The 57,671-nt window shown below is 57.4% G+C and carries 40 protein-coding genes and 1 pseudogene (2 of these 41 only partly in view); 23 read left to right on the top strand and 18 right to left on the bottom strand.

From position 1 onward, the window contains the following. The 6 genes from IPP88_07830 to IPP88_07805 form a co-directional block, all read right to left on the bottom strand. A protein-coding gene (locus IPP88_07830) for a choice-of-anchor D domain-containing protein (protein ID MBL0122635.1) crosses the window boundary here: on the bottom strand, positions 1–1,432 show its 5' portion. 44 nt of this gene lie to the left of the window's left edge; 1,432 of the gene's 1,476 nt are visible here — the first part of the coding sequence; it begins with the start codon at positions 1,430–1,432; its stop codon lies beyond the left edge, outside the window. Continuing rightward, complete coding sequence (locus tag IPP88_07825) at positions 1,360–5,646, bottom strand: choice-of-anchor D domain-containing protein (GenBank protein MBL0122634.1); 4,287 nt, start codon at positions 5,644–5,646, stop codon at positions 1,360–1,362. The genes IPP88_07830 and IPP88_07825 overlap by 73 nt, the downstream gene beginning before the upstream one ends. A gap of 232 nt (positions 5,647–5,878) precedes the next feature. Then, positions 5,879–8,230 carry a choice-of-anchor D domain-containing protein gene (locus tag IPP88_07820; GenBank protein ID MBL0122633.1) on the bottom strand — a complete coding sequence of 784 codons (2,352 nt, stop codon included), beginning with the start codon at positions 8,228–8,230 and terminating at the stop codon, positions 5,879–5,881. Next, positions 8,145–9,338 carry a choice-of-anchor D domain-containing protein gene (locus IPP88_07815; protein ID MBL0122632.1) on the bottom strand — a complete coding sequence of 398 codons (1,194 nt, stop codon included), beginning with the start codon at positions 9,336–9,338 and terminating at the stop codon, positions 8,145–8,147. Before IPP88_07815 ends, IPP88_07820 begins: the two co-directional genes overlap by 86 nt. Positions 9,339–9,518: 180 nt before the next feature. Continuing rightward, the gene (locus tag IPP88_07810; protein ID MBL0122631.1) at positions 9,519–11,840 is read right to left on the bottom strand and encodes a FecR domain-containing protein; all 2,322 of its coding nucleotides are present in this window, start codon (positions 11,838–11,840) and stop codon (positions 9,519–9,521) included. Positions 11,841–11,885: 45 nt separating this feature from the next. Further along, on the bottom strand, positions 11,886–13,301 hold the full coding sequence (locus IPP88_07805; GenBank protein MBL0122630.1) for a tetratricopeptide repeat protein: 1,416 nt from the start codon (positions 13,299–13,301) through the stop codon (positions 11,886–11,888). Between the two features lie 355 nt (positions 13,302–13,656). Here IPP88_07805 and IPP88_07800 point away from each other — a divergent pair, with 355 nt between their 5' ends. After that, positions 13,657–14,448, top strand: coding sequence for an enoyl-CoA hydratase (locus IPP88_07800; GenBank protein MBL0122629.1), 792 nt, complete (start codon positions 13,657–13,659; stop codon positions 14,446–14,448). 5 nt (positions 14,449–14,453) lie between these two features. Here IPP88_07800 and IPP88_07795 read toward each other — a convergent pair whose 3' ends face one another. After that, complete coding sequence (locus tag IPP88_07795) at positions 14,454–16,034, bottom strand: NAD(P)/FAD-dependent oxidoreductase (GenBank protein ID MBL0122628.1); 1,581 nt, start codon at positions 16,032–16,034, stop codon at positions 14,454–14,456. A 23-nt stretch (positions 16,035–16,057) separates the two neighbouring features. Here IPP88_07795 and IPP88_07790 point away from each other — a divergent pair, with 23 nt between their 5' ends. Further along, positions 16,058–17,029, top strand: coding sequence for a patatin-like phospholipase family protein (locus tag IPP88_07790; protein MBL0122627.1), 972 nt, complete (start codon positions 16,058–16,060; stop codon positions 17,027–17,029). A 120-nt stretch (positions 17,030–17,149) separates the two neighbouring features. Here the strand turns inward: IPP88_07790 and IPP88_07785 are convergent, their stop codons facing one another. From IPP88_07785 to IPP88_07770, 4 genes are all read right to left on the bottom strand, one after another. Further along, positions 17,150–17,443: a thioesterase gene (locus tag IPP88_07785; GenBank protein ID MBL0122626.1), complete on the bottom strand. Its 294-nt coding sequence runs from the start codon at positions 17,441–17,443 to the stop codon at positions 17,150–17,152. A gap of 155 nt (positions 17,444–17,598) precedes the next feature. Then, the gene (locus IPP88_07780; GenBank protein MBL0122625.1) at positions 17,599–19,791 is read right to left on the bottom strand and encodes a caspase family protein; all 2,193 of its coding nucleotides are present in this window, start codon (positions 19,789–19,791) and stop codon (positions 17,599–17,601) included. A 135-nt stretch (positions 19,792–19,926) separates the two neighbouring features. Further along, entirely contained in the window at positions 19,927–20,775 is an 849-nt protein-coding gene (locus IPP88_07775; GenBank protein MBL0122624.1) for a hypothetical protein, read from the bottom strand. Positions 20,776–20,807: 32 nt separating this feature from the next. Next, positions 20,808–22,670 (bottom strand): adenylate/guanylate cyclase domain-containing protein, encoded by a 1,863-nt coding sequence (locus tag IPP88_07770; protein ID MBL0122623.1) that lies wholly within the window; start codon positions 22,668–22,670, stop codon positions 20,808–20,810. Between the two features lie 114 nt (positions 22,671–22,784). Between IPP88_07770 and IPP88_07765 the strand changes: the two genes are divergently transcribed. From IPP88_07765 to htpX, 3 genes and pseudogenes are all read left to right on the top strand, one after another. Next, positions 22,785–24,419 (top strand): GMC family oxidoreductase N-terminal domain-containing protein, encoded by a 1,635-nt coding sequence (locus tag IPP88_07765; GenBank protein ID MBL0122622.1) that lies wholly within the window; start codon positions 22,785–22,787, stop codon positions 24,417–24,419. Positions 24,420–24,558: 139 nt separating this feature from the next. Next, positions 24,559–26,328 (top strand): MFS transporter, encoded by a 1,770-nt coding sequence (locus tag IPP88_07760; GenBank protein MBL0122621.1) that lies wholly within the window; start codon positions 24,559–24,561, stop codon positions 26,326–26,328. Between the two features lie 170 nt (positions 26,329–26,498). Then, positions 26,499–27,397, top strand: a pseudogene (gene htpX, locus IPP88_07755) (protease HtpX). A 9-nt stretch (positions 27,398–27,406) separates the two neighbouring features. Here htpX and IPP88_07750 read toward each other — a convergent pair. Continuing rightward, the gene (locus IPP88_07750) at positions 27,407–27,829 is read right to left on the bottom strand and encodes a hypothetical protein (protein MBL0122620.1); all 423 of its coding nucleotides are present in this window, start codon (positions 27,827–27,829) and stop codon (positions 27,407–27,409) included. Positions 27,830–27,860: 31 nt separating this feature from the next. After that, entirely contained in the window at positions 27,861–28,211 is a 351-nt protein-coding gene (locus tag IPP88_07745) for a hypothetical protein (protein MBL0122619.1), read from the bottom strand. 201 nt (positions 28,212–28,412) lie between these two features. On the opposite strand from IPP88_07745, the gene glpK reads away from it, so the two are divergent. Next, complete coding sequence (gene glpK, locus IPP88_07740; protein MBL0122618.1) at positions 28,413–29,927, top strand: glycerol kinase GlpK; 1,515 nt, start codon at positions 28,413–28,415, stop codon at positions 29,925–29,927. A 58-nt stretch (positions 29,928–29,985) separates the two neighbouring features. Here the strand turns inward: glpK and IPP88_07735 are convergent, their stop codons facing one another. Beyond that, positions 29,986–30,753, bottom strand: a complete 768-nt coding sequence (locus IPP88_07735) for a DUF4197 domain-containing protein (protein MBL0122617.1) — start codon at positions 30,751–30,753, stop codon at positions 29,986–29,988. Between the two features lie 217 nt (positions 30,754–30,970). Here IPP88_07735 and IPP88_07730 point away from each other — a divergent pair, with 217 nt between their 5' ends. The 4 genes from IPP88_07730 to corA all read left to right on the top strand — a co-directional run bounded on the left by IPP88_07730 (position 30,971) and on the right by corA (position 38,921). Continuing rightward, complete coding sequence (locus IPP88_07730; protein ID MBL0122616.1) at positions 30,971–32,206, top strand: efflux RND transporter periplasmic adaptor subunit; 1,236 nt, start codon at positions 30,971–30,973, stop codon at positions 32,204–32,206. A 12-nt stretch (positions 32,207–32,218) separates the two neighbouring features. Beyond that, positions 32,219–35,431 carry an efflux RND transporter permease subunit gene (locus IPP88_07725; protein MBL0122615.1) on the top strand — a complete coding sequence of 1,071 codons (3,213 nt, stop codon included), beginning with the start codon at positions 32,219–32,221 and terminating at the stop codon, positions 35,429–35,431. A 113-nt stretch (positions 35,432–35,544) separates the two neighbouring features. After that, positions 35,545–37,794, top strand: coding sequence for a patatin-like phospholipase family protein (locus IPP88_07720; GenBank protein ID MBL0122614.1), 2,250 nt, complete (start codon positions 35,545–35,547; stop codon positions 37,792–37,794). Between the two features lie 161 nt (positions 37,795–37,955). Further along, positions 37,956–38,921: a magnesium/cobalt transporter CorA gene (gene corA, locus IPP88_07715; GenBank protein ID MBL0122613.1), complete on the top strand. Its 966-nt coding sequence runs from the start codon at positions 37,956–37,958 to the stop codon at positions 38,919–38,921. A gap of 288 nt (positions 38,922–39,209) precedes the next feature. On the opposite strand, the gene IPP88_07710 is transcribed toward corA, so the two are convergent. Then, a complete protein-coding gene (locus IPP88_07710; GenBank protein MBL0122612.1) occupies positions 39,210–42,641 on the bottom strand; it encodes a hypothetical protein in 3,432 nt (1,143 codons plus the stop codon). Between the two features lie 309 nt (positions 42,642–42,950). After that, a complete protein-coding gene (orn, locus tag IPP88_07705; protein MBL0122611.1) occupies positions 42,951–43,508 on the bottom strand; it encodes an oligoribonuclease in 558 nt (185 codons plus the stop codon). 70 nt (positions 43,509–43,578) lie between these two features. Between orn and IPP88_07700 the strand changes: the two genes are divergently transcribed. The 8 genes from IPP88_07700 (at position 43,579) to IPP88_07665 (ending at position 49,488) form a co-directional block, all read left to right on the top strand. Then, the gene (locus IPP88_07700; GenBank protein ID MBL0122610.1) at positions 43,579–44,844 is read left to right on the top strand and encodes a M48 family metallopeptidase; all 1,266 of its coding nucleotides are present in this window, start codon (positions 43,579–43,581) and stop codon (positions 44,842–44,844) included. A 6-nt stretch (positions 44,845–44,850) separates the two neighbouring features. After that, the gene (locus IPP88_07695; GenBank protein ID MBL0122609.1) at positions 44,851–45,192 is read left to right on the top strand and encodes a 4a-hydroxytetrahydrobiopterin dehydratase; all 342 of its coding nucleotides are present in this window, start codon (positions 44,851–44,853) and stop codon (positions 45,190–45,192) included. Continuing rightward, positions 45,192–46,082, top strand: a complete 891-nt coding sequence (rsgA, locus tag IPP88_07690; protein MBL0122608.1) for a ribosome small subunit-dependent GTPase A — start codon at positions 45,192–45,194, stop codon at positions 46,080–46,082. The genes IPP88_07695 and rsgA overlap by 1 nt, the downstream gene beginning before the upstream one ends. A 118-nt stretch (positions 46,083–46,200) precedes the next feature. Further along, positions 46,201–46,584, top strand: a complete 384-nt coding sequence (locus tag IPP88_07685) for a VOC family protein (protein ID MBL0122607.1) — start codon at positions 46,201–46,203, stop codon at positions 46,582–46,584. A gap of 24 nt (positions 46,585–46,608) precedes the next feature. Continuing rightward, positions 46,609–46,974, top strand: coding sequence for a VOC family protein (locus tag IPP88_07680; GenBank protein MBL0122606.1), 366 nt, complete (start codon positions 46,609–46,611; stop codon positions 46,972–46,974). Next, complete coding sequence (locus IPP88_07675; protein ID MBL0122605.1) at positions 46,874–47,275, top strand: helix-hairpin-helix domain-containing protein; 402 nt, start codon at positions 46,874–46,876, stop codon at positions 47,273–47,275. Before IPP88_07680 ends, IPP88_07675 begins: the two co-directional genes overlap by 101 nt. Further along, positions 47,276–47,962, top strand: coding sequence for a YafY family transcriptional regulator (locus tag IPP88_07670; protein MBL0122604.1), 687 nt, complete (start codon positions 47,276–47,278; stop codon positions 47,960–47,962). A gap of 263 nt (positions 47,963–48,225) precedes the next feature. Beyond that, positions 48,226–49,488 carry an Hsp70 family protein gene (locus tag IPP88_07665; GenBank protein MBL0122603.1) on the top strand — a complete coding sequence of 421 codons (1,263 nt, stop codon included), beginning with the start codon at positions 48,226–48,228 and terminating at the stop codon, positions 49,486–49,488. Between the two features lie 33 nt (positions 49,489–49,521). Here IPP88_07665 and IPP88_07660 read toward each other — a convergent pair whose 3' ends face one another. Then, the gene (locus tag IPP88_07660; GenBank protein ID MBL0122602.1) at positions 49,522–50,775 is read right to left on the bottom strand and encodes a YIP1 family protein; all 1,254 of its coding nucleotides are present in this window, start codon (positions 50,773–50,775) and stop codon (positions 49,522–49,524) included. Between the two features lie 273 nt (positions 50,776–51,048). On the opposite strand from IPP88_07660, the gene IPP88_07655 reads away from it, so the two are divergent. The 3 genes from IPP88_07655 to IPP88_07645 all read left to right on the top strand — a co-directional run bounded on the left by IPP88_07655 (position 51,049) and on the right by IPP88_07645 (position 54,021). Next, complete coding sequence (locus tag IPP88_07655) at positions 51,049–52,749, top strand: nitrite/sulfite reductase (GenBank protein MBL0122601.1); 1,701 nt, start codon at positions 51,049–51,051, stop codon at positions 52,747–52,749. A 1-nt stretch (position 52,750) separates the two neighbouring features. Next, on the top strand, positions 52,751–53,308 hold the full coding sequence (locus IPP88_07650) for a DUF934 domain-containing protein (GenBank protein MBL0122600.1): 558 nt from the start codon (positions 52,751–52,753) through the stop codon (positions 53,306–53,308). A gap of 251 nt (positions 53,309–53,559) precedes the next feature. Beyond that, positions 53,560–54,021, top strand: coding sequence for a rhodanese-like domain-containing protein (locus IPP88_07645; GenBank protein ID MBL0122599.1), 462 nt, complete (start codon positions 53,560–53,562; stop codon positions 54,019–54,021). 82 nt (positions 54,022–54,103) lie between these two features. Here IPP88_07645 and IPP88_07640 read toward each other — a convergent pair whose 3' ends face one another. Next, on the bottom strand, positions 54,104–55,720 hold the full coding sequence (locus tag IPP88_07640; GenBank protein ID MBL0122598.1) for a HAMP domain-containing histidine kinase: 1,617 nt from the start codon (positions 55,718–55,720) through the stop codon (positions 54,104–54,106). A 481-nt stretch (positions 55,721–56,201) separates the two neighbouring features. Here IPP88_07640 and IPP88_07635 point away from each other — a divergent pair, with 481 nt between their 5' ends. Both IPP88_07635 and IPP88_07630 read left to right on the top strand, forming a co-directional pair. Further along, entirely contained in the window at positions 56,202–57,089 is an 888-nt protein-coding gene (locus tag IPP88_07635) for a CHASE domain-containing protein (protein ID MBL0122597.1), read from the top strand. Next, a protein-coding gene (locus IPP88_07630) for a PAS domain S-box protein (protein ID MBL0122596.1) crosses the window boundary here: on the top strand, positions 57,086–57,671 show its 5' end (the start). The gene runs 1,070 nt beyond the window's last position; the window shows 586 of its 1,656 coding nt (coding positions 1–586); the start codon lies at positions 57,086–57,088; its stop codon lies off the right edge, out of view. Before IPP88_07635 ends, IPP88_07630 begins: the two co-directional genes overlap by 4 nt.

Raw genomic sequence — 57,671 nt, 5'->3', positions numbered from 1 at the left:
TGAACCACCGGCAGCCGGTGCCCGACAGCAGGATCCGCTGCGGACTGCCCGGCGCGTTCGTCGCGAGCACCAGCTCACCCGTCCGGTTGCCGATCCCCAATGGACTGAACAGGACATTGACCAGGCAATTCGCGCCACTGGCCAGACTGGCTGGACAACTGTTCATCTGGATGAAATCACCCGCAGCGTAGAGATTCTGGATGTTGAGCGGCAAGCCGCCGGTGTTTTTGATGGTCACCACCTGGCTGGCCGTCGCACCGCCCAAAATGGCATTGCCAAAACCAATGGCCGTCACGGGCATGTCGACAATCGGGCCCGGCGCCAGAATGCCGTTGCCGGTCAGGTTGACTGTCGTGGTCGGCTGGCCAAATGCATCCGATGCAATGGTCAGTTGTGCGGTCTTGCTGCCGACGCTGGACGGCGTAAAGATAATATTGGTCACGCAGCTCGCTCCGGGCGCGATGGCGGTGCAGGAGCCACTGGTCGCGAAGCTGCGCGCGTCCGTGCCGCCGATGGTGCCAAAGAGATTCAGGGTCGCGCTGCCCGTGCTGAATATCGTCAGCGCCTGCGTGGCGCTGGTGCCGACAATCTGGTCACCGAAGGCCAGGCTGCTGGCGACACTGATCGCCGGTGACGCGGCCGGGACGCCGCTGCCGGTGATATTCACGATATCCGGCGAGCTGCCGGCATTGGTGGCGATGTTGATCTGGGCGGCCGCGGCACCGAGTGCTGTCGGGGTGAAGATCACGCTGATGTAGCACGTGGTCAGCGGCGCGACGCTGGCGTTGCAATCAGGACTGGGGCTGCCCGGAACGACGCGGGTAAAGGCGCCGCTGCCGGTCTTGGTGATGCTGCTGATCACCAGTGTGGCGAACCCGGAATTGGTGACCGCGATGCTTTGCACCGCCGATGAGGTGTTGATGGGTTGATTGGCAAAATTGAGCGTGGTGGCACTGAGGTTCACGCCGGGTACGGGGACGGCGCTGCCGGTTCCCGACAGGGCGATGGTGTGCGGACTGCCGGGGGCATTGCTGGTGATGGTGATGCTGCCGCTCAGAGCCGCGACCGTCAGCGGGGTGAAGGTGATGTCGATGCTGCAGGTGCCGCTTGGCGCCAGCGGCGGGGTCAGGATCGGGCAGGTGGTGGTGAAGCCGAAATCACCACTGCCAGTGATGCCGGATATGTTCAAGCCGGCCGTGCCGCTGTTGGTGAGCGTGACGCTGCTGACCGGGCTGGTGGTGTTGATGGTGCGGGCACCGAAGGCAACCGTCGGCGGCGCGAGGGTCACGGCCGGGGTTGGCGCGGCGGTCACGGTCAGCGTGGCACTGCTGGTATTGGTGTTGGCCCCGGCCCCGGCCGTCAGTGCGCCGGGATTGATGGTTGCGGTGTAGGTGCCGGGGTGGCGCTTTGCACGGTGATGTCGATGGTGCAACTGCCCGATGCCGGTACAAAGCCCATGCCGAACGAATACACGCCGCCGCCTACGCTGCCAAACGTGCCGCAGGTATTTGTCGCTGGTGCCGTCGCTGTCAGGCCCGCAGGGATGTTGACGCTGCCGCTTGAGATGAACGCCGAGCTCACATCGGTATTGCTCAGCGTCAGCGTCATCAGCGCGTTCACACCGGGCAATACGCTCGCGGGAGCAAAGCTCACCGACATCGACGGTGTTGCCGCGGCAGCAATTGTGATGCTGAGCCCCTGGCTTCCGGTGCCGCTGGCATTGGTTGCGCTGACTGTCGCGGCAAAGGTACCGGCGGCAGATGGTGTGCCTGCAATCTGGCCAGTGCCGGCATTGACGCCGAGCCCCGCCGGTAAACCTGTCGCGCCGAAACTCACCGGCGTATTTGTCGCAAGTATCTGGTATGTAAAGGCAGTGCCGACCGTGCCGCTCGCCGTCGCGGCACTGGTAACTATCGGTGCCGGCACCGCTGTCACCGTCAGTGTGGCGCTGCTGGTATTGCTGCTCGTGCCCGCTCCCGTAACGAGCGCATTGGCGGGGATATTCACCACGTAGCTGCCCGTGACCGTACTATTGACCGGCACACTGAAGGTGCAGTTGCCCAACGCGGGAATGGTGCCGGTCGAGAATGAAAAAACCGATACTGATTGGCTGGGCGCCGCGCCGCAGGTGTTGGTGCCAATGGCCGCAAAATTCAAGTTCGTCGGGATGGTCACGGCTCCGCTGCTGATAAGCGCGGGTCCCGCCGACGGATTGGCCAGCGTGATCAGCATCGTTGCATTTGCCCCGGTCGTGACACTGGCCGGCGCGAAGCTCACCGTCATCGTTGGTGTTGCCGCCGCGAGCCCGGTGCCGGTGAGTGCAATCAGTGTCGGTGTGGTTGGCGCGTTGGAGTTGATGGTGATGGTGCCGGACAAGGCGCCGGTCGCGTTAGGCGCAAAGATAAGATTCAGTACGCACGTCCCACCGGGGGCGATATTGATCGGCGAACCGGTATTGGGTGCACCGCCAGCGACCGAACCGAATCCACACCAGTGTGCCGCATTCGGGGCGGGGCCACTGGTGGTGTCGGGAAAAATGCTCGCATTGTTATGGGTAATGCTGTTGAGCGAGAGTGTCGCGCCACCGCTATTGGTGATGGTGATGCTTTGCAATGCACTTGATGCACCGACGGTGGTGTTCGGGAAACTGGTGGTGCCGGTAATGGTGATAACCGGCCCCGCCGCCGCCGTTGCCGTTCCTGTAAATGCAACACCAATACTCCTGAACGAACCGGACGGTTCGACGGCCAAGTAGTTCAGACCCGCAGCCTTGACGCCAAGAGTTGCCTGCGGCGTAAAGCGTGCCTGCAAGGTGCAATTCGCGCCCGCCGCAACAAATTGCTTGGTGCAGCCATCGGTCAGCAAATTGAAATCGGCCGGATCCGTTCCGCCGATACCGCCCAGATCCTGGAACTGGACCGTGGCGCCGCCGGCCGGACTCGCAAACGTGACGACTTGTGGCGACGATATCGACCCGACGGCGGTCGACAGGAAGTTTACCGTCGGTGGCGTCACAGTGGGAAATGCGATTGATGCAATTCCGGTACCGCTGATGGGCGCTGACAGATTTCCCGCGGAGGTCACCAGCGAGAAGTTACCCGTATATGAAATCTGGGCGGACGGTGTGAAGTTAAAAATGAAATCACATTGCCCATTGGCAGGAATGGTTCCGCTGATACAGTTGGGTACCTGGTTTACCCCAACACTGAATTCCGTCGCACCGGTGAGCGTGGGCGGCGTAAATGTGATGGGGGCTGCCGTGGAGTTAGTCGCTGACACGAACAGCGCACGCGTCCAGTTCAATGGCGTGGGCGCCAGCACGATGGGATTCGCCGAAAGTGAAACTGCCGGTGCCGCGACCAGGAAGCCTGGTGACAATTCGGAGGTTGCTCCAGCAACCTGTGTGTACATGGTTAACGTGGCGGGGAATATCAGGTCATTTGCCGATATGCTGACGGTATGAGTGCCACTGAAACCCGGCGCCGCGCCTATGGAGCCGGATGTACCGCCCAGAAACTGTATGCACTGATCCTGTGGGCCGGGCGGATTGTTCGCGCAGGAGTAAACATTAAAGCTGGTGCTCAGCGTGGTATCGAGCGTGTAGTCGATAACCAGGTTGTTGCCGACAATGTTGGCACTTGTGATGACCGGATAGTTCAACAAGCCATTCGGACCAGCATCGCTATCGAGGGGGTCATTGGCAGTCGGCCCATCGTCGCCGAGATCCACGCCAATGCTGGTGTTGCCAAAAATGGAATTGGCGACAATATCGATACCAGAGCCAGCTGCGACGACGACACCTTTTGTGTTGTACGCAATGGTGTTTACATCGACAATGGCGCTGGTACTGCCATTGAACAAGATTCCGTACGCATTGGGGCCAGGTGTGAGAGCGCTACCGACTCCGACATAATTTCCCTGAACATGAACGCCCGGCACAACCGACCGAATACCTGCCAGCGTCGCATGGACAAATACGTTACGTTCCGCAAAAGTGCCGCCTCCGATCAAGACATTGCTGCCGCCATCGTGCGACACGCCCACCGCACCCTGAAAGAAATAGTTGCCGTTGATTTTCGCGTTGGCGCCATTGGCCAGCACACGAATACCTGTGTCCCAGTTGGTGAAGTTGATGCCCTTCACTTCCGTGTTTGCCGCATCGATGGTGATTCCATTGCAGCCTGAGCAGGTCGCGCCGTCCAGCGTGAGCGGCAACACGGCATTCCAGTCCGACGAGGAATTGGCCTGGGAACCAGCCTGGGAATAGCCTTCAATTTGCAGGCCCGGACACCCACTGATGGCGGGTAATGGCGACGCGGGCTGCACCGTGGTATCTCCCGTTCCGAGGAAGAAATCAATCCGGTACGGGGCATTAATGCAGCCGCTCAGGGATTCAGCATTGAACCGTGTGATCGCGTTGCGCAAAGAAGGCAGCGTCGTTGAAATATCGTCGGTGCTGCCAATCACCCAGACTGTTTCGATGGCCCGTAGGGAAACTTTGGTGGCACTGATCAGTTCCGCATATCGGCGCGGCGCATCGAAGACGATCAGTTCGGTACCGCCATTGAATCCACCGGAGACCGATCCGGCCGTCAAAACATCCAGCACGGTACCGACCGGTGGCGCGAATGTGCCGATGGCACCGCGCCCAATGTTGCCTGCCAGGAGGACGCTGCCGGACACGATGATCTGATCGACGCTGACCAACGAGGCAAGATCGAATTCCATGGAACCGTACTGCGTGGGTGTTATTTGTTGCTGCTCGTAATTGCCATTGATGGTGATCGTGCCGATAGTGCCCGCCCCACCTGGCCGGAGGGTTGCACCGCTGTTGACGAGTGTCCCGAGCGAAAACGTGGGGTTGCCATCGACGAATCCGGCGGCCAGTGTAAGCGTCTGTCCGGCGGCGAGAATCGCGCCATTGCCGGCGATGAACGCTTGCGTCCCTGTTTGTGTAAACGCTGCCGCATTGTTTAGCGTCACGGCAGCCCCGGGATTGGCGAAGAAGCCGCCCTGATTGAGGAAGGCTCCTGAAATTGTGATCGGCGAGACTGCTGAAAATGCGGCGGCAGGTCCATTTTCAAATACACCGCCACCGATCATGGTGAGCGAGGTACTTGGATTGAATACTCCCCCGTTGATGATCTTCGCACCAGCACCGGTGACAGTGATGGTGTCGGCGAGCATGGTCGTTAGCGGCGCGGTCAACACCAACTGGCTGTTATCGACAGTAAGTGGGCCGTTCGCCGCAGGTATGGTCAACGTGCTGGTGAAAACCGCCGTGAGGTTCTGGAATGTATAGGCGCCCGATCCCCAGGCAATCGTGCCGGCCGCGACGACATTCAGCGTGGTATTGGCAATACCCGCGCCTTGAATTACCGCTGCGCCAAGATACACGTCGCCGACACTGAACGATCCTGCCGGCAGGATGGCAGTCTTGCCTACCACTTCAGCGCGATCCGCAGTACCTGGTGTGTTCGCAGGCAAGCCATTTCCACCCGTGCAGTTTGCCCAGTTCGCCGGCAGATCCCATTGACCCGATGCTGGAATGAACTGGCAAACCACGGCGTGCGACACGGCAGAGAAGCCTGTCAGCACAGATGCGGCGAACAGTCGGAACAGCAGTTTGTGCAGGCGATTTTTCATGTAGCTGATTCCGGCATTATGGGATCGAACCTCTTCAACCCCGGACCCAAACGCAAACGTAAAACTCAAGCATTGGCGAGCCTTTTGGAGGCTTTTCGGCCTGAAAACCGCACCAACGCTGGTGTTCCACCAAATTACCAATGCTGACATGCGAACAGACTTGCATTGACGCTACTGCCACACCGGCAAATTCGACTGGCAGACGGTACGGCAGCTTTTCCCACCCTAATATCTATTGCCCGCATGCGGTGAGGTAGTACCGGCTCTGTGCCTGACTGAACCACCGGCACCCGGTGCCCGACAGCAGTATCCGTTGCGGACTGCCCGGCGCGTTCGTCACGAGCACCAGTTCACCCGTCCGGTTGCCGATGCCCAACGGACTGAACAGGACATTGACCAGACAATTCGCGCCACTGGCCAGACTGACCGGACAACTGTTCATCTGGATGAAGTCTCCCGCGGCGTAGATATTCTGGATATTGAGGGGCAAGCCGCCGGTGTTTTTGATGGTCACCACCTGGCTGGCCGTCGCACCGCCCAAAATGGCATTGCCAAAACCAATGGCCGTCACGGGCATGTCGACAATTGGCCCCGGCGCCAGAATGCCGTTGCCGGTCAGGTTGACTGTCGTGGTCGGCTGGCCAAATGCATCCGATACAATGGTCAGTTGTGCGGTCTTGCTGCCGACGCTGGACGGCGTAAAGATAATATTGGTCACGCAGTTCGCTCCGGGCGCGATGGCGGTGCAGGAGCCACTGGTCGCGAAACTGCGCGCGTCCGTGCCGCCGATGGTGCCAAAGAGATTCAGGGTCGCGCTGCCGGTGCTGAAGATGGTCAACGCCTGCGTGGCGCTGGTGCCGACAATCTGGTCACCGAAGGCCAGGCTGCTGGCGACACTGATCGCCGGTGACGCGGCCGGGACGCCGCTGCCGGTGAGGTTTACAAGATGCGGCGAGCCGGTGGCATTGGTGGCGATGTTGATCTGGGCGGCCGCGGCACCGAGTGCTGTCGGGGTGAAGATCACGCTGATGTAGCACGTGGTCAGCGGCGCGACGCTGGCGTTGCAATCAGGACTGGGGCTGCCCGGAACGACGCGGGTAAAGGCGCCGCTGCCGGTCTTGGTGATGCTGCTGATCACCAGTGTGGCGAACCCGGAATTGGTGACCGCGATGCTTTGGACCGCCGTTGCGGTGTTGATGGGTTGATTACCAAGGTTCAGGTTGGTCGTGCTCAGGGTGACGGCAGGAACAGGTACGGCGCTGCCGGTTCCCGACAGGGCGATGGTGTGCGGACTGCCGGGGGCATTGCTGGTGATGGTGATGCTGCCGCTCAGAGCCGCGACCGTCAGCGGGGTGAAGGTGATGTCGATGCCGCAGGTGCCGGTTGGCGCCAGCGGCGGGGTCAGGATCGGGCAGGTGGTGGTGAAGCCGAAATCACCACTGCCAGTGATGCTGGATATGTTCAAGCCGGCCGTGCCGCTGTTGGTGAGCGTGACGCTGCTGACCGGACTGGTGGTGTTGATGGTGCGGGCACCGAAGGCAACCGTCGGCGGCGCGAGGGTCACGGCCGGAGTCGGCGCGGCGGTCACGGTCAGCGCGGCACTGCTGGTGTTGGTGTTGGCCCCGGCCCCGGCCGTCAGTGCGCCGGGATTGATGGTCGCGGTGTAGGTGCCGGGGGTGGCGCTTTGCACGGTGATGTCGATGGTGCAACTGCCCGATGCCGGTACAAAGCCCATGCCGAACGAATACACGCCGCCGCCTACGCTGCCAAATGTGCCGCAGGTATTTGTCGCTGGTGCCGTCGCTGTCAGGCCCGCAGGGATGTTGACGCTGCCGCTTGAGATGAACGCCGAGCTCACATCGGTATTGCTCAGCGTCAGCGTCATCAGCGCGTTCACACCGGGCAATACGCTCGCGGGAGCAAAGCTCACCGACATCGACGGTGGCGGCGCGGCAGCGATGGTAATCGTGACCGTCTGCGTGGCATTGGGCAACACGCCATTAGCTGCCTGCACCGTGAACGTAAATGACCCCGCGGCGGTGGGCGTGCCGCTGAACAAGCCCGTCGGGCTCGGCGTAACGCCAGGTGGCAAAGTGCCTGTGGCGATACTCCATGTAATCGGTGCTGTTCCCGTCGCGGTGAAGGTATACGCGTAGGGCACACCGACCACACCATTTGGCGGCGTGCTAACGGGGATCACTGGCGCAGTACCCGTGCCTGTACCGGTGACGGTAATCGTGTCCGTGCCGGGTGTCGCATTGGAGTTGATGGTGATGGTGCCGGTCAGCGGGCCGATCGCATTGGGCGCAAAAATGAGATTCAGCGCGCAAGAGCCGCCCGGGGCAATATTGATTGGCGAGCCGGTATTGGGTGCGCCACCGGCGACCGAACCAAATCCGCACCAATGTACCAAGCTCGGTGGCGGTCCGCCGGTGGTATCAGGGAAGATGCTTGCATTGCTATGTGTGATGCTGTTAAGCGTGAGTATTGCGCCACCGCTATTGGTGATCGTGATGGTTTGTAATGCGCTCGATGACCCCAGGTTTGTATTCGGGAAGGTGGTCACACCTGAGATGGTAACCACCGGGATCGCAACGCCGATGCCGGACAATGAAACTGATTGCGAATAAGGTGGATCGGTGCCCAGCCCTGCCAGGAATCCTATCGTGGTTGATCCACCGGATGCTCCCACTCCTGCGGGAGTGAACGTAACCGTGACGCCACAGCTGGCCCCTGCGGCAAGCGTGAGACCGATTCCACGGCCCCCCCCCCCCCAAGCGCAGGTAGGTCGACGGAAACGCCGTCCCATTCGATGTATTGGTGAATGAAAAACTCTGTGTGACGGGTCCGACGGGCACGTTGCCAAACGAAATGGATGGCGGCGTGAGCGTTGACGGTGGCACAAAACCGAGACCCGAACTCGCTATGGACTGGGTGTAAGGCGGATTTGCACCGAGCCCCGTCAGGAATCCAATGGTAGTGGTGCCATTGGACGCCCCAGCTCCTCCGATCTGAAATGTCACCGTCCCGCCGCAGCTCGCGCCGGGAGCAAGAACCAGACCTACCGCGCAAGGATTGCCGCCGCTGCCAGCTGCCGTAAAACCCAGCCCCGTGGTGGTAAAACTGGTGATGGTATACGGCGTTGAGTACGGTGGCGTCGTGTTGGAGTCATTGGTAAACGTGAAGTTTTGCGAAGTCGCGAGCGTCAAGGGCACGTTGCCAAAGCTGAGCGATGGCGGGGAATATGACGACGGCAACAGAAATCCCGTGCCGTTGGACGCCTGCGTCAAAGGCGTCTGCGGTACGCCGACGAGGTCGTATGCCACCGTTGTGGTGTTGTTATACGCACCCGTGCCTGTCGGCGTAAACGTCAGCGCATAGGTACAGCTCACGCCGGAATTCAGCACTGCTCCAACATTGCACGGCGTGCCCCCCGAACCCACAGCAACAAAGCGCGCATCCGACGTCGAGAGCGCCGTAATGGTGACGGATTGAAAGGTCGAATTGTTGCTGAACGTGCCAGTCTGCGTGACGGGCACGGTCAGCGGGACATTGCCAAAGCTGATCGTCGCCGGCGCGATCACCTGCTGTGCGAATGCGAGCGGGGCAATCGCGACAAGAACAAGCGCCGTGAGCGCACACCACAAAATGCGGGCAATCGATGCATCCTTTTGAGTCGAATGAAACCTCATCATTATTCCTTGCGTATTCAGTCCGCCGCAATCGGGCAAGTTACTCTCATACCAAACTCAAGCACTGAAGCGGCTCACAGCGGCATTTCGGCCTGTAACCCTCGCCAATGCTGGCGTTTCATACTGCTGTCAAGCACACGCGGTGAACATTGCACTGGTTCGAAGTCACGATTCACGCACTCACCTGCCCCTCTTCGCAAATGCAATCGCACCCGCATTGCCACCAAGGTTGTACATCACCCCTGCGCCGCTGCCAGTGCGCCCGGTGAAGAATCCATCCAGACTGCCGGTCGGCAGGGCTGGTGTACAGTTTGGCGCGCAAGTGATCGTCAGCAGCGACGGTCGTGGCACGCCGGCTATGCTGCCGCCACCATACGCAGAGAAATATTGGTCGCGATAGATCGGCACGCCAGTAGCCGCGCCATTCCAGGTCTGGCCGTTGATGCCGATGTTGACGGACGTATCCACCGTTCGCGCGCTGAAATTGGCGGCAAGGGTCGCGGCATTCATCGTTCCGGTGTGTCCCGCGCCATCGGTCGGACGCGTGGAGCCGACCACGTCATACACCGCCGTGCCTGTCAGCGGCAACGATACAGGGCCGTTTTGCGTCGGACTGAAGATGTAGTGAAGGCTGCTATTCGTCAGATTGGCGCTCTGACCGCCAATGGTTGCCGCGCCACCGGACCAACGACCCCAAACCAGACCGGTTGTTGGATCGAATCCGTTGTCCACAATGGTGGACGTGCCTTGTGCATAGTTCACGTGCCCGACAAGGTGATTCCCTGCGACATATGGCGCCGTGAACGCCGTGACCCGTCCCTGATCGCCTACCGAAACTTCCTCTGGGCGATTGGTGGTTGCATAACTACGGATATAGCTCGCACCACTCAATGCGCCATTGGGATCGGAGACCAGGCCGTCACGATATTGCGCGGCGGCGTTTTGCGAAGGCCCCTGGAATGCCACAACCCCGCTGACGCTCTGAAACCCAGCTGAGCCGCTGCCGGTTTGATCGACGAATCCATAACCCACCAGCGCGCCATTCAATGTGGAACCGACAAAACTACCGTCGATAGTGCCGCTTAACCCGCTGTTGCTCGCCGAACTTTGCCCCGTACCGTTGGTGACGGTCAAGCCGCCACCACCGGTAAACGCAATGAATGAATTCAGCGCGAAAGGCACATTTGTCGCCTGCAGGGTCCAATTGCCACCGTTGGTGCCGCCCGCTGTTGGCATGGTGATGCCAAGTGTTGCGTTCAGGGTACGTGAAGTGAAATTGACGTCGAGGATGGTATTCACAAGTTGGCCGGTCGTGCCCAACTGGTTGGTTGGCGTGGTCGCTCCGACGCGCGTATAGGAGACGGTGCCGGTAAGGACATCGGACAAATACGCGGGAAATCCAGTGCCGCCATAGCCCCAATGTATTCCGCCCGCGCCAACATAACCGTTGCCGCCGCTGAACGCGAGGCTGCTCACGCCGGTCCAGCGTCCAAGTACGATGGTCATGCCACCGTCGATAATGATGGTCTGCAAATCGGCAACGTTGCCGCCCTTGATATCGATTGAGGTACCGCTCTGTGCCCCCGCATAGGCGCTGTAAGCACGCAGGGCGCCCGCATCGAGGCGGATTTGTTCAGGTGCGGCCTGATCGGAAAACGCCGTACCATTTGATGCAATCACAATGTTCTGCAGATTGATGGGATCCGTTCCGGCATTCACATTAGTATCGGGAAAACCAAGGCCGTTGCCGCCAACGATGGCCGCGCCGCTACCGGGGAAACTACCCACTCCACGCGATTGTCCGTCGTCGCCTGTCGTACCGGGCGCGCTGTCGGTATCGCCCGAACCCACCATGGTCTTGCCGGCATCCAGCATGAACAGTGGCGTCGGGATGAACTTCGGCGCCTGCCCCCTGATGACCTGAACAGTCTGGTTGGGATGTGTGAACACCGGCGGAAAATTGCCTTCGTTAGCGGTGATGCTGTGTTCGCCCTCGATGGTGTGATTCGTGGTCGTGGAGTCGTCGTCCGACTGATTGAGAACGTTGCCCGATCCGCGAATGCCCACCGTGGCAACGGCGGTACGCATTTTGTAGTTGTCCTTGTTTGACGTAAGCGCGCTCGTAAAGGCCCGCAATGTGCCACGTAGCAGATTGAGTAGCGAAGTGGGAGGTTGCGACTCTCCACGTGACGAATAGGTTTCGACGCGCAAACGTGAGTTCGACCGAAGGGACAGGCGCGCTTCGTCGACCATTGTCAACTGTGCCATTCCATCGGCATAAGTGATGATGGTGTCACCCCGATTCACTTCCGTTCCCGGCTTCGCCAAAACGGGAACAGAGCTGCCGGGCGATTGCACCTCTACCCTGCCGATCACAAAGGTAAACCGTCCACTCTCTGCCGACGCACCGGACGCTCCCGAAAGCGATGCGATAGCCAAGACCATTACCGCCAGCGCGATAGGGCGCACCGGGTGGGTTCTGAGGAATCTGGATACTTGCATGTTTGAAACTCCCATATTCGTGCTCATCGGGCGTGGGCTAAAAAATCACATGAATTCGCAGCGGATGTTCGACGACATCTCGTTGCGTGTGTAGTCGTAGATGGCGATGTTGGAATCGTTGCGAGAACCAAACCATTGTGCGCGCAATGCGCACTTCGGCTGGAAGCGCCAATTCACACCCAGCGTGATATCGGTGAGCTGGTCGCGGCCAAACTCAACTTGCGTCGCGCGTGCAAATGCACTCTGATCGCGGCGCGTGGTGAAACCGAGGCCGTTGAACAGCGACAATTTTTCCGACAGTGAATACTGGTAATAACTGCGCAATCCACCGACGTGCTTGGATTTATCCGATACCCCATCAGCCAGCTTGCGCACTGCCTCGTCCCGACTGTAATACCCGCTGACCTGCATCACCGGCATTCCACTACCGGTAAACTGTCTTTGCCACCCGGCAGAAACCGCCACCGCATCAAAATCCTCTATGTCGTTCTGCGGAAATCTCACGCGCGACCCACTCAGACCAACATTCAACTGCTGTTGTTCGGACAATGCATAGCGGTAGTCGCCGCCGAGCGTGGTCATTTTGCGATCGTTGGTCGGCATCGGGTCGCCGGGTGCGTCGCCCTTCTGCTTGAACTGGCTGTAACCGGCGCTGACCTTTACTCCATGAACACCGCTATTCCAGGCAACGCCTCCGCGCACATCGCCCAACACGGAATTGAATGCGCCTTCATGGCGATAGGCCCGGCCGCGCGCTTCCGCGCCCAGCACCCCGGACCAGGTTGCGTTGAATGGTTGAACGTAATCCACGGCGGCGGCCGCGCCCATATATGCCGCCTTGCGCTTGATCGAGTTACCGGTCGGGTCGATGCCGGGAATATTGAAAGCAGATACCACGGCAGCGGTGAAATCCGAGGGCACGCCAGTGATGTTGCTGTCATAGCCCAGCGACAGTTCGCCGTAGCCATAGATGGCGCGCTTGCCTTGTGCGCGCCGCTGTGCGATTGCCTGCAAATACTGGTCGATGGTTGCCCGCGCCAGTGGCGGTGGATTTTTTCGTTGCAACTGCCGAAATGTCGCTTCGGCCAGATCCATTGATCCCGCCAGGAAATAGGCCTTCCCCAAATACATCGAGGCCTCGGCGTTACTCGGCTTGGCAGCCAGCACGCGCTCCAGGGCAATAATAGAGTCCTCGATCTTGCTGCTGCCGAGCGCTGCCACGCCGAGCAAGTAGTCGAACTTGCGGTCGTCGGCATAATGCTTCTGCTCGTCAAAGAGAATCTTGTAAGCCTGCTTGGGGTTTTCGGCGTCCAGCAATTGCTGCGCATCCATGAGGAGCTTGGGATTGCCCGCAGCCAGTGCGGCCAATGAAAAGGCAGCACTCAATGCAACGCCAAGCAAGGGAATCTGGCGCCTCACCAACTGCGGAGACCATCCACGCAAAATGAATTTTCTTATCATGGGCATAACCGTCGAGATGCGCCACCGTCGCGAACACACAACCGCAAAGGCGGACGTTGTTAAACCGCGTCAAGATTGTTTCCTTTGTTTTTGATTTCAAAGGAAAAGTCTATTTTTAAATTCTAGCAGCACATATTATTCGCTTGACCAGCACTTGTAAACTCCCCGTGGCCCCCCTTTGGACGACATGTGCTCGCGTGTTTGCCAGATGCTACGCGCCGGCTACGACGCCGGCAGTGTCATAACGCACATTTGGGTAATTTTGTGTGTGCTCCACCTACGTGCCTCACCCTGCAACAGGTTTCCCGCAGGTGGGGTATCATTTCCACAGACAATCTCGCGCCGGACAACAGCCATGGACATATTAGATTCAATCGATAACCCCATGATTAATATTACAATTAATGATGGAATTGCAATCCTTACGCTCAATCGGCCAAAGCAATACAACGCCCTGTCCTCTGCCCTGCTGGCAGCCCTGCATGCGGCGCTGGATCAAATCAAAGGGGACGAAAACGTGCGCGTACTCGTCATCGCCGCGAACGGCAGCGCTTTTTGTGCGGGGCACGATTTGAAAGAGATGAAGGCCGCCGGGGACGAGACTTTCGTACGGCAACTTTTCCAGCAATGCTCGGCCATGATGCTCAAGATTGCCCATCTGCCGGTGCCGGTGATTGCTGAAGTCCAAGGCATGGCGACGGCGGCAGGATGCCAGTTGGTCGCCCAATGCGATCTGGCGGTCGCGGCGGAACACGCCAAATTCGCGGTCTCAGGCGTGAATCTCGGATTGTTCTGCTCGACTCCCGCTGTGCCGCTGTCGCGAACCATCTCGCGCAAGCGCGCAGCGGAAATGCTGATGACGGGTGAATTCATCGATGCCGCCACCGCACTCGCCTGGGGACTGGTGAATCGGGTGGTCACGGCAGAGGCTTTGAGGGCAGAGACGTTGAAGCTCGCGGAAAACCTCAAAGCCAAGCCGCGCGACGCGTTGGCGATGGGTAAGGCATTGCTTTACCGGCAAATGGAAACAGGCATTGAAGCCGCGTACCAGGATGCAGGGGCGACGATTTCATGCAATTTCATGCAGCCGAACGCGCAAGAAGGCGTGGCGGCATTTCTGGAAAAGCGCAAACCCGACTGGAAGTAGAACAACTACCTGTCCCTGATGATTTCCCGCGCCGCATTGTGCCCGGGTACGCCGGTGACACCGCCACCGGGATGTGTGCCTGCCCCGCACTGATAGAGACTCTTGATCGGTGTCCGGTAATTTCCATATCCCAGAATTGGCCGCGCGCTGAACAACTGATCCAGCGATAACGTGCCATGAAAAATATCGCCGCCAATCAGTCCAAAAGTGCGCTCCATATCCAGTGGCGAATAAATCTGCCGCGCGATGATACTGGCTTTGAAATTCGGCGCGAATTGCGTAACCGTATCAACCATCAGATCGGCAACTTCATCACGGTGGTCATCCCAGTTGCGACCATCAGGAAGTGCTGGCGAAACATGCTGGCAAAACAGACTCGCGACATGCTGGCCTTTTGGCGCGAGCGAATCGTCCACCGTACTCGGAATGAGAATTTCCACAATGGGTTTCCTTGACCACCCAAATGTCTTTGCGTCAAAGAACGCCCGCTCCATGTAATTGAGCGATGGCGCCATGATAATGCCCGAGGAAAGATGCGGTCCCGGCTCCGGCAAACAACTGAATCGCGGCAATTCCGACAATGCCACATTCATGCGGAATGTTCCCGACCCCGATTTGTACGCGGCAATGCGCTGGGCAAATTCGGCCGGCACATCCTTCGGCGGAATCAGCGACTGGAATAGCAACTTCGGATGCAGGTTCGAGACCACGCATTTCGCTGCAATGCGGGTACCATCTCCGAGCACCACGCCGCTGGCTTTGCCATCGACCACTTCCACGCGCGCCACCGGTGCGTCCACCGAGATTTCAACCCCGCGCGCAATCGCCTCCTTTGCCATCGCCTGCGTGATCGCACCCATGCCGCCGATCGCGTGGCCCCAAATGCCGGGCTTGCCGTTTACCTCGCCGAACACATGGTGCAAAAGCACGTACGCGGAACCTGGCGTGTACGGTGATGCAAAATTGCCGACGACGCTATCAAATCCAAAACAGGCCTTGATCGGCCCGGACTCGAAATACTGATCAAGCACATCACCCGCGCTTTTCGTAAAAAGGTCGAGTACGTCGCGTCGCGCCGTCATGTCGAGCAACTTGAAACGCTTGCCCACTTTCCAGGCCCGCAACACGTCGGCAATCCCGCCGCCCACATTCGGCGGTGTTTCCAGCAGCAAGTCTTTCAATACCGCTGCAACCCGATCGAGCATCGCGTAGTACTCAGGCAGGCGATCCGCATCGCGCCGTGAAAACCGCGCCACTTCGGCCTGCGTGGCCGCCAGCCCGCCTCCAACCTTGATGTACTCGCGATCGCCCAATGGCAAAAAATTTGAAAATGGCCGCTCGACGATCCTCAATCCGTGTTGCGCCAGATTCAAATCGTGGATGATCAGGGGATTCAGCAAACTCACGGTGTAGCTCGCCGACGAATTGCGGAATCCGGGATGAAACTCTTCGGTCACCACCGCGCCGCCGACAATGGAACGGCGTTCCAGCACCCGCACTTTCAATCCTTTTTTGGCGAGATAGCAGGCGCAAACGAGTCCGTTGTGACCGCCGCCGATGATGACGGCGTCGTATTGGTTACTGATGGATGGCATGGTAGATTCTGGTCATGAAAAAATTGTTTGCCACTATGCGTGCAATCGGCCTCACGTGCAAGCAGGGCGATTGCATTCGTGCAGGTGTCCTCGCGTCGTTGCTCGCGGGTTGCGTTGGTGGCATCGCGGAATACAACGGACCTGACGCGCCGACCTTTGAACCCTACGACGCTGCGGAACGGCCGCGCGTTGCGCTGGTTCTTGGTGCTGGAGGACCGCGCGGCTTCGCGCATATCGGCGTCCTCAAAGTGCTCGAGGAAAACGGCATCGAAGCCGACTTGGTCGTGGGCGCAAGTGTGGGCGCGATGATCGGCGCGCTCTATGCCGATCACATGCCAGCCGCCGCGATCGAGCAGATCGCACTCGACCTTGACCCCAAGCGATTCATTGGCATCTCAACGAGAGGCTTGGCGGGCGACGGCGGCGCCATTGAGGCATTTATCAATGAACGCACCGGTCGCAAGCCACTCGAGGGATTCAGACGAAAGCTGGCGGTGACGGCATCAATTCTCGGCAACAACACGCTGACCATATTCAATCGTGGCAACACCGCCGCCGCGGTACGCGCATCAAGCGCGACACCGGGGCAATTTGCGCCGGTGCGAATCCGCAGCGTGGAATATCACGATGGCGACGAGGCAGAACCTGTTCCGATCCGCGTTGCGCGCGAACTCGGCGCACGGATGGTGATTGCCGTGGACGTGTCGGCATATGTGCATGCCATTCCAACGCAGGCGCCTGCAAACTGGGCGACGCGAGACCGTGCACGCGCGGCAAAAGTCGCGAACCAGGCGGTATACGCGGACGTGCTGATTCACCCCGATCTGGGTTATTACGCGGGTATCAGCGAAGAATATCGGCGAATGTGCATCCAGCGCGGCGAAGCGGCTGCGCGTGCCGCGCTACCGAAAATTCGCGAGGTGCTTTCGCGGCAACAAAGCGAGCTCGTTGCAGCGCATGTCCCGCATATTCAGCACAAACCCTAGCACGGACGGGCCTTTCGGGCCATTATTCGCCTGCGAACCCCGCCAATGCTAGAGTTACGGCGTTAGGCACGACAATTTTTCGGAAATTGCCTGCGATCAGTAATCGGGCGGCGCCGGGAATCAGCGCCTGATCAGCGCAGTCTTTTCCTGTACCCGCAGATCAAATTTGGTGACATTCACCACCACGCGCTCGTGCGTGCCCTCGCCGATGACGTCACGTTCATCTTCAGCTTTGAGGCGAAATTTAATGGTGCGACCTTCAACCGACATGACTTCAGCAGTCGCGGTCACACGCATGCCGACAGGGGTAGCGGCAATATGGGATACATCCAGATGGGTGCCGAGACTTTGATGCCCTGCAGGAAGCAAATGCTCGCACGCGGCCAAGGCAGCGGCTTCAAACAGATTGATCATGACTGGCGTGGCGAGAACGTGAATCTGGCCGGAGCCGATGCGTGGCGCGGTATGTTCGTCGCCCACGATGATGGTCACCGTCCCGGTGGTCCCTGCGACAATGCCCAGATTAATACTCACAGGCAGCCGATTGACACAGATGGCACTTGCACTAGTCAGCCTTCGGGAAAAGTCGTTTCGCCATTGACAATGACGGCTTTGCGCTTGCTGCCGTCACTCTGGATCATCAGCCCTTTTGCACGTTTGAACCCGCCTTCAAAGGTTCCCTCGAACATTGATCCATTGTTGTAAAAAAATTTACCGTCACCGTTGAGAAGTCCGTTCACATAGCTGCCCTCCGAGCGTTGCCCGTCGGAGTGAAAGTATTTGCCCTTACCGGTCAGCAGGCCATTCTGGATTTGGCCGACATAACGGTCGCCATTGGCAAATTCGTACGTCCCGGCACCGTGCGCAACATTGTCAATAAACGGCGCAAGAATCTTGTCACCGCTCTTGCTGACGTAGACGCCGTTGCCCGCCATTTTCCCCGCCGCCATGCTGCCCTCGAACCTGTCGCCGCTGGCGAAAATGTACACACCTTGTCCGTGCGGTTTGCCATCAGCAAACATGCCTTCGTATTTGTCACCACTCTTTGTGACCAGAACGCCCTTGCCTGCCATGATCGCATTCAAGACATCCCCTTCGTAGACATCGCCGCTCGCAAACTCCCATTTACCCTTGCCTGAGACTTGGTCATTGGCGAATTCCCCATCAAACTTGTCGCCATTTGCCCAGATGTAGACGCCTTTCCCCTGCTTTTTTCCGTCACGAAATTCGCCTTCATACCGGAATGCATTGGAAATGTACTCGCCCCTCCCATGCAACGTCTGATTCTTCTCCTGATCTTCTTTATACCCCCCGACATATCGTGCACCGTCGGCAAATTCCAGCGCGCCCGACAGTATTTTCGGAAAAGCCGGTGGGGGTGGCAGTGACGTTTTCTGCTCGGGCGAAAGTACTGCCACGTGATTGGCCGCTGGCGCAGTCGTGGATGCGGGTATTGATGCCGCGGCCGCAGGGAGGGACATCCCCGGCGCAGCCGGTTTTGACTCCATCCCGCGCACTTCGCTGGTCTGAATTGCCGGCGCGGCGCTTGCCAGCCGAATGGGCTGTGAATCAACGGCATTCGCTGTGTTGAAAGCAGACGACGCGGGTGCAGCAGCAGGTACCGCAGCGGGCGAAGCAGAAGTTGTGACGATGGTTTGCGGCGCCGTCAACTTCACCGGCGCAGCGGACGACTCCATGGGCCTTGTCGAAACTTCTGGAGCTTTATCTGCAACGATTACCCGTTGCGCAACTGCCTCCGTGCGGGAAGACGGCGCGATGGCAACTTGTTGCAGGGATCTTTCCTGCTTGATGTTCTCAATGCGATTGCGCGCCAGGGTCGCAAATATCCCGGTCCGAAACTGCGAAAGATACGCTTCGTAGTCTTCGACCTTGCGGCTGTCTTTCACGCTGGACCAGAACTCCTTGTCTACCAACGCATTGGTATCGCCCGAAATCCCACCGTTACTCACGCTTGCCAGGTTCGCGCCGGCAAACAGGAAAGCCCCGCGTGGCGACGCCGTCGACTGGTTTTCCGGATTTTGCCGGCTGTTACTCTCCTGGGCGACGTTGGAGCCGACGTTGGCGAACACGGTGCTTTCGGTCTGCCCCGGAATGCGAATCTCCCTGACAAGGTGCTTGGTATAGAGGCCATTCTCGCCGTCGCCGTCCAACGCAATGGCGCCGGCTGCCGCCGCATAGGAAATCGTCGTGCCCGGTGGCACACGGGCGCTCTTGGCAAGGCCGCTGGCGACGCTCAGATTGCGAAACGGGTTGCTGCGACAGGCATCGAGAATGATGAACTTATGACGAACCTTGGCCTCTTCCATGCTATCGAGTATCTGATTCACCTCGAGCGCGAAATAGGCGATTTCCTGCTCGGCGGTCAGCTTGGCATCGATCGGGATCAAGTAGTTCTTGTTGCTGTATTGAATTCCATGTCCGGCATAGTAAAAGACCGCCGCGGACGCACCATCCATCTGCTTGGCAAACTGCACGGCGGCCGCGCGCATGGTCTGTATATCGGCATTCGGCTTGAACAACACCTTGAATCCGAGGTCCTGCAGCACCTTTTGCATGGCGCGGGCATCGTTGACGGCGTTTTTCAGTGGCTCGTTAATATAGCTGTCGTTACCGATGACCAGCGCGACACGATCATCGTAAGCATATGCCGAAACGGACGCCAAACAGGCGAGCGCAAACGTCAGGCGCCATCCTGATCGGTACAAACGAGGAACAACGAATTTCAGAAGCAAAGCGCGCATAAACAACTATTTTCTTTTCCCAATTATTGCCCAAAAGACAACACCGAGCCATCTAAAAAGCGTCCTAAGCCGTTTGCAGAATGCAAAACGGCGCGCCGACCCCGTCGGAACGCCGTTTTCGCGAGCGCGGACAGCCTACCTGGCGAGTGCGGCAAGTTCCGGCAGATCGGGCCTGTCTTTGGCAAGCCTCCCCCAAACCTCACTGGCATCCTGATCGGCGCCGACTTCTTTCAATGTCAGCCCATAAAGCAACCAATCAGAAAAAGCTGCCTTTTCATCTGGCTTGCGTTTCTGCGCCAAATCAATTGCACTCGTAGGCAAAGTCTTGAAACTCGTCATGCCGATGTAGGTCGCCCCGGACTTGACCGCCCAGCTATATTCCAGATCAGGCTGCAACTTGATGTTGCCCGGAAGGTTGACATTCATCGAGCCGGCTTTGGCTTTGTAGAGCGGCTTTGCGCTACCGCTTGCCTTGAGTTCAAACTCGAACGGTCCCTTCGCGTTCGCGGAAGTCCAGCGAAACGCCGGCTGAAGCGTGGCGACATTGGTATCGCGCGGATACAGCAATCGTTCGGCAGGCATCGAAACTTCAGCCTTGGCGGATCCAAGGCTACGCATGCGGATCGAGGCGCTTGAAGCCTGCGAGGCCTGCGCGACAACCTGTGAAGACACTTTCCACTTTGTTTCGCGCACCGTTGGCGGCGCTCCGATCTTGGCGGTCACCTCATCATCACCCACCAGGAAATCGCCCGGGCCCTTGAGGACGTATTCCTTGCCAGAAAGCAAATACATCACACCCACCGCGCATTCCCTGACGCAATTGATGCGCGCGCCTTTCTTGATCTCCGCCATCAGCGACGCCTTGCCCGCGTCCAGTCCGGCTTCACCTTTGACGTCGGTGATAAACGCAATGCCGGTTTGCGCCTGCACAGAAAGCGCCGCCGCGGATATGGCGACTGCGGAAAATAGAAACCTTGCTCTCATCATCGTCTCCCGAAAATACATTACCGATGCCACTAACGCGCGTCTGCCACGGGCGGAATACCCGCCTTTGTTACTAATCCTTTGGTACTTACCCCCCAAAGGCGCATGGGGCTGTGCCCCCGAATCGTCTGCTCGCCAAAATCGGTCAGCTCAAAAGCATCGCCCAACTTATCCTTCAAGGCGCCCGTCAACACAATCTGTGCACCCAGCCGTTTGGTTAAACCTTCCACCCGCGACGCCACATTGACCGCGTCGCCAATGGCCGAATAGTTGTGCCGTTCCGTCGAGCCAATGTTGCCAACCACGACTTTTCCATAGTTTATGCCGATTCCAATCTTCAAGTCCGGCAATCCCTCCGCGGCAAATTCCTCGTTCAATTTTGTCAACGCCTCCACCATATCCAGCGCACAATTGACGGCGTTGATGCAGGGATTGCCGACGCTGCGCGGGGCACCAAACAACACCATCATGCCATCGCCCATGAACTTATCCATCGTGCCGTCATAGCGGTGTACGCAAGCCACCATGCGATCGAAATAGCGTGTCAGCAAGTCGGTGACCGTCTCTGGAGATAGCGTTTCCGACAGCCCGGTGAAACCTCGTATATCGCTGAAAAGCACACATATTTCCGCCGTTTTTGCCGAAACACCCGTCGACAGGTTGCCCGCCAGAATTTCCTGTAGCACCGCCGGAGAAACGCTTCCCTTTAGCGACTGCTTCAGGTGATTCTTGTCCAGCAACGTCTGCATTCCATCCGCTGCCGCGCCAACTGCCACCGCAATCCACAACAATACGAGGAATGTTAGGGCGGGAATGAGGATGTGCGCTGTGATCAAGATCACTGAAATGGAAAAAAACAGGGGGGGCGCGATCACCACGGCAAGAAAGTAAGTGCGGCGATTGGACGGCACAAACACGAATCCGAGCAATAACACGTAAATCAATGTCTGCCAAAGCAACGAAATAGGCTGCAGCAGTCCATCACCCAACATACTACGCAGCGTCTGAAAGTGCACCACGATTCCCGGCTGCTTCAGTATCAACTCCCCTTTTGTGTCGCGCTCCCAAGGCGATAGAGGAACAGGTAGCGCCCAGCGGTCCTGCGATTTGGCAACATAGCCAATGAGCACGACCCGGCCGGCAAATCTTCGTGTCAACTCGCCAACGTCGCCACTTTCCAGCCAGCCAATCACTTGTTGCATCGGTACATAGTTGATTTCGCCACCCACCGAAAAATCGATGTAGCCTGTTCCAGGTTCCTTGCCTAGCAGTCGTGCGATATAGGCCGCGAACGGCGGAAGCGAACCTTCCTTGATAATTTCGCGCTCGGCAAAACGCCGCGCAGTACTATCGCGGTCTTCCAGAACCCGATCTATGGCAAAGGATTCGTCACCGAGCTGCCCGAGGTAGGCCGGATGAATCGGCGCCAGGTTTCCGGCGCGATCAAACGTGTGAACTACCACCAGCGGCAGCGCACTCTTGAGCGCATGCAGACTGCGCAAAAGGGCAAGATCGCCGCCAGGCAAATACTTATTGAACGATCGGGACGGCATCTGAATATCGATGCCGACCAGGACAGGCTTGGCGATGACCAGCGCATCGAGCGTCTTGGCAAAATGCCGGTGCCACAACGCCAGCGGTTCCTCGAACATATCCTCGGCCGCCTCATCGATACCGATCAATACTGGCTCCACCTTGGCGTCGCGCGGGTAAAACTTGCGCATGAAATTCATTTGCTGATCGAAGGCAATCCGTTCCAGCACGCCCAGGATTGACTGATCCTTTGTCGGGACCCGCAACAGGAAAGTGAACAGCAGGATCGCTATCGAAAGCAGCAACACGCTACGTGGTAGCGGAGTACCCCACCATTTCGTCAGCTTTCCAAACAGGTCCAAATTGCGTCCTCCAGCTTTGTGTCAGCGATGCGTATCAAGCATCCTGATTTTCCGTACGTTGCGGTTTGTGGCACTATTCTAACGGCACAATACCAAGAAAACCCTCAAATTGCCATGACCAAATCCTTCGGGATTTTTGATTACGTCATCGTCGGCGCCGGCACGGCAGGCTGCGTGATCGCCAATCGTCTTTCAGCCGATCCCGAGGTGCGCGTGCTGCTGCTGGAAGCGGGCGGCAAGGACGACTGGATCTGGATTCATATTCCCGTTGGCTACCTCTTCTGTATCGGCAATCCACGCACCGACTGGTGCTATCGCACCGAACCTTGCGACGGCCTGAACGGACGGTCCATCCTCTACGCCCGCGGCAAGGTGCTGGGCGGGTGCTCGTCAATCAATGCCATGCTGTACCTGCGCGGACAAGCGCGCGACTATGATGCGTGGGCAGCGCTGGGCAATCCCGGATGGTCGTGGAACGATGTGTTTCCGGTTTTCAAACGCACCGAAGATCATTACGGCGGCGGCAGCGACATTCATGGCGCCGGTGGTGAATGGCGGGTAGAAGAGCAGCGCCTCGACTGGAAAATTCTCAATGCGTGGCGCGACGCGGCCGAGCAATGCGGCATCCCCAAGATCGCGGATTTCAATGGCGGCGATAACTTCGGTTCCGCCCGATTCCAGGTCAATCAGCGCACCGGCGTTCGATGGAGTGCGTCCAAGGCATTTCTGCGGCCGGTGATGCAACGGCCTAATCTGACCGTACTCACCGATGTGCTGGTGAAGAAAATCATCCTCAACACGCGAGATGGTGTGCGACGTGCGCATGGGGTCGAATTCGTGCAGGGAAATGAAGAGTTCGTCGCCGATGCGCAATGCGAGACCATTCTCGCCTCCGGCGCCATCAATTCACCGCAGTTGTTGCAGCTTTCTGGCGTCGGGCCCGGCAATCTGCTGCAACGGCATGGCATTGATATCCGCCACGATTTGCCCGGTGTCGGTGAAAACCTGCAGGATCATCTGCAACTGCGCATGGCATTCAAGGTTCATGGTGTGCCAACGCTCAATGAGCAGGCCAATAGCTGGTTCGGCAAGGCGCGCATGGGACTGCAATACGCGTTGTTTCGCACCGGCCCATTGACCATGGCGCCTTCGCAACTCGGTGCATTTGCGAAATCGGATCCGGCGATGACGTCAGCCAATATTGAGTTTCATGTGCAACCGTTGTCGCTCGATAAATTTGGCGATCCGCCGCATCCCTTTCCTGCGTTTACGTCAAGCATTTGCAATTTGCGTCCCGACAGTCGCGGCTATGTGCGCATCCAGAGCGCGGATGCCCGCCAGTACCCGGTGATTCAGCCCAACTATCTTTCGACCGACAGCGATCGCCGTGTCGCTATTGATTCGCTGCGACTGACGCGGCGGATTGCCGCCGCCCCCGCACTCGGCAAGTATCGTCCGCAAGAATTCCTGCCCGGACCGTCATATGAAAGCGATGAAGCGATGGTGAGCGCCGCCGGCAATATCGGCACGACCATTTTTCACCCGGTGGGTACCTGCAAAATGGGGCCGTCGAGCGACGCCATGGCCGTAGTTGATGCGCGTTTGCGCGTGCATGGCATCGAGCAACTGCGTGTCGTTGATGCCTCAATCATGCCGTCAATCACCTCCGGAAACACCAACTCACCCGTCGTAATGATCGCCGAGCATGCGAGCGATATGATTCGCCAGGATCGCAAGCAAGGTGCGTAAGGAGGGCTGTGAGGCCATTGGGTCATTGTTCAATGCGCCATCGCCACCTGCACAAACTCAAGCACTGGCGAGGCGTTTAGCGGCTTTGTGGCCTGCGGGCCGCACCAGTGCTTGAGTTTGTCCTCCGGCGCATGATCGCTTGAATATTTCCGCCTCTCACCGCACTGACGCGCTTCTGGCGTGGTATTTCGTCATCGTCTGGGGTTCGGGATTCATCGCCACCAAAATCGGTATCCAGTACGCCGCGCCATTTACTTTTCTTTCGCTGCGATTCGCCTTTGGACTGTTCTGTCTCATCCCGCTCATGGTATGGATAAAGCCGCCGTGGCCGCAATCGGGTCGCGAATGGTTCCACATCGTCATCGCCGGACTGCTGATGCACGCCATTCACCTGTCCGGTACCCACTATGCGCAATATCTCGGCATGTCGGCGGGTATCGCCGCAGTGATCCTGGCGCTGCAGCCGCTCGCCACGGCGCTGATTGCTATTGGCTGGTTCGGCGAGCGGCCCACGCGTCGGCAATGGATCGGCATCCTGCTGGGCTTCGCCGGCGTGGCGCTGATCGTCTGGCACAAGATCGACATTCGCGCCATTACCCTCGGAAGCCTGGTTGCGGTGATCACCGGACTCGTATCACTCACGGCCGGCACGCTGTATCAGCGGCGCTTCTGTCCGACCGTCGATCTACGCAGCGGCGCGCTCATTCAGTTCGCGGCATCTCTTCTTGTCCTGGTGCCGCTAAGTATCGTTTTTGAGAGCGCCCGGATCAACTGGTCCTGGCCGCTGCTCGGCGCAATTGCTTTTCTGGTCATACTCGCGTCGATACTCGGGGTCAACGCATTGCATACGTTGATGCGGCGTGGCGAAGCGACGCGCGTGACCAGCATGATGTACCTGCCGCCGATCTTCGCCGTCGCCATGGAATACCTGGTATTTGGCGTCGTGCCGACCGCCATTTCGATTGTCGGCATAATCATTACTTCCCTGGGCGTCGCAATGGCGATGTTCAGGACGCCTCCACGTCTTGAGGTAGGCATGGCCGCCAATCGCCAACTTAACGCCATACCGCCCTCCCCGACAATGCGCCCCCTGCCCCTCATCATCATCCTCATGGTTCTCGACCACGTTGCTTTCAGCGGCAGTCGCGTGACGGTGACCCTCTATGCCATCCACCAGGGCGCCTCGGCGCTCACGGTAGGCGTGCTAGTGGCCATGTATGCATTATTGCCGGCGTTACTATCGGTCACGGCAGGACGCTGGATCGACCGGGCGGGCATGGAAAAACCGCTACTGCTCGGGTCGGCGATGGTCGGAATCGGCACGATGCTGCCTTTCCTGTTTCCCGGCTTGGCGGTGCTCTACGCGACCAGTGTGATCGTCGGCGTCGCGTTCATGCTGATCAATGTGGCGGCATACCATGCAGTCGGGGAACTATCGCTACCGGAAGATCGCGCGGTGAATTTCAGTTATGTAGCGCTCGGATTTTCCACCTCGGCATTCATCGCGCCGATACTCTCCGGCGTTGGCATCGATAATTTCGGACATCGCACCAATGATGGCGTTGATGTTCCTGCTCGGCTTGGGGCTCGGCGCACCGCAGCCGATGATATTGACGCTGTTGCACGAGTCCGCGCCGCCCGGTCGCGCCGGGGAAGCACTTGGCTTGCGCACCACACTCATCAATGGCAGCCAAACAGTGATGCCGCTGATTTTTGGTGCGGTCGGTGCAGCGCTGGGGATGATGCCGGTGTTCTGGACGATGTCGGCTGCACTGGTGCTCGCCAGCTTCTACGCCCATCGCGTGAGCCGCAGCAGATCGAATGGGGCATCCTTGAAACTTTTGTTCCGGCAATCGTGGCTAACTCGTTGTTTTCCATGGCAACAGCGGTAGTCAAGACTTCAAAATAGGCCTAGCAGGTTGTTTTTTGATTTCTGTCCCCAGTTCTTGCCGACCAGGCGGCAAAGGAAGCGCAACAGCACCGGCGAGAGTCACGGTACAATTCGCCCTTCCAATTTTTCATTATCGGAACAAAAGTCATGAAACGTGTTTTCTGTTTATCGTCACCAACCTCGCGGTCATGCTCGTGCTGGGCGTTATCACCAGCATGCTGGGCGTCAACAAATTCCTGACAGCCAACGGCCTCTAACCTGCCGATGTTGCTGGCTTTTTCGGCCATGGTCGGTTTCACTGGCGCCTTTTTCTCGCTGTTGATTTCCAAGCCGATGGCCAAATGGAGTACCGGTGCCCAGGTCATTGCGAGTCTCCGCAAAATGAAACCGAGCAATGGCTGCTGGAAACTGTTCGCCGCCTGGCCACAAAGGCAAATATCGGCATGCCGGAAGTGGCGGTCTATGAGGGAGAACCCAATGCCTTCGCCACTGGCGCCTTCAAGAACTCGTCGCTGGTCGCGGTGTCGACAGGATTGCTCGAATCGATGACCAAAGAAGAAGTGCAGGCGGTGCTTGCGCACGAGTTGCGCATATCGTCAACGGCGATATGGTCACGCTCACGCTCATTCAGGGCGTCGTAAATACCTTCGTGGTGTTTCTTTCCAAGATCGTCGGCTATTTTGTCGATCGCGTGGTATTGAAGAATGACCGTAACGGCCCGGGAATCGGCTATTACGTCACCGACATCGCCTGCCAGATTGTATTTGGTTTGCTGGCATCAATCATCGTTGCGTGGTTCTCTCGACAGCGCGAATTTCGCGCCGACGCGGGGGCAGCAAACCTGATGGGGTCACCCCAGCCCATGATCAAGGCGCTTGCGCGCCTTGGCGGCGTGGAGGCCGGGGAACTGCCGAAAGCCATGGCCGCATCGGGAATCAGGGACAAGGCAGGCGTCATGGCCCTGTTTTCGACCCACCCGCCGATCGAAGCGCGAATTGCCGCATTGCAAAAGCGAAGGAGGCTTGGTAACCGGCGCACACAGAATGAAAAGAGCCGCGTAGTGCGTGGCTTTTTCAATCATGTTTAGCCCAGCCGCTTATTCGTTCGGTTTCTTGAATACCGATTTCAAGGCACCAAACAATCCGCTTTTTCTTCTCGTCTTCTTCGCGCGGCGGGCGTGGGATTGGACGCGTATTGCGGTCCTTTTCGGCTGGGTGCGCGTGAATTGGCCTGTCGCGTTCGGATTGAAGGCCGGGCGTCGGTTCAAGTCCTTGAAGTTTGACTCCTTGCCGATAAACAGCTTTGCCAGTTCCTCCAGCGCCTTGTCAGTGACTGTATCGGGTTCCAGCGTATAAACAGTCGGGCCGAAGTCCTCGACGTTTTTCAGTTTGAATCGAATCGCACCATTGTCGTAGTCGCCAACGACATCGGCACCGCAGATCACTTCCCAATTTATCTTGAAGACCTCCATGATGGTCACGCGCCGTTCATTCTGGAACGGCTCGGAGGTAAAGCGCATGTTGTTCTGCCAGAGCAGGTCGCGGAACCGTTCAATTTGTTCTGCTTCGCGTTTGACCGTAAATTGTTCCGGGTTTACTCCGCTTGAAGTTGATCGCGACGTTCTCATAGTGTTCGCTGTTCTCACGTTGCGAGGTGCGAAATTCGACGCGATAGTCGCTCTGAATCAATCCGTCAATCTTGCCAACGGTAAGCAAATCATAGACAAGCGGGCAGGCCGGCTTCACGACATTCAACTGCTTGAACAGCTCGTACATGTACTGGAAAGTCTTGCGAAGGGCGCGATCGACCGCCGCTGCGTTGGCTTTGACCGACTGCGTGCGCTCCGCTTCCTGACTCTTGAGGGTATCGGCCTCTTTTTTAAGGTCGTCCAGCAGTCCCAATGTATCTCCGTTTTCCTAATAGTGCGATATGCTGCGATTGCCTGCGTTCTTGCGTTTGATTGCGTGGTCGCTCGCCTGCCTTCGCGAAGCTTCAATAATCTACTACGCAACTTACCCGCGCAACAATACAGCAACTTTTCTTATGGCCTCATTTTACAGTACTCAAACGCGCTGTGTCAGCCGATCTTCGTCAAGATAATCATGAAAACCGTTCTCGCTCTCGATCAAGGTACCACCAGTTCTCGCGCGTTGCTGTTTGACCATTCCGGCAAAGTGCTGTCGAAGTCACAACGCGAATTCGCACAGCATTTCCCGCAACCCGGATGGGTGGAGCACGACGCCCGCGAAATCTGGCTGACCCAGAAAAGGGTCGCGATCGACGCGATAGCGCAATGCGCTCAACGCTCCCAAACCGCGCCGGATATTGTTGCCATCGGCATCACCAACCAGCGTGAAACAACTGTACTCTGGGACCGCGCAACCGGCGAACCCGTCGCCCCGGCGATCGTCTGGCAGGACCGGCGCACCGCGACATTTTGCGAAGCACTCAAAACACAAGGACATGAAACCGCCGTCCGCGAAAAGACGGGACTCGTGATCGACGCCTATTTTTCCGGCACCAAATTGAAATGGTTGCTCGATCATGTCCCGCATGCACGTGAACGCGCCGCACGCGGCGAGTTGGCTTTTGGCACGGTTGATAGCTGGCTCATCTGGAACCTTACATCAGGCAAAGTCCATGCCACCGATGTTTCCAACGCTTCTCGCACCCTTCTTTTCGATATTCACCGCCTCGATTGGGACGATGATCTGCTTGCCCTGATGGACATTCCACGCAGCGTTCTGCCGCAAATTGTCAGTTCAAGCGAAGTAATTGGCACCACCGATTGCGACGGCCTGCCCGCGGGGATTCCGATTGGCGGCGTCGCCGGCGACCAGCAAGCGGCACTGTTCGGCCAGGCGTGTCATCAACCTGGCATGGCGAAAAACACTTATGGCACCGGCTGCTTCATGCTGATGAATACCGGAGACAAAGCGGTGGTCTCGCGGCATCGATTGATTTCCACCGTCGCATGGCGCCTCGGAAAGAAATTTGGCGCCCAGACACAATATGCATTGGAAGGCAGCGTGTTCATCGGCGGTGCCGCAGTGCAATGGTTGCGCGACGGTTTGGGCATCATCGGCAGTTCGGCGGAAATTGAAGCGCTGGCGGCCTCGGTACCCGACACCGGCGGTGTATATATCGTGCCTGCGTTTGCGGGGCTTGGTGCGCCGCACTGGGACCCGAATGCACGCGGCGCTATGTTCGGACTCACCCGCGGAAGCACGCGGGCGCATATCGCACGTGCCACACTGGAGTCAATTGCCTATCAAAGCACCGAACTGGCTGTCGCGATGCGCGAAGACGCGGCGATTCCGTTGGCGGAGCTTCGCGTCGATGGCGGGGCCACGGTGAATAATCTGTTGATGCAATGCCAGGCGGATCTGAGCGGTGTCAAGGTCGTCCGGCCAAAGATCACCGAGACAACGGCCCTCGGCGCTGCATACCTTGCCGGGCTGGCGACAGAATTTTGGGATTCACCGGCCGAAATCGCGACGCTCTGGGTTCAGGAACGCACGTTTCTTCCCACTTTGCCGCGTGAGGATGCGCAAGCGAAAATGCAGAAATGGCGGAACGTCGTGGAGCGCACCAAAGGTTGGCCCGGCATGGATTAGGTGTAGAGGCGGCAAACGAGCGCGACCGGGAGAGCGGCCCAGCCTTTTTTGCCGCGCGTTACTTCACCGCGCCAAAGACCTTCTTCAGGATATCGCTTCCAGTTCCCAAAGGGTCTTTACGTATTCTTCTTTCTTCCTCACCAATCATGAAATAGAGGCCGTCCAGCGCCTTTCGCGTGACGTGATTCTCCACTTTCTGTTGTTCAGGCGATAGCTTGACAAGGCCGGTCTGCTGGACCTGTTGCGCAAGCGAATTGTACTGCTGCGCCAATCCAATACGGCTGGTGACGCTGGTGACGATCGGCAGGAACTTCTGCTCCAGCGCGGTTTGTGTTTTTTTCTGGAAAAACTGCGTCACGGCATTGTCGCCGCCGGTCAGAATGCCCTTGGCATCCTGCACACTCATGCCCTTGACCGCTGCAATCAACAGTGCCTTGGCCTGCGGAACCGCCTGTTCCGCGGCCCGGTTCACGCCAAGTTTCATCGCTTCGATGTCCTTGCTTTTTCCGAGCAATTTGATTGCACGCCCAAACTTCTGGATCCAGTCTGGAAGGGGGATTCGTACCCGCTCATTTGCCCAGAAACCGTCCTGCTTGCCCAACAGCGAAACGGCGATGTTCGCGCCACGTTCCAATGCCGCCTTTACCCCCACGTCTGCGTCCTTGTCAGAAAGGTCGGCAATTGAGAACGCGCTCGCTGCGTGCGGGGACATCATGGATGCCGCAGATGCGAGCGCAATGCTGATCAGGCGGCGGCGTTCGGTGTCGCAAGAAAGGGAACTTAATATTTTCTCAGGCAGGATGAAGTTGATCGTCGACTGAGTCATGTATTGCACCTGCGCTTTTAGTAGGAATTCACAATATACATCGCAATTCCGGGCCGCTCACTTCGCTAGCGCGGTGGTTGCATCCTGCATGCCAGATCCAATCAGTTGCCCTGAACACGCTTCCAACGGCAAAAACTACGTCGGTTGACACACCTTGGCTTTGGGCGTAACTTACCGACCAGTCAGTTATATTCCCTGTACTTGTGGGTTCGCGGACATGAAATTGCTAGCTACGATCGACAAAAATCCTTGTCTTAACAAACTGTTATGCGCGCATGTCGCCATTGCACTGATGGCAATTGCCGTTCTGGACGGTTGCGCGGAACGCAATGAAGCGGCTCGCAGCGTCCGCCCTGCTCTCGCATACACAATCAGCAACAACGCTGGTTCCGGTGCCGAAGTGTGTCCAGGAGAAATCCGTGCGCGCCGCGAGGCGGATCATGCATTTCGTATCAGCGGCAAGATGGTGACGCGATTCGTCGAACAAGGGAATGTAGTCAAAAGGGGTCAGGCGCTGGCACAACTCGATCCACAGGACGTCAAACTCGCGGCAGACTCTGCCCGTGCAAACGTTACGGCAGCCACGACAGAGGCAACATTTGCCGATGCCGAATACAACCGCTTCAAGGACCTATTCAACAAAGGATTTGTCAGCCAGTCCGCGCTGGACCAAAAACTCAATGTCGCCACTTCCGCCAAGGCGCGTCTGGAAGCGGCACGTGCGCAAGCCAGCGTTTCATCGAATCAGGCGGGATATGCCACCCTCACCGCGGAGCAGGATGGTGTCGTCACGCAAGTGATGACCGAGGCGGGTCAGGTAGTTGCTGCGGGCCAGGCCGTGATGCGCATTGCCGATCCCGCGGCAAAGGAATTGTCAATTAGCGCGCCCGAATCCAGGATCGCGGAATTCCGACGCATTGGCGCCAAGGGGTCCCCAGTTCGGGATTTGCGTGTCGCCACCTGGGCGCATCCCGACCAGTACTACCCGGCAAAGGTGCGCGAAGTCAGTGGCGCCGCCGACCCACTCACTCGTACGTATTCGATTCGTCTCACCATCCAGGGCGCGGACGATCTCGTGCAACTCGGAATGAGCGCGTTTGCGGTGTTCATTGGCGCCAACGACGCCGAAACAATATCCGTTCCGCTGTCTGCTCTGTATCTGAAGAACGGCGGCGCGGAGCCCGTGACGGGAGTGTGGCAAATAGGCAAAGATGGCAAGGTCAGCCTGAAGCCGGTGACCGTCATTCAATACAAGGAAAATGCCGCGTTGATCAAAGGTGGCGTGAAAATCGGCGACATGATCGTCGCGGCGGGCGTCCACAAACTCCGTGAGGGCGAAGTGGTCAAGCCGATCACCGATCCAAGAGTGACCGGTGACGGAAAAGTCGCGGCAGCGCCGGATGATGCCGCCGCGAGCCTGCCGAGAGTCGCAAAGAACACTTTCGATCATTGATTCGGCGCATTGATGAAGAATTTCAACCTGTCGGAATGGGCGCTAAGCCACCGCCCGCTGGTGCTCTACCTGATACTGGTGATGGGCCTTTTGGGCATTTTCGCCTATGGCCGTCTCGGGCAATCCGAAGATCCGCCGTTCACGTTCAAGTTCATGACCATCCGCACAAACTGGCCAGGCGCGTCGGCCGCGGAAATCGACCAGCAGGTGACCGAGCGCCTGGAAAGAAAACTGCAGGAAGTTCCCAACTTCTACTATGTCCGAAGCTACTCGCGTCCAGGCGAGTCACTGATCATTCTGGCTATCAACGACGCGGCATCCGCCTCCGTGGTCCCGGAAACCCTGTATCAGGTCCGCAAACGCATCGGCGATATTCGCCATACTCTCCCGCAAGGCGTGCTGGGTCCATTCTTCAACGACGAATTCGGCGACACGTTCGGCAATATCTTCGCCATCACCGGGGAAGGATTTTCCTATGCGGACAAAAAACTGTATGCAGATCGCGTGCGGCGTGAGTTGCTTCGCCTGCCGGATGTCGCCAAAGTGGACATCATTGGCGAGCAGGACGAAAAAATCTTCATCGAGTTGTCGAACATCAAGATCGCGACGCTGGGGATCGATGGCGCGACCATCATCGCCGCCATGCAGGCACAGAACGCCGTGGCACCAGGTGGCGCCTTTGAAACCGCGACCGACAAGATATACGTTCGTACGACCGGGGCGCTCGACAGCGTGGAGGCCATCCGGAATTTCACGATCCGCGCCAACAACCGGGTATTCAAGATTGGCGATATCGCCCACGTAAAACGCGGATTTGCCGATCCCCCATTTACCAAGATGCGTTTTCTCGGACAGGAGGCGCTGGGGCTTGGCGTCTCGATGCGACAGGGTGGCGACATTATTCGGTTGGGCAACAACCTGGACGGCGCTCTCGCCACACTTGAAACCACGCTTCCCGTTGGACTGGAACTGCACCGTGTCAACGACCAGCCACGTGCTGTCAGGAACAGTGTTCGGGTATTTGTTCGTTCATTGACCGAAGCGGTCGTCATCGTGCTTGCGGTCACTTTTTTCAGCCTGGGCCTGCGTACCGGCTTTGTCGTCGCGCTGTCGATCCCTCTGGTGCTGGCACTGACATTTTTCTTCATGTATCTGTTTGACGTAGGCCTGCACAAGATCTCGCTCGGCGCACTCATCCTCGGCCTGGGCCTGCTGGTCGACGATGCAATCATTGCCGTGGAAATGATGGCGATCAAGATGGAACAGGGCTGGGATCGCACCAAGGCGGCAAGCTTTGCCTACACTTCGACGGCATTTCCGATGCTGACAGGGACACTTGTGACGGTAGCGGGCTTTCTGCCGATCGCGACGGCTCGTTCGGGAACCGGCGAATACACGCGTTCAATCTTTCAAGTGACCTCGCTCGCATTGATCATCTCCTGGTTTGCCGCTGTGATCTTCATCCCCTATCTCGGTTATCTGTTTTTGCCCGACTACAAAGACGGCAAGCCGCTGGCGACGCCGCGCACCCGCCGCGTTGCGGGCTGGATTGCCTGCATTCCGCTTGTCGGGAAGAGATTGGCCGCGCGCATCGCAGTGCCGGAAACTGCCGGTTCAGACGTAGCAGATGGCATCCTGCACGATATGAATGTGCACGGCGAGCACGATGTCTACAACACGGCCTTCTACCGCCGTTTTCGCAATACCGTCGCGTGGTGCGTGGCCAATCGCCGATCGGTGATAGCGGTGACGGTTGTCCTGTTTGCCTGCTCAATGTTTGCTTTCAAGTTCGTGCAACAGCAGCTCTTTCCCTCCTCGACGCGGGTGGAATTACTGGTGGATATGAACCTCGCCGAAGGCTCTTCCTTTCAAGCCACAGAGACGCAGGTCCGCAAGCTGGAAAAATACCTGGACGGGCAGAAAGATTTCTACGACAACTACGTCAGTTACGTCGGAACCGGGAGCCCGCGATTCTATTTCCCCCTTGACGTGCAGCTGCCGGCGACAAGCTTTGCCCAGTTCGTCATCACGACCAATAGCGTGGCCGCACGCCAGGAATTGCGGCTGCGTTTGATCCAGCTGTTCACGACCGATTTCCCCGAGATTCGCACGCGTGTCCTGGAGCTGCAAAATGGACCGCCGATTGGTTTTCCCGTCCAGTTCCGCGTTTCTGGTGAAGATATTCCGACGGTTCGCGCCCTGGCCACACAAGTTGCGGATGTCATGCGCGCCAATCCAGGGCTGGAAAACGTCCAGTTTGACTGGGACGAGAGCTCCAAGGTCATCAAGCTGGAAGTTGACCAGGACAAAGCGCGCCTCCTCGGCGTTTCTTCGCAGGAACTGTCTGCGTTTCTCAATTCTTCGTTGAATGGCGTGCAGGCAACTGTATATCGCGAGCACGATAAACTGATCGAGGTTCTCATCGGCAGTCCGCCTAGTGAACGCGCCAAACTGCACTTATTGGAAAGCCTTTCCGTGCCCACGCGCACCGGCAAAGCCGTACCGCTCACGCAAATCGCCAAGGTCCGCTACGAATTCGAAGAAGGCGTGATCTGGCGCCGTGATCGGCTACCGACGATAACCGTGCGTGCCGACATCTATCAGGCAGGTTTGCAGCCCGCCACCGTCACGGCACAGATCAACAAATTGCTGGAGCCGATAATCGCCTCGCTGCCGACGGGCTATCGCATCGAAGTCGGCGGCGCGGTCGAGGAAAGCGCACGGGGTCAAGCCTCCATCAATGCGGGAATTCCACTATTCCTGGGCGTAGTGTTCACAGTGCTGATGATCCAGCTGCAGAGTTTTCAGCGCGTCATCCTGGTCGTTTTGACGGCGCCGCTGGGGCTGATTGGCGTTGCGATTGCGCTGCTACTGTTCAATAAACCCTTCGGTTTTGTGGCCATGCTCGGCACCATTGCGCTGTTTGGCATGATCATGCGCAACTCGGTCATTCTGATCGACCAGATCGAAAGGGACATCAGCACGGGCCATGCGCCTTTTACCGCCATCATCGAAGCAACGGTACGCCGCCTGCGGCCAATCGCACTGACAGCCCTCGCGGCCATTCTGGCAATGATTCCGCTCACCCGCTCTGACTTCTTCGGACCAATGGCGGTGTCGATCATGGGGGGGCTGCTGGTCGCAACCCTTCTTACCCTGCTCTTCTTGCCGGCACTCTATGCGGCCTGGTTTCGTATTTCGCCTGATACGCGGCCAAAGGCTTAAGCCCTGACAATCATCAATACGCCGATAACCTGTGGCGGGGACACGCGCCATCCGGTGCGCCAATCACGCATCAGGCGATAGGCTTCGCCGCCGAGCCGCGTTACAATACGCCGGTGATTTTTAACCGTTCACTTTCGCTCCTGTTTGCCTGCGCCGCGTTCGGGTTTGCCGCCACGTTTGCGAATGCGCAAAGCGACTCGGCACAACCTGCGGGCTCCAAACCGCGCCCAAAAATCGGCCTGGTACTCTCCGGTGGCGGCGCGCGTGGCGCGGCACAAGTTGGCGTAATCAAGGTACTTGAAGAGCTACGGATTCCAATTGACTATATTGCGGGTTCCAGCATGGGCGCGCTGGTCGGCGCGGCGTACGCCTCCGGAACGTCGGCAGCCGAACTGGAAGATCGATTGCGTGGTGAAGATTGGGACCGCCTGCTGACCGATGAATCGCCACGCAGCGATCGAAGTTTTCTGCGCAAGGAGGAAGACCAGAACCGACTGCTTCGTCTGGAACTCGGCGTCAAGGACGGCAGCCTGCGGCTGCCGCCCGGCGCCATCTCCGGCCAGAAGTTCGACATCCTCTTTAGCCAAATTACCCGCAGCGTATCGCCGGGCGTGATTTTTGACGACTTGCCTATACCATTTCGCGCCGTTGCAACCAACGCCGAAAGCGGGCGCATGGTGGTATTTGACCGCGGCCGCTTGACCGACGTCATGCGCGCATCAATGTCGGTCCCTGGCGCAATTGCGCCATACCAGATTGGCGACCAGATCTACCTGGATGGTGGTCTGACCCGTAATTTACCTGTAGATATTGCGCGGGCGATGGGCGCGGACGTTGTTATTGTCGTCAACATCGGTACACCGCTCTTGAAGAAAAATGACATCCAGTCGCTGGTTGGCGTTTCCTTGCAGATGGTGAACATCCTGACCGAGCAAAATGTTCGCACCTCGATCGAGTCAATGACGAAGGACGACTTCCTGATTTCGCCACCGCTGGAGACAATCGGCGCGACAGACTTCAGTCTTGTCGGCGATGCCATCACCATCGGCGCTGCGACAACGCGAGGTATGGCAAATGCGCTAAGCCGACTTAGCCTCTCGGCAAGCGATTTTGCTGTGTTCCGTGCTACCCAGCTCGCACGCGCGGCGACGCAAACGGGAACCAATGAGCGCCTCAACGAATTGCGTATCACCGGCCTGGAACGGGCCAATTCGGACGAGCTCAAACGTACGCTTGGCATCAAGACTGGTGAGGATATTGATTTCAAAAAAATCAATATGGGTATCAGCCGGGCTTTTGGAACTGGCTATTTTGAGCGCATCAATTACAGCTTGCTCAACGACGGTGGCCATAACGTTCTGACGGTCGACGCGCGGGAAAAACAGTGGGGACCAAACTATCTGCGCTTTGGTTTGACCTTGTCGGCCGATACGCAAGGCGAAGGCCGATTCAACCTGCTGATGCGGTATCTGCGCACGCAGGTAAATTCCTTCGGTGCGGAATGGCGGAACGATTTCCAGCTTGGGCGCGACCGTCGTTTTGCCTCGCAGTTTTTTCAGCCGTTGGGGGCCACGGGCCTGCTGAATGCTTTCAGCATTTCACCTGGCGTCGAGTTCTCCAAACGTCCTTTTGATTTTTATACCAACGGTCAACGCGTTGCGCAGTCTTTGCTTACCACCAATGCCACCGCGCTTGACATTGGGTACGATCTGAGTCGCAACTCGATCCTGCGCCTTGGCGCAGTACAGTCAACGAATACGTCCGCCTTGAGTATCGGCATCTCCCAATTCCCTGAGCAACGATTCAATGAAGGTGGACTGCGATTTAAACTTCTGTATGACAGCTTGGACGATGCCAATTTCCCCAAAGAGGGCCGTACCTTGCAGGTCGATTACTACGCGAGTCTGCCTTCGCTGCGCGCGGATAACGAATTCCGTAAGGCCGAGTTGAATTACCAGGATCATCTTTCTTTTGGGTCCAACACCTTTTCCTTGGCAACACGATATGGCCGGGCATTAAAGGGGGGGCTTTCTGCATTGAATCAGTACTCGATGGGTGGATTCTTGAATTTGTCCGCATATAGACCAGGGGAGTTACTGGGGCAAGCCGCAGTCTTTGGACGCGTTTCGTACTATCGCCGTCTCGGTCAATTCAGCAATCCATTTGGCAGGAGCATGTACGCGGGGCTCTCGGCCGAGTTCGCAAAAATATCAGATGTCCCCGACCAACTCTGGAAATCCGGGACAAAGAATTCCTTCGCCGCCTTTGTCGGTGTCGATACATTGATTGGCCCACTGTATGTCGGTTACGGACGCGCACGTGACCGCAACAGTATTTTCTATCTTTTCCTCGGCCAGCCCTGACACTCTGGTCAAGTCTTGGCGCGAGTGCAGGAATGTGGGCGCCTCGTTGATCCGCCGCTCGCCGATAGCCAAAATCTCTTGCTGGCATCGTTTGCAGATATTTCGCTGGTCATTGCAACAGCACCTGCACTACAATCGCCCAACTTCTGCCGGAAGCAGCCATGCTCAATGTCTTCGTTCTCAACAATCGCCGCCTGAATCAGTTGCATGTCGAGTCACTCGACGACCTGAAAAATTCGGAGCCGATCTGGATCGACCTGGTTTCACCCACCGATACCGAGCGCGAGTGGATCAAGGCGATGTTCGATCTCGAGTTGCCGACGCTCGAGGACATGCAGGATCTCGAAACAAGCGCGCGTTTTTTTGAAGGCGAAAACGGAGAGCTGCATTTACGCTCCGACTTCCTGCTGGAATTGAACGAGGATGACTCCCGCAACGTACCTGTGGCGTTCATTCTCAAGAACAACTCGCTGCTGTCGATTCACCTTGAGGACTTGCCGGTATTCCGCCTTGTACGCATGCGCGCAAGGACACGGCCCGGCTACATTGAAGACGCACGTGAAGTGCTGCTGGATCTGTACGCCACCGACGCCGAGTATTCCGCCGACGCGCTGGAAGGCGTCTATGCCGAGCTGGAAAAGATCAGCCAGAGTGTACTCACCACCAAGATGACGGACGTTGAGGCCGCAAACGTCCTCGCGCGCGTGGCTAATGAAGAAGACTTGAACGGACGCATTCGCCGCAACGTGATGGATACGCGCCGGGCGGTGTCATTCCTCATGCGCCAGAAACTGCTGGAGGCCGACCAGGCCGAAGAAGCGCTGCAGATACTGCGCGACATCGAATCGCTCGATGGTCACACTGCATTTCTCTTCGACAAGATCAACTTCCTGATGGACGCCACGGTCGGCTTTATCAACATCAATCAGAACAAGGTCATCAAGATCTTCTCCGTTGCCTCGGTGGCACTGTTGCCGCCCACGCTCATCGCCAGCATCTACGGCATGAACTTCAAGCACATGCCGGAACTCGATTGGGAATACGGCTACGTGCTGGCAGTGGGCCTCATGTTGTTATCAGTGGCGATCCCCTTTGCGTTTTTCAAAAGCAGGGGCTGGCTGGATTAGCCGGGCGAAACTCCTTATTTGACGGGCATCGCCAGCCTTTTTTTGCTCCCGAAGCCGCGTCAATGCTGGAGTTTATTGGATGCAGCGGCGGGCTGTCGGACTTAGAGAATCGAAGCGAAAAATGATATGGGCGAGGGCAGATCTTGCGAGTCTTCGCCTTACGGCGAAAGCCCTGCTTACCCCACTTCACGTTTTCCAAGCCAATGGTTATTCCTTTGGCGCCAAAAAGCGGGAAATATGCACTGGCCAGATCATTTGCAGCCGATTCCCTCTAAGTCCGACAGGCTGCTATGGCAATACCAGACCCGAGCGAGCCTTCACAGCCGACAGGTCCATCGCGGTAATGCCGCCACTTGCATTGAAATCAAACCTGAAATTGGCCGCACCGGTCGATTGTCCGACATGCGCCTTGACCGCGCTGATATCGGCAGCATTGACTGATCGTGAACTGTTTACGTCGCCGAGAAGAAATCCCAATGTGGCGCCGGTTGATGCAATCGTCGATCCACCTATACATGTGACACACATGACATCGGTGAAGGAAACCTGCACACGCTCGTTATCCGGCACGCCGGTGAGTGTCACAACGACATCGCTTCCCGATGGTATGGCGGCGGCGGATCCTATGTTTGCGCTCGTCGAACCGATGGTTGTGATGGCGTTGCTAAACTGAAATACCAACGTGTGACCGGTGCCGATCGCGCGAGGTTCGACCGTAACAGCATTGCTTGGTACCGGTGAAAGTTCCACGTTCAGGCTGTAGTCAGCGGCTCCATGTGTTTTTTTCGACTTCACGGCGAACAACGCGAGTGGAGCGCTTGCAGACGGCGTGACGTTGGCGGACGCCGATGGCTGGCTGCTACCAAACACACTGATTGCCTTCACGCTGCATGCATATGTCTGGTCATTCATCAGTCCGGTCACGATTATCGGTGACGTAAGTCCGCCCGCCTGAATTGCACCGGGCTGGCAGGAAACGATATAGGCGCTGATTGGCGCCTCGGTGACGGCTGGCGGCGTGAAACTGACTGACGCCATCGCATTTCCGGCAATCGCCGTCACGCCGGTGGGCGCTGGCGGTGCCTGGCTGAACTTGGTTACCATGATGGCCGCTGGCAAGCTCCCCGCCACCGCATTGCCCGCCAGAATCACATTGCGGGTGGCGTCCAGTACCAAGGCCGGACTACCGATTGCCCCACCGCCGCCGGTTGGCGTCGTGAGGCGCCAGCGCTCGTTGCCGTCGGGACCAAGTTTGATCGTCACATAATCACCGTTCAAGTCAGCGTTGTCTCGAGACGATGTGTAGATACCGCCGTCAGCATCGACCGCCAGCGTGTGAACAATTTCGTTTCCATTGACAGAGCCGTTGATCGCATGGCGCCAAATCTCATTACCGTCGCCATCGTATTTGACGACCAGTCCACCGGCTCCCCCAACGACGATCGCGCCTCCGGGCGCAAGCGCCATCGCGTAGGCTCGGAACGTGTATGGTGTATGCCATTGCTCATTGCCGCTGGCGTTGTACTTCACAAGCGTGTCGCCGGCAACGAACACATTGCCAGTCGAATCGATCGCGATCGCATGTGGCTGCCGCGGTACTTCACTGTTGCCTGGCAACGGCGTTTGCCATAGTAGCGTGCTATCCGCGGCATATTTAACCGTGAGGTAACCTTCGTTGACACCATCAAAGCTGCGCCCGGTAACAACGGTATTTCCAGTCGCATCGATTGCCATCGCCACCGGTGAATCGATACTGTTGCCCGCGCTATTTGCAGTTTTCCTCCATTGCTCAAAACCGTTTGCGCTGTACTTGATGGTAAGAAAATCATCGCCGGCCGAGGTGCTGCCCGTAACGATCACATCGCCGGCCGGGTCCACCGCGAGGGCCCTGACTGAATTGTTCAACGCATTTCCGGAATTGCCCGGCTGCATGCGCCACAGCTCTGTGCCAACGGCGTTGTACTTGACGAGCATGAAATCACTGTGGCCGCCTGCAAAGCTGTCGCCTGCCGCATATACGTTTCCGTTTCCATCAATTGCGACCGCATAACCGCGATCAACGCCTCCCGGATTGCCGTTAAGTTCCGCGCGCCATTGCTCAAGTCCATTGACGTCAAATTTCGTCGTGATGAAGTCGCTGCTGGATGAGGGCCCGTTTTGTCCCGCCACATATACGCTGCCGGCGCTGTCAACCGCCAACGCGTTTCTGCCAGGTGCGCCGGATGCAAGCGTCGAAGTGAGCCCGGTATGCTCGCCTTCGTTTCGGCGCCACAGTTCCGTGCCAGCAGCATCGAATTTGACGACCAGAAAGTGGTTTTCGACGCCATTGCTTTCATACCCGGTCACGATCACGTTACCGAACGTATCGACGCGAATGGCCAGCAGTGCCGCGCCGTTGGCGCTGCCGACGCCGTCGATGAATTTCTGCCAGAGAACCACGCCCGCCCCCGCGTTGCCGGCAGGCGCGTACTTGACGACAACAAGCTCGTTAGGGCCGTTTGCAGGCTTGCTGGCAAATCCTGTCGTGTAGATATTGCCCGCACCATCAGTGGTGAGTGCGGAATAACTGTCAACGCCGGTGCCTGAGCCATTCAACGTTGCCGTCCACAGCAGGACGCCGCTGGCATTGTATTTGGCGGTCAGATGCAGGGGATTTGTCACGCTCGGGGCAGTGCCGTAATCCTGATCGCCCCGGCCCGTCACGATGACATTTCCGCCAATGTCGACCGCAATCGCGAAGCTGGTGTCAGCCGCGCCGCCATTCCCGTTCGTTACGACCGGCGCCGGCCATTGCTCGATACCGTTCGAATTGTATTTGATGGTGAGGTAATTGGCGGCGCTGCCGTCCCCGCTTTTGCCGGTCACATAAACATTGCCGGCCGCGTCACAAGCCATGGCATACGCCACATCGTTGCTATTGGCGCCGCCATTGTTCATTGATTTGCGCCACAACAGCTGGCTATTGGTGCTGTATTTTGCCGTCACATAGTCGAAATTGAGTCCATTGAAACTGTAGCCGGTGACGACAGCATTGCCAGTACTGTCAAGGCAAAGTGCAACGGAACGATCTATTCCAGCGCCGGCGCCGTCCAGTGGCTCGCTCCATTGAAAGGTTCCCGACGAGTCATACTTCACTGTCAGGTAATCGTAGTTGTAGCCAGTCGCACCCACGGCGCTTGCTCCCGTGACAAATACGTTGCCTGCCGCATCGGTGCCAATCGCATAAGCCTCATCATCCCGATGCGCAGCACCATCCAGGGTCGCCCGCCAAATTTCCTCACCGTTGTTGTTATATTTCACCGTCAAGTAATCGTTCTGTCCACCTGCCTGACTGCTGCCGGTCACCAGCACGTTGCCTGCATTATCAAGCGTAATGGCATACGCGAGATCGTCACCGTTGGCTGCCCCATTGGTAACAGTGCGCCACAAGATCGCGCCGTCCGTCGCACCGTACTTGACCGTCAGGAAATCAGTGTTGAGGCCATTCGAAGTCGAACCGGTAACGTATATGTTTCCGGCCGCGTCCATGGCCATCGAATTCTTGGCGAGATTGGCATCGCCCGAGCCTGGCAGAGAGTCGGTGTAGCCGTGCCCATAGACCTGCGTCTTGTATACGAGCGCCGGCACCTGCGCATGCACATCGCATACGCCCTTCCCGTTCAACAGCAACGCACAAAAAAACAGCGTCGTATTGCGCGCTCTCAGCTCCCAATGCGCCATTGTCCGATTGCTCTCCCCTCGCCTCAGGCGAGCCTTGGTTTATTGTTGCCCTCCGATCGATCGCCATGCGCTGCGGTCGAATCATGCCGTTCCGCCCGCTGTTGATCGCGGGTCATACGCGACGGAGATTTTGCCGCCGCGGGAACGCGCTATTTTCCCATTGTTCAGGTGCTCGAATCAGCTGCGCGCATCAAAAAATATCCATGGGTGAGATTGTCAAAATAAATAAGCAAACTCACGAATTGGTGCGGTCTTCCAGCCATTTATCCCCTGCAAGCCTCAACAGTGCTGGACTTTCCACTATTTTCGCTATGAAGGCATCGGGCAATTCATCAGATTCGCCCGATAGTACTTGAGCTCCTCGATGCTCTCGTAAATATCCGCCAACGCCTCGTGCTTGCCATGTTTCTTCATGCCGGACATGATTTCCGGTTTCCAGCGTTTCGCGAGTTCCTTCAGCGTCGAAACATCGAGGTTACGATAATGGAAGTAGGCTTCCAGCTTCGGCATGCCGCGCGCCATAAAACGACGGTCCTGGCAGATAGAATTTCCGCACATCGGCGAGGTGCTCGCGGGGACGTGCTCCTTCAGAAACTCGATCATCCGCGTTTCGACTTCCTCCTCGGTCAGCGTTGACGCTTTCACCTTGTCGATGAGCCCCGATTTCCTGTGCGTGGACTTGTTCCAGGAATCCATCCCATCCATTATCGCGTCGGGTTGATGCACCACCAGCACCGGGCCCTCTGCGACAGTATTGAGATTTGCGTCGGTGACCACGATGGCGACTTCGATGATGCGATCGGAATCCGGCATGAGGCCGGTCATTTCCATATCGATCCAGATGAGATTGTTTTGGTCTTGAGGCATGGCAGTTCGCAAATGCGCCTTAAAATAGAGTTATGGACCATTTTCGCATGATTCAACGAGCCCACTTCGCATGACCGCTGCCCAATTCACACTGCTTTTCCTCTTGTTTCTGATCGTCAGCTTCGGTTTTGGCGCTTTCCTGTCGTTGCGTCACATGGCCCACGTTCGTGCGCATCGCATGGCGGTTCCAGCTGAGTTCAGCGATGCCATTACGCTGGAGGCGCATCAGAAAGCGGCCGATTACACGATCGCCCGAAAGCGCGTCGGGTTGGTCGAAACGGCGATCGACCTGATGCTGTTGCTCGTTCTCACGCTGGGTGGCGGCATATTCCTGATTTACCAGTCTGCATCCGCGCATTTTTCAGGTCCGTATGCGCTCGGCTTGGCCTTATTTGCCGGGCTCGCGATCATTTCGTCAATTATTTCCGTTCCGTTCGACCTGTATCGCACGTTCGTCATCGAAGTACGTTTTGGTTTCAACAAGACAACGTGGAAGTTGTACCTGCTCGACGCACTGAAAGGATTGCTGCTTTCCGCAGCCATTGGCATACCGCTGCTGTTGATCGTGTTCTGGCTGATGGAAAAAATGGGCAGCATGTGGTGGCTTTATGTGTGGCTGGTATGGCTCGTCTTCAGCCTGGCGATGCTAGCGATCTATCCGAACTTCATCGCGCCACTGTTCAATAAATTCAATCCACTCACCGACACCGCCCTGAAGGAGCGTATCGAATCACTGTTGAAACGCTGTGGATTCACTTCCAGCGGCCTGTTCGTCATGGATGGCTCCAAGCGCTCGAGTCACGGCAACGCCTACTTCACCGGCTTCGGCAAAACCAAGCGAATTGTGTTTTTCGATACCCTCATCGAGCGCCTGACGCCAACGGAAATTGAAGCGGTGCTCGCACACGAGCTTGGCCACTTCAAGCGCAAACATATCATCAAGATGATCATCGGCCAGTTCGCGCTGACTTTTGTCATCCTTGCACTGATGGGTTGGGTCATCGATAAACCGTGGTTCTACGAGGGCCTCGGTTTTCCGCTCATGGGCGCTGCTCCGCATGTCGCGATATCGTTGCTTTTGTTCTTCATGGTGCTGCCGGTATTCACGTTCTGGCTCACGCCGCTCGCGAGCCTGATTTCGCGCAAGCACGAATTCGAAGCAGACGCCTACGCTGCCGAGCACACGCAAGCCAACGACCTCGTCACCGCGCTGGTCAAACTTTACCGTGACAATGCCTCGACGCTGACTCCCGACCCATTGCATTCGGCCGTTTATGATTCCCATCCACCGGCCTCGATTCGCATTGCCCATCTGAAGACAATGGCCATCGCCTGATGGCTGATGACAAACAGGACACCCATGACACTATCCCAAATGAAATGCATTCCCGGCGGCCAGGCGAAGACTTTATCGGAAGAATCTCTCATCACTCACCTCGCCATGCTTCCCGATTGGACGCATGCCGGCAATGCAATCCGCAAGACGTTTGTGTTCAAGAATTACCACGAGACCATCGCCTTCGTGAACGCGTCCGCATGGGTCTCGCATCGCGAAGATCACCACCCCGACTTGTCGGTGCACTACAACAAATGCGTCGTGTCCTATTCCACCCACGATGCCGGCGGCGTCACCCTTAATGATTTCATCTGCGCAGCCAAGCTCGACGCGCTGTTTGGCGCCTGATGAAGGCACTGGTCACCGGCGATTTCGGTCGCGAATATCTCGCCGAACTGGAAGACCGCACGCCGCTCGTCTGTGTCCGCAAAGGCAAGAAACAGGACGTGGCCTGCGGTGATGAGGTGGAAGTCAGCATCACCAGTCCCGGTCATGCGCGCATCGACGAAATCCATCCGCGCCGCAACGTGCTGTTTCGCACCGATGCGTGGCGCCAGAAGACGCTTGCCGCCAACATCGACCAGGCGATTGTTATCGTCGCGCCAAGACCCACATTCAGCGAAACGTTTCTGTATATGTGCCTGGTCGCGTGCGATGCCGCGCAAATCGCGCCACTCATCATGCTGAACAAGAAAGACCTGCCCGAGTTCGAACAGGCAAAGAAAAGTCTGGCCCACCTCGAAGAAATCGGCTACGACGTATTGCCGATGTCAGCCAAATTCGATATCGAGCCGCTGCGTGCGTATCTACAGGGGAAAACCACGCTGCTGGTTGGCCAATCCGGTATGGGCAAATCGCGGACCGTGAACAATCTGGTGATGCGCGACGTTGCCAAGGAAGCGGATTTCTCCGAAGCACTCGATTCCGGGAAACACACCACGACCTATACGCGGCTATATCACCTCGATGAAGACTCAAGCATCATGGATTCGCCGGGGCTCCAATCCTTCGGCCTGTTTCATCTGAACGACGATGACATCGCCTTCGCCATGCCGGAATTCCGGCCCTATATCGGCACATGCAAATTCAACAATTGCCTGCATTTGACCGAACCGGGTTGCGCGGTGATCAAGGCCGTCGAGCAGAAAAAAATCCATGCCCCGCGCATGGCGTTCTACCAGGCGCTGATCGAGCAACAGCAGGAATTGCGCGAGTCGCATCCGGACTGGAAGAAATAGTCCCTCATGACACTGGCGAGACGCGCGCCTGACTGACACCTGCTGACACTACGCTGTCAGTAGCCCTCATTTACGATTCCATTCGTGCACCTGCACAGCCCTCTAAACGGAGCCCCGAATGGAAAATACCCAGCACGCCATCAACTGGTTTGAATTGCCCTCGGTCGATTTCAAGCGCGCGGTCGGCTTTTACGACGCCATCCTTGATACGCAATTGAAGGTCGAAAAATTTGGCGCCGACGCAACCAACATGGCGATATTTCCCGCCAGCGTGGACGGCACGGCAGGTTGTGTCATACATGATCCGCGCTATCGTCCGCACGCGGACGGTGTCGTCGTCTACTTGAATTGCGCGCCTTCGATCGACCGCGTGCTGGGCCGCGTTGCACAGGCGGGCGGTACCATTCTCACCAGCAAGACCGCGTTACCGCCCGGCATGGGTTACTTCGCGCATATCGGCGATACCGAAGGCAACCGCGTCGGGCTGCATGCGTTAGGATAGTCGCCACAACATTGGGAGAACGCCATGTTCCAGGGGCTGCGCACCGTTATTTATCACGTCAACGACCTCGCCAAAGCCATCGTGTGGTACACGCAGGTGGCTGGCCATCCACCGTATTTCAATGAGCCATTTTATGTTGGCTTCAATATCGGCGGCTACGAGCTGGGACTGTTGCCTGACGCACCAGACGGAAATGCGGGTGTCGCCACGTACTGGGGCACTCCCAATATTGATGCCGAGTACGCGCGTCTCGTCGCGCTCGGCGCCAAACCCAACGAGGAGATCAAGGATGTGGGCGACGGTATTCGCGTGGCCTCGGTATGCGACCCTTTCGGCAACGTCGTCGGACTCATCGAGAATCCGCATTTCAAGGCCGGCCACGGTGGCTAAGTCCGTGTTGCGCGCCAAGGGCGCCAAATCCGAGCTGGAAGAAATCCCCAGCGTCGGCCCCAGCATTGCGGAGGACCTGATCAGCATGGGCATCACGCGCGTGGCGCAGTTGAAAGGCCGTAGCCCGGAGGCGCTATACAAGAAGCTTTGCGAACTCACCGGAGAGCGGCAGGATCCGTGCGTGCTCTACACATTTCGCTGCGCGGTGTATTACGCCTCAAACGCCAAACACGACCCGGAAAAGTTGAAATGGTGGAACTGGAAAGATCTCTCCAGTGATGCCGCGCGAGGCAAAGGCTAGATGCGCCGGGCGGATCGCCTCTTTGAAATCGTCCAGATACTTCGCGGACGGCGGCTCACCACCGCCCGCTATCTCGCCGAGCGTCTCGGTGTTTCCGATCGAACCATCTATCGCGATGTACAGGATCTGTCGCTCTCCGGTGTGCCGATTTTGGGCGAAGCCGGTGTCGGCTATGCGCTGAAAAAAGGCTTTGACCTGCCCCCGCTCATGTTCGACTATGACGAAGTTGAAGCGCTGCTGATCGGCGCACGGATGGCGAGCGCCTATGGCGGCAAGGCACTCGCCAAAAGTGCCGAACGCGCGATGGAAAAAATCGCCGCGGTGCTGCCGGATAATCGCCGCGCCGCGCTTGAGACAACGCAGGTGTACGTTCCGGATTTTCACATTGACCGCGAGGTGGCAAGTCGATTTGAAGCGTTGCGGCAGGCTATCAAAGCAAGGCAGTTTGTACATATCGATTACGTGACGGAGGACAAACGCGAATCGCAACGCGAACTGCGCCCGGTTGCATTGCACTTCTGGGGTGAACGTTGGACGCTGGCCGCATGGTGCGAGCTGCGGCAAGCTTTCCGCATGTTCAGGCTCGACCGCATGCGCACGCTTGCCGTCCGCGACAAGACCTTCCGCGATGAGTCCGGCAAGACAATTGCGGACTTTCTGCGGCAGATTGGGGGGGTAGAAAGCTGACCGATCTCCCGCGCCCGAATCGGCATTCCTGACGTTGAAAATCATCAACCACGGCAGCCAGAGTCTTTTTGCGGAGATGGCCGCGCAAGGTGTCAATGCGCCATGACCGAGGTTAAAACTCTAGCACTGGCGCGGATTTCCGGGCTTTTTTTGCTGGAAAGCCGCGCCAGTGCTTGAGTTTCGTATTTTGCAGAGATATTGCCCTTCGCGCAATCGCCCCCCGCTATAATCCGCGTCCCTCTCGCCGTATCCGATCTCGATTCATGCACATTCCAGATTACTGCGCCATTGACTTCGGCACATCCAATTCCGCAATCACCATTCCCACGGAAACCGGCATGCGACTTGTTGAACTGGAGCCCGGCTTTCGCACGATGCCCACTGCGGTGTTCTACAACGCGGAAGACGAAACGCGCTGCTTTGGACGCGTGGCCGTCGCAGCTTACGTGGATGGCTTCGACGGGCGGCTGATGCGTTCGATCAAGAGCATTCTCGGTTCGGACCTGATGGAACAATCCACCGAGATCGGTCATGGCATCAGTATCAAATATCTCGATGTGGTGATCGGCTATCTGAAGCACCTGAAGCGCGTCGCCGAATTGCAACATGGCGCCCCACTTCAGCGCATCGTCATCGGCCGGCCAGTTTGGTTTGTCGACGGTGACAAGGAACGCGACGGCAAGGCGCAAGCCTCGCTCGAGGCGGCGGCGCACGCGGCAGGATTTACCGAGGTGGCGTTTCAATTTGAGCCCATTGCCGCGGCGCTGGACTATGAATCGAGCATTGATCGCGAGCAAGTTGTACTGGTCGCCGATATCGGCGGCGGCACATCGGATTTCTCGCTGGTGCGTGTCGGACCAACACGTCGCACGCGCGTGGCTCGCCAAGAGGACATCCTCGCCAATCACGGTATTCATGTCGCCGGAACAGATTTCGACCAGTCCGTGAATCTTGCCGCAATCATGCCGGTGCTGGGCTATGGTTCATCCGGTCCGAACGGTCGGCGCGTGCCCGGCAAGGTGTATTTTGACCTCGCCACTTGGCATCTCATCAATACGGTGTATGGGCACAATCGCGTCATCGAACTGCGCGAGATGATCAGCATGTATGCCGATCCGGCTTGCTATCAGCGACTGATGTCGGTGGTGACCCAACATCTCGGACATCAATTCGCCGCGCTCGCGGAACGGGCGAAAATCGACGTTGCGATTCAGGGTCAAGCGGTGATTGATCTCGCTGTGCTGGAAGCCGGCTTCAAAGTGTCATTCAGCGATGCCCAACAGGCCGAGGCACTCGATCATAAAGTCATGCGGATTGTGCAGGCGGCGCGGGAGACATTGCAGCAGGCGGGCTTGCACGCCGCGCAAATAAACGCGCTGTATTTCACCGGTGGCTCAACAGGCCTTCGATTTCTCACCGATCGCATTGCGGGATTATTCCCGAATGCGAAACAAGTGGCAGGAGACCGATTTTCCAGCGTGGCAACGGGATTGGGGATTTACGCGACGCGCCGGTTCGGACCGTGAGCGCTGCAGGAGAACGGCATTACCGCTCAATCCTTACTTCTGTACGCCGACATCCTTCATCGATTCCAACTTGCCCAGATCAAGTGAGGAAACTGCCGCCTTCAGCGAATTCAGATCCACGCCGTGCGCCTTCGCGCTGACCACGAAACGCTCGCCCAGCACGACGCTGTATTCCGAACTGCCGTCCTTACCCGAGCGCTCATGCACCATGCGGCCGTTGACCTTTGTGGTTTTTTCCGTGCCGTACTGATCTTCCTTTTCCCCTTGCACACCGGCCCAGCTGGCCAGTGCCACCCAGCCGCTGGCCCCGCCGGTGTCGGAAATATCCAGCTCGACGCTCTTGTTGGCGTCGTCGGCATATCGCGCTTCGGCTTTCGACACCATTAGCCCCATCGCGCCGGTTTTTTCGGCGCGGCTGGATTTCTTGCCGAGACCGGCGAAGGTCTCGGGCACAAACGGTTTCAGTTGATCAATGCCGATGGGGTCGACAGCCTTTCCGCCGCCCAGCGCCGTGCCCAGGCCGGCCATCGCGGCTTTCATGGCTTCTTCCTGGTTGCCGCTCTTCTGCGCGGCCTCCATCTTCTTGCCGGCGGCTTCCATGTTCTTGCCGAAGGATTCGAGTTTCCCCATCGGGCTGTCTTTGTCGAAGGTGACATTGGAAGAGCTTTGTGTCCGCCCGCCAAGGCCACCAAATGCACCCGACGCCGCACCGCCGATGCCGCCAATTACCGCGCTGATGGCGCCGATGACCACGAACACGACGATGGCCACCACCACGATCACGGCCGTGTAGGCAATTGCCTTTTCTTCCGGGCATTTCATCAGGCGCGGCAGTCCGAGATACAGCAGAAACACACCGTATATCGATGCCAGGACACCCAGTAAGCCCAAACCCGGAATCATCTGAAAAATGCCGCCCAGCCAGCCGGCCGTCGACGAATACGCCACGAGCCTGAATGCCTGCGTATCGCTCTTTTCCGCATTGAAGGTTGGCGCCAGGGCATTGACAATGAACGACAGGACATAAACACCCACGATGGCCATCACGAAACTGAATATCGCGAGGCCGATACCCGCGATGACCGGGACCCGGTAGGTGCCACCGAGGAACGGAATGCTGTGACCGATCAGCGACCCGCCAACGAAGCTTGCAACCGCCGGGATTGCCGCCAACGGCAGGATGTAGCCCTTCACCACATCGGCATTGGATGTGGATTCACCGGCGATGACCGGCCACTCGGCCTTCGGGGTGATAAGGATGTTCTTGATTCGATCAACCATTGCCATGTGAGCCCCCTTGTTTGTTTGTAGAAACCAAATGATAGCCGCAAACCGCGAAATCCGATGCTGCGGCGCACGAATTCGGGATACCGCGATCACGGCAGCACTTTCGATCGAGAATCACGGCACCTTTGTCTATATGCCTACTTAATATATATATTACCAATAAAGTCTTTCTTGATATAACTCTCGACCGCTACGATTCTGTTTCATCAACTTATGGAAGCGTGAGCGTGGATCTGGCCAGAGTCAGGCACCAACCACCCGCGCACAACAATCATGCACCGCTACGACCAGTACGACCAGACTATCGTTGACGAACGGGTTGCCCAATTCCGCGGACAGACCGAACGCTATCTCGCCGGGCAATTGTCGGAAGAAGAATTCCGCCCGCTGCGCTTGCAGAATGGCCTTTACATCCAGAAACATGCGCCGATGCTCAGGGTCGCCATTCCCTACGGATTGCTGTCATCGACACAGGTGCGGATGCTCGCGCACATCGCCCGCAAGTACGATCGCGGCTACGGCCATTTCACCACCCGCCAGAATATCCAGTACAACTGGCCGAAGCTCGAACAGGTTCCCGATATCCTCGCTGACCTGGCCAGCGTGGAAATGCACGCCATCCAGACCTCCGGCAACTGCATCCGCAATACCACCTCCGACCAGTTTGCCGGCATCGCTCATGATGAATTGATCGATCCGCGTCCGTACGCGGAACTGATTCGCCAGTGGTCCACGTTTCATCCCGAATTCGCTTACTTGCCACGCAAATTCAAGATGGCCGTCAACGGTGCACGGGAAGACCGGACCGGCACGCTGTTTCACGACATCGGCATTCATGCGGTCAAGACGGCTTCCGGCGACGTGGCGTTCAACATCCTCGTTGGCGGCGGACTGGGCCGCACACCTATCCTCGGTCACGTCGTGTATGAGGCGCTGCCAAAGGAACATCTTTTCACGTACCTCGATGCAGTCCTTCGCGTTTACAACCGTTTCGGGCGCCGCGATAACCTGTACAAGGCGCGCATAAAGATCCTGGTCAAGGAAATGGGTCTTGACAAGTTCCGTGCCGAAGTTGAGGCCGAATGGGCGCACCTGAAGGATGGCCCCTCCACGCTTACTCAGGCGGAGATTGATCGCGTCTCTGAACACTTTGTCGATCCGGCCTACGAAAAACTATCCGCGATCAACGCCGAATTCGAGAAACACCAACTGGAGAGCAAGGCCTTTGCCCGCTGGGTGAGCCGCAATGTGTTCGGCCATAAGCAGCCGGGTTATGCCGCCGTCACGCTATCGCTGAAAAAGACCGGCGTTCCGCCAGGCGACGCCACCGACGCGCAACTCGATGCAGTCGCGGATATGGCGGACCAATTCAGCTATGGCGAAATCCGCGTTTCGCACGAACAGAACATCATCCTGGCCGATGTGAAGATCGGTGAACTGTTCACTGTCTGGCAACGTGCGAAAGCCATCGGCTTCGCGACACCGAATATCGGCCTACTCACCGACATCATTTCCTGCCCGGGTGGCGATTTCTGTTCGCTGGCCAACGCGAAATCGATACCCGTCGCCGAAGCGATTCAACGCCGCGTGGAAGAAAAACTCGGTGATCTCGATTACCTGTTCGACATCGGCGATATCGCGATCAATATTTCCGGCTGCATGAACGCCTGTGGTCATCATCATGTCGGTCACATTGGCATTCTTGGCGTGGACAAGCACGGCGAGGAGTTCTACCAGGTCAGCATCGGCGGATCGCAGGGACTGGATGCCGCGCTGGGCAAAGTGATCGGCCCCTCGTTCGCGCAAGATGAAATGGCCGACGTGGTGGAAAAGCTGATCACGACCTACGTGGACCTGCGGCACGAGGACGAGCTCTTCCTGGATACAGTCAAGCGCGTCGGCATCGAGCCGTTCAAGGCGCGTGTCTACGACCGGAAGGCAGTACATAACGTCGCGGAGGTTACCAATGTCTGAGATCACTTACATCATCCGCGATGGCGCGGTTGTAGCGGACGAATGGAAGCTGATTCCCGCCGCCGAGGACACGGCAACCGCCGTCCTGCCCACCGGCAAGGTGATCGTGCCGTTGAAAGTGTGGCTTGCGCAACGCGGCACGCTGCAAAGCGGCCCAATCGGTGTATGGCTCGACGGCCACGACGATGCGTCGTTGCTGGCCGATTCGATCAATCACTTCGCCGTCATCGCTATAAATTTTCCAAAATTCGCCGATGGCCGCGGCTATTCGACCGCGACACTGCTGCGCACGCGCTATGGATTCACGGGTGAATTGCGCGCCATCGGCGACGTGCTCCGAGACCAGTTGTTCTACATGCAGCGCGTGGGTTTCAATGCCTTCGCGGTGCGGGCGGACAAGGACATTCACGACGCCGTGAAAGCGTTGAAGGACTTCACGGTCGCCTATCAGGGATCCGTCGACCGGCCCTTCCCCTTGATCAGACAGCGCCTTTTGCAAAGCCAATTGCAATACCCTTACTTGGAGACCGCGCAGCGATCCCTGCTGCGGCGGAAATGATCCGCGGAGTGCACTCGAATGGCCAACAATTTTCTCGATGGTGCAGGGCTTGCATTTATCGCGCTTTCGAGCGGACGCCAGTCGCAGGCACGTTATGCCCTTTACCCGTCCGCGGAAGATGTTATCAATTTCAGACTTTGACGAGAACGCATATTTCTTCCTGCTGACCACGGAAGTTTTGTCGCTTGACGCGCCCTGCGACCGGGTGTCACATTGCCTATTCCAAATCTAAACCTGGAATATCGACATCCATGAGCCCCCCTTTTTTCGAAGCCAAGGAAATCCTTGCCGCCGCTCACGAGCGCGGCCACTCCTTGGACCTGCCCTACGCTGGAGCGGTAACGCCTGGGGAAGCCTGGCAGCTATTTTCCAGACACAGCGCCAAAATTGTCGATGTTCGCAGTGTGGCCGAATACGAATTCATTGGCCGCGTGCCCGGGTCTGTGCTCATCCCGTGGAAGCATTGGCCGAGTGGAGAACTCAATCGGCAATTCGTGCCCGACCTTCGACAACATTGCGCGACCGACGACATTGTCCTGTTTTTGTGCCGTAGCGCCCAGCGTTCGCACGCAGCGGCGGCGCTGGCAATGGCATCCGGATACGCGCGAGCCTTTAATGTACTGGAAGGCTTCGAAGGGAACCTCGACACCAATCAGCAGCGTGGCAGGGTTGGCGGCTGGCGCCTGGCAGGACTGCCCTGGATACAAAGCTAAGCTGGGACCATCCTGGTTTCCGGTTCACGTCTCCAAGGATCAGCATGCCGTCATTCATTCCAAAGGCGAATCAGACCGCTACTCAACCAACGGGTAAGGCTATCCACAATCCGGTTGCATCCAGCACAAGTTGACCGCCCATCGCTGCGACCCGGCGTTTCGCTGACTCGAATCGCATAGTCTCGCCGGATTCAGTGAACAGCAAATTTAACGCTGCCGAGGCAGGTTCGCAAGCAATACGAATCTGAACACCAGCGCCATCTACTCTCGTCTCCACGAGAATCCGCTCTGGCTTTGCGTTGCCTTCGACACATGCCTGCATAAGATCCATCAAGACCTCATTCAGAGAATCCGGAATGACGACACACGCCGGCAGTTGCAGGTCCGGCCTGAACTCGATCCTTGTTGCCTGAAAGCGGCCATCGAAGCTCAGGAAATCACGGATCGCCGCGACCATTTGATTGATGTCGGCGAGTTCCGGTTTTTCGCTTCGCGCCGCTGCAAAATCAGCGATCTGGCGAATCATCGCGCCGATCCGCTGCGTCTGTTCCAGAATCAGTTTCGGCTGGTTTGCGCCACCGCCACCGTTACCTTGCCGACCGGCAATCTCCTCTGCCAGGCCGGCAATTGTCGCCAGCGGATTGCCGAGTTCATGCGAAACATGCTTTGCCATGGTTGAAAGTGCGGCCATTTTCTCCCTGTGCCACAGCTGCTCGCGATGCGTTGCCTGCTCTTGCGCGCGACTCTGCTGGTCGAGAATGCGCTGTCCATTGCGCACCAGGAAAAGCAGGACCGCATAGAGCAATGCAAGCAGGCCGCCGACGATGGCCAGAAAATTTTGGGAGCTTGAATGAACCTTCTGTTCGTTATCTCTAGCTGCACGCTCCACTTTGGCCTGGTTGGCCGCGGTGATTTCCCGGATGCGCGCGGAAGTAATGTTGATCTGGTCGAGAAAAGGCGTCACATCCGAGTAAATCTCGAAGACTCCAATCACACGATCGCCGCCAGGCGAGCGAACAGGAACGTAACTTGAAATGAGGTCGCGATTTTCAACAACGCCTTCAAAGGCGCTGAACTTGTCGCGATGTGTCAATTCACTTGCGGGCTTTCCCGCCACTGCGGTCTTCCAGCCAAGGTTTTCAGATTTATCCTCGCCAACTTGAGTGTGTTCGGAGGAATAGACAGTAATTCCACGCAGATCGAAAACCTTGATCTTGAACACAGTACTCGACCGCATCGCCGCGTAGGCGGTCGCATCGAGTGACGAAAACGCAGGCAATTCCATGATCCTCCGGCCAACTTCCGCGAAACACGCATGCCGGGCGTTCACTTCAACCGTTGGCTCCGTTCCCGGCGTGTCAGCCATACTGCGGCATTGACCGTCAGGAATGCGCTGCACCTTTGCCATGAAAGGTGCAATGTTCTTCTCCCACAACACATTCGCCAGAAAGCGCGTCAGATTTTCATGACCGGCTTCGTGTACTGCCAGCAATTCGCTGCGTGCTTTGTCTTCCTGCTGGCCCGAAAGCTCCAGCTGTACTTTAGAGAAAAAAGTTGTTTGCTCTGCTTGAACCTGCTCAAAAAACACCTCTTCTTGACGTTCAAGTACAAAAAGGGCGAGTCCAACGACCGTGAACGCGATTAAACTGGCAATCGTGAAATAGCGCGTTAGCCGGAATCTGCTTGCTGCGTACCACATAGATCTCGATCGCTCCTATTGACGAAACTCGGCCTTCAACGTGGCCATCTTCCTTCGATTTCCAGACCGATCGGCAGCAATGATGCTTTCCGCGCTTCGTCCAGAATTTCCGGTCCCATGCACGCACAATGACTACCGACACTTTTGTGGGAATCGCTGTTTGGATAGCCGCTACAGACAAGTCTATTTGAGATCGAGCGAAAAAGCAGCGTGCCTTGCATCCGTTCCGGCGACTTATGCGTATTGTGAATACGTTGCAGGGTTCGGCCAACAGGGCTCTGGGACTTGACTTGACCCATTCGGCGCATTGAAATGAAAATTGCTTCAAGGCAATGCAACTCACACGCCAACTTGACAATAATGTGCCAGTTATCGCCGGATTTCCGCGTTCTGTTGTGAAATCACGCTGGCGCGGCAACTGCCCGAATCATCGCAATACGCATTCATCATTCAGCATCCCGTTTCCCCGTTTGAACAAATAGTGATTACACACGGTCCTCATACTCGTCGGATTCTCTCCCTCTTTGTGTTACTCATGCCTTGGCTCGTCCTTGGATTGGGGCTGATTGTCGCTGGAATTGGCTGGAATCTCACGCGCGAAAGCCAACTTAGGCGGGTGGAAACAGACTTCCGGCTGCGTGCCGACCGGGCAACCGTGGAGATACGCAATCGCCTTCATGCCTATGAACAGGTGCTACGGGGTGGCGTTGCGCTATTCGATGCGACGGGAACGATTTCACGGGCGCAATGGCGAGTGTATGTCGACCGTCTGAAGATAGGTGAATCGTTTCCCGGTGTACAAGGCATCGGTTTTGTCAAGATGATCACCGATCAAGGCAAAGCGGCGCATATCAAGACAATGCGTAGTGAAGGGTTGACCGAATATGAAATTCGACCTGACGGCGTACGCAATGTCTACATGCCCATTGTTTATCTTGAACCTTTCGGTTCGCGCATTCCAAGCGCCTTTGGCTATGACATGTCTGCAGAACCGATTCGTCGCGCCGCAATGGAACGCGCTCGCGATGAGGGGAAAGCTATTATCTCCGGCAAAGTCAAATTAATTCATGAAACGGATGAGCCGGGACAAACGGGGTTCCTGATGTACGTACCCGTCTATCGCGGTGGCATTCAGCCGGAAAGCGTTGACAATCGCCGCACTCAATTGGCTGGTTACGTCTATGCTCCTTTTCGCGTGAACAACCTGATGGGTAGCGCGCTTGATGCACAGAAAGAGGGCATTGACCTCGAAATTTTCGACGGGCTATTTCCTGGTAGGGAGTCACTGCTATTTGATCTGGACAAAATTCCCGATTTCTTGACCACACCGGGCGCACGTCACTTCCCCTTATTTCCACTTTGGACTTGAACGGCCGTTCATGGACGCTTCGCTATGAAGCCCTGCCTGCGTTTTTTTCCGGACGCGGTGACAATCAACCATTTCTCGTTTTGGCTGGCGGCACGATCATCAGTCTGCTGCTTTTTGGCCTGACGTGGTTCGCCGTGCGCACGCGCAACAGTGCCCTTACCCTGGCGGAACAGATGTCGCTGGCCTCGCATGAAAACGAGCGGCGTTTCACCGGAATTTTCTATTCAGCGATGGATGCGATCATCAGCGTCGACGAGAGCCAGAACATTGTGCATTTCAATCCGGCGGCAGAGCGAATATTTCGCTGCGATGCCGTGCAGGTCGCGGGCACACCGCTTTCGCGCTTCATTCCGCAACGCTTTCGGGAATCCCATGCGCAACACGTTGAGCGCTTTGGCCTTACCGGTATTTCCGACCGGCAAATGGGCAATAAAAGTGACTTGATCGGGCTGCGTTTCAATGGGGAGGAGTTTCCGCTCGAGGCATCGATTTCGCAAACAACACAAAACGGCAGGAAACTCTTTACTGTCATGTTGCGCGATGTTTCCGCGAGGCGGCAGGCCGAGATATCGCTGCGCAATA

It is taken from the genome of Betaproteobacteria bacterium, assembly GCA_016720925.1.
Lineage (GTDB): Bacteria > Pseudomonadota > Gammaproteobacteria > Burkholderiales > Usitatibacteraceae > UKL13-2.
Note: the sequence above shows the minus strand (reverse complement) of the source record. Positions and strands in the feature narration are given on the sequence as shown.

Excerpts from the sequence above, each read along its gene's own strand:
- IPP88_07725 (MBL0122615.1), top strand. The coding sequence starts at position 32,219 with ATGAAGAATTTCAACCTGTCGGAATGGGCGCTAAGCCACCGCCCGCTG.
- IPP88_07730 (MBL0122616.1), top strand. The coding sequence starts at position 30,971 with ATGAAATTGCTAGCTACGATCGACAAAAATCCTTGTCTTAACAAACTG.
- IPP88_07670 (MBL0122604.1), top strand. The coding sequence starts at position 47,276 with ATGCGCCGGGCGGATCGCCTCTTTGAAATCGTCCAGATACTTCGCGGA.
- IPP88_07660 (MBL0122602.1), bottom strand. The coding sequence starts at position 50,775 with ATGGCAATGGTTGATCGAATCAAGAACATCCTTATCACCCCGAAGGCC.
- IPP88_07800 (MBL0122629.1), top strand. The coding sequence starts at position 13,657 with ATGGACATATTAGATTCAATCGATAACCCCATGATTAATATTACAATT.
- glpK (MBL0122618.1), top strand. The coding sequence starts at position 28,413 with ATGAAAACCGTTCTCGCTCTCGATCAAGGTACCACCAGTTCTCGCGCG.
- IPP88_07785 (MBL0122626.1), bottom strand. The coding sequence starts at position 17,443 with ATGATCAATCTGTTTGAAGCCGCTGCCTTGGCCGCGTGCGAGCATTTG.
- rsgA (MBL0122608.1), top strand. The coding sequence starts at position 45,192 with ATGAAGGCACTGGTCACCGGCGATTTCGGTCGCGAATATCTCGCCGAA.
- IPP88_07735 (MBL0122617.1), bottom strand. The coding sequence starts at position 30,753 with ATGACTCAGTCGACGATCAACTTCATCCTGCCTGAGAAAATATTAAGT.
- corA (MBL0122613.1), top strand. The coding sequence starts at position 37,956 with ATGCTCAATGTCTTCGTTCTCAACAATCGCCGCCTGAATCAGTTGCAT.
- IPP88_07685 (MBL0122607.1), top strand. The coding sequence starts at position 46,201 with ATGGAAAATACCCAGCACGCCATCAACTGGTTTGAATTGCCCTCGGTC.
- IPP88_07780 (MBL0122625.1), bottom strand. The coding sequence starts at position 19,791 with ATGCGCGCTTTGCTTCTGAAATTCGTTGTTCCTCGTTTGTACCGATCA.
- IPP88_07645 (MBL0122599.1), top strand. The coding sequence starts at position 53,560 with ATGAGCCCCCCTTTTTTCGAAGCCAAGGAAATCCTTGCCGCCGCTCAC.
- IPP88_07710 (MBL0122612.1), bottom strand. The coding sequence starts at position 42,641 with ATGGCGCATTGGGAGCTGAGAGCGCGCAATACGACGCTGTTTTTTTGT.
- IPP88_07765 (MBL0122622.1), top strand. The coding sequence starts at position 22,785 with ATGACCAAATCCTTCGGGATTTTTGATTACGTCATCGTCGGCGCCGGC.
- IPP88_07810 (MBL0122631.1), bottom strand. The coding sequence starts at position 11,840 with ATGCAAGTATCCAGATTCCTCAGAACCCACCCGGTGCGCCCTATCGCG.
- IPP88_07655 (MBL0122601.1), top strand. The coding sequence starts at position 51,049 with ATGCACCGCTACGACCAGTACGACCAGACTATCGTTGACGAACGGGTT.
- IPP88_07825 (MBL0122634.1), bottom strand. The coding sequence starts at position 5,646 with ATGAAAAATCGCCTGCACAAACTGCTGTTCCGACTGTTCGCCGCATCT.
- IPP88_07695 (MBL0122609.1), top strand. The coding sequence starts at position 44,851 with ATGACAAACAGGACACCCATGACACTATCCCAAATGAAATGCATTCCC.
- orn (MBL0122611.1), bottom strand. The coding sequence starts at position 43,508 with ATGCCTCAAGACCAAAACAATCTCATCTGGATCGATATGGAAATGACC.
- IPP88_07790 (MBL0122627.1), top strand. The coding sequence starts at position 16,058 with ATGAAAAAATTGTTTGCCACTATGCGTGCAATCGGCCTCACGTGCAAG.
- IPP88_07680 (MBL0122606.1), top strand. The coding sequence starts at position 46,609 with ATGTTCCAGGGGCTGCGCACCGTTATTTATCACGTCAACGACCTCGCC.
- IPP88_07815 (MBL0122632.1), bottom strand. The coding sequence starts at position 9,338 with ATGAGGTTTCATTCGACTCAAAAGGATGCATCGATTGCCCGCATTTTG.
- IPP88_07775 (MBL0122624.1), bottom strand. The coding sequence starts at position 20,775 with ATGAGAGCAAGGTTTCTATTTTCCGCAGTCGCCATATCCGCGGCGGCG.
- IPP88_07640 (MBL0122598.1), bottom strand. The coding sequence starts at position 55,720 with ATGTGGTACGCAGCAAGCAGATTCCGGCTAACGCGCTATTTCACGATT.
- IPP88_07675 (MBL0122605.1), top strand. The coding sequence starts at position 46,874 with ATGTGGGCGACGGTATTCGCGTGGCCTCGGTATGCGACCCTTTCGGCA.
- IPP88_07700 (MBL0122610.1), top strand. The coding sequence starts at position 43,579 with ATGACCGCTGCCCAATTCACACTGCTTTTCCTCTTGTTTCTGATCGTC.
- IPP88_07665 (MBL0122603.1), top strand. The coding sequence starts at position 48,226 with ATGCACATTCCAGATTACTGCGCCATTGACTTCGGCACATCCAATTCC.
- IPP88_07750 (MBL0122620.1), bottom strand. The coding sequence starts at position 27,829 with ATGCGCTTTACCTCCGAGCCGTTCCAGAATGAACGGCGCGTGACCATC.
- IPP88_07805 (MBL0122630.1), bottom strand. The coding sequence starts at position 13,301 with ATGATAAGAAAATTCATTTTGCGTGGATGGTCTCCGCAGTTGGTGAGG.